The sequence below is a fragment of the Ruegeria sp. genome (assembly GCF_965243365.1).
In the GTDB taxonomy this organism is placed as follows: Bacteria; Pseudomonadota; Alphaproteobacteria; order Rhodobacterales; family Rhodobacteraceae; genus Ruegeria.
In genome coordinates this window covers 1,820,001-1,876,529 of the sequence record NZ_CBDEUW010000002.1, presented here as the reverse complement: position 1 = coordinate 1,876,529, position 56,529 = coordinate 1,820,001, and the positions used below count along the sequence as shown (strand labels likewise).

At 58.5% G+C, this 56,529-nt stretch carries 57 protein-coding genes, 1 tRNA gene and 2 rRNA genes (2 of these 60 running past the window's edge); 24 read left to right on the top strand and 36 right to left on the bottom strand.

Annotated elements, in window-relative coordinates; translation table 11 throughout:
* Both ACP0GE_RS12960 and soxR read right to left on the bottom strand, forming a co-directional pair.
* Positions 1-1,006, bottom strand: the 5' portion of a protein-coding gene (locus tag ACP0GE_RS12960) for a 4Fe-4S dicluster domain-containing protein (protein WP_424832347.1). Its footprint begins 641 nt before the window's first position; 1,006 of the gene's 1,647 nt are visible here — the first part of the coding sequence; the start codon lies at positions 1,004-1,006; its stop codon lies off the left edge, out of view.
* A 136-nt stretch (positions 1,007-1,142) separates the two neighbouring features.
* Positions 1,143-1,598, bottom strand: a complete 456-nt coding sequence (gene soxR / locus ACP0GE_RS12955) for a redox-sensitive transcriptional activator SoxR (RefSeq protein ID WP_424832346.1) — start codon at positions 1,596-1,598, stop codon at positions 1,143-1,145.
* A gap of 86 nt (positions 1,599-1,684) precedes the next feature.
* Between soxR and ACP0GE_RS12950 the strand changes: the two genes are divergently transcribed.
* From ACP0GE_RS12950 to ACP0GE_RS12940, 3 genes are all read left to right on the top strand, one after another.
* Positions 1,685-2,065: a VOC family protein gene (locus tag ACP0GE_RS12950; protein ID WP_424832345.1), complete on the top strand. Its 381-nt coding sequence runs from the start codon at positions 1,685-1,687 to the stop codon at positions 2,063-2,065.
* Positions 2,066-2,295: 230 nt separating this feature from the next.
* Entirely contained in the window at positions 2,296-2,766 is a 471-nt protein-coding gene (gene greA / locus ACP0GE_RS12945) for a transcription elongation factor GreA (protein WP_424832344.1), read from the top strand.
* A gap of 16 nt (positions 2,767-2,782) precedes the next feature.
* The gene (locus ACP0GE_RS12940) at positions 2,783-3,778 is read left to right on the top strand and encodes a hypothetical protein (protein WP_424832343.1); all 996 of its coding nucleotides are present in this window, start codon (positions 2,783-2,785) and stop codon (positions 3,776-3,778) included.
* Here ACP0GE_RS12940 and glp read toward each other — a convergent pair.
* The 12 genes from glp to ACP0GE_RS12880 all read right to left on the bottom strand — a co-directional run bounded on the left by glp (position 3,775) and on the right by ACP0GE_RS12880 (position 14,817).
* Positions 3,775-5,052 carry a gephyrin-like molybdotransferase Glp gene (glp, locus tag ACP0GE_RS12935; protein ID WP_424832342.1) on the bottom strand — a complete coding sequence of 426 codons (1,278 nt, stop codon included), beginning with the start codon at positions 5,050-5,052 and terminating at the stop codon, positions 3,775-3,777. The genes ACP0GE_RS12940 and glp overlap by 4 nt on opposite strands.
* Positions 5,049-5,546: a molybdopterin-guanine dinucleotide biosynthesis protein B gene (mobB, locus tag ACP0GE_RS12930; protein ID WP_424832341.1), complete on the bottom strand. Its 498-nt coding sequence runs from the start codon at positions 5,544-5,546 to the stop codon at positions 5,049-5,051. Before mobB ends, glp begins: the two co-directional genes overlap by 4 nt.
* Positions 5,543-6,187 carry a molybdenum cofactor guanylyltransferase MobA gene (gene mobA / locus ACP0GE_RS12925; protein ID WP_424832340.1) on the bottom strand — a complete coding sequence of 215 codons (645 nt, stop codon included), beginning with the start codon at positions 6,185-6,187 and terminating at the stop codon, positions 5,543-5,545. Before mobA ends, mobB begins: the two co-directional genes overlap by 4 nt.
* A 60-nt stretch (positions 6,188-6,247) precedes the next feature.
* Positions 6,248-7,201, bottom strand: coding sequence for an AEC family transporter (locus ACP0GE_RS12920; protein WP_424832339.1), 954 nt, complete (start codon positions 7,199-7,201; stop codon positions 6,248-6,250).
* A gap of 109 nt (positions 7,202-7,310) precedes the next feature.
* Complete coding sequence (locus ACP0GE_RS12915; RefSeq protein ID WP_424833852.1) at positions 7,311-8,195, bottom strand: formate dehydrogenase accessory sulfurtransferase FdhD; 885 nt, start codon at positions 8,193-8,195, stop codon at positions 7,311-7,313.
* Positions 8,196-8,311: 116 nt separating this feature from the next.
* Positions 8,312-8,944, bottom strand: coding sequence for a hypothetical protein (locus ACP0GE_RS12910; RefSeq protein ID WP_424832338.1), 633 nt, complete (start codon positions 8,942-8,944; stop codon positions 8,312-8,314).
* Positions 8,945-8,963: 19 nt separating this feature from the next.
* Complete coding sequence (locus ACP0GE_RS12905; RefSeq protein ID WP_424832337.1) at positions 8,964-9,098, bottom strand: aa3-type cytochrome c oxidase subunit IV; 135 nt, start codon at positions 9,096-9,098, stop codon at positions 8,964-8,966.
* 69 nt (positions 9,099-9,167) lie between these two features.
* Positions 9,168-9,722: a hypothetical protein gene (locus ACP0GE_RS12900; RefSeq protein ID WP_424832336.1), complete on the bottom strand. Its 555-nt coding sequence runs from the start codon at positions 9,720-9,722 to the stop codon at positions 9,168-9,170.
* Positions 9,709-11,547, bottom strand: coding sequence for a glycerophosphodiester phosphodiesterase (locus ACP0GE_RS12895; protein WP_424832335.1), 1,839 nt, complete (start codon positions 11,545-11,547; stop codon positions 9,709-9,711). Before ACP0GE_RS12895 ends, ACP0GE_RS12900 begins: the two co-directional genes overlap by 14 nt.
* Before the next feature lie 63 nt (positions 11,548-11,610).
* A complete protein-coding gene (locus ACP0GE_RS12890; protein ID WP_424832334.1) occupies positions 11,611-12,063 on the bottom strand; it encodes a DUF6173 family protein in 453 nt (150 codons plus the stop codon).
* Positions 12,064-12,067: 4 nt separating this feature from the next.
* Complete coding sequence (locus ACP0GE_RS12885; RefSeq protein ID WP_424832333.1) at positions 12,068-13,102, bottom strand: MBL fold metallo-hydrolase; 1,035 nt, start codon at positions 13,100-13,102, stop codon at positions 12,068-12,070.
* An 11-nt stretch (positions 13,103-13,113) separates the two neighbouring features.
* The gene (locus tag ACP0GE_RS12880; RefSeq protein WP_424832332.1) at positions 13,114-14,817 is read right to left on the bottom strand and encodes an acyl-CoA dehydrogenase; all 1,704 of its coding nucleotides are present in this window, start codon (positions 14,815-14,817) and stop codon (positions 13,114-13,116) included.
* Between the two features lie 134 nt (positions 14,818-14,951).
* On the opposite strand from ACP0GE_RS12880, the gene ACP0GE_RS12875 reads away from it, so the two are divergent.
* On the top strand, positions 14,952-15,899 hold the full coding sequence (locus ACP0GE_RS12875; protein ID WP_424832331.1) for an L-threonylcarbamoyladenylate synthase: 948 nt from the start codon (positions 14,952-14,954) through the stop codon (positions 15,897-15,899).
* Here the strand turns inward: ACP0GE_RS12875 and ACP0GE_RS12870 are convergent.
* Entirely contained in the window at positions 15,896-16,450 is a 555-nt protein-coding gene (locus ACP0GE_RS12870) for a YqgE/AlgH family protein (RefSeq protein WP_424832330.1), read from the bottom strand. The two genes, ACP0GE_RS12875 and ACP0GE_RS12870, sit on opposite strands and share 4 nt — an antisense overlap.
* 147 nt (positions 16,451-16,597) lie before the next feature.
* Between ACP0GE_RS12870 and ACP0GE_RS12865 the strand changes: the two genes are divergently transcribed.
* Both ACP0GE_RS12865 and ACP0GE_RS12860 read left to right on the top strand, forming a co-directional pair.
* On the top strand, positions 16,598-17,407 hold the full coding sequence (locus tag ACP0GE_RS12865) for a protein-disulfide reductase DsbD domain-containing protein (RefSeq protein ID WP_424832329.1): 810 nt from the start codon (positions 16,598-16,600) through the stop codon (positions 17,405-17,407).
* 4 nt (positions 17,408-17,411) lie between these two features.
* A complete protein-coding gene (locus tag ACP0GE_RS12860; RefSeq protein ID WP_424832328.1) occupies positions 17,412-17,861 on the top strand; it encodes an NUDIX hydrolase in 450 nt (149 codons plus the stop codon).
* Here the strand turns inward: ACP0GE_RS12860 and ACP0GE_RS12855 are convergent.
* The 6 genes from ACP0GE_RS12855 to ACP0GE_RS12830 all read right to left on the bottom strand — a co-directional run bounded on the left by ACP0GE_RS12855 (position 17,828) and on the right by ACP0GE_RS12830 (position 25,319).
* Complete coding sequence (locus ACP0GE_RS12855) at positions 17,828-21,229, bottom strand: efflux RND transporter permease subunit (protein WP_424832327.1); 3,402 nt, start codon at positions 21,227-21,229, stop codon at positions 17,828-17,830. The genes ACP0GE_RS12860 and ACP0GE_RS12855 overlap by 34 nt on opposite strands.
* Positions 21,230-21,234: 5 nt before the next feature.
* Positions 21,235-22,683, bottom strand: a complete 1,449-nt coding sequence (locus ACP0GE_RS12850) for an efflux RND transporter periplasmic adaptor subunit (protein ID WP_424832326.1) — start codon at positions 22,681-22,683, stop codon at positions 21,235-21,237.
* Between the two features lie 106 nt (positions 22,684-22,789).
* Entirely contained in the window at positions 22,790-23,332 is a 543-nt protein-coding gene (moaB, locus tag ACP0GE_RS12845; protein ID WP_424832325.1) for a molybdenum cofactor biosynthesis protein B, read from the bottom strand.
* A gap of 6 nt (positions 23,333-23,338) precedes the next feature.
* Positions 23,339-23,959 (bottom strand): LysE family translocator, encoded by a 621-nt coding sequence (locus tag ACP0GE_RS12840; RefSeq protein WP_424832324.1) that lies wholly within the window; start codon positions 23,957-23,959, stop codon positions 23,339-23,341.
* Positions 23,956-24,555 (bottom strand): metallophosphoesterase family protein, encoded by a 600-nt coding sequence (locus ACP0GE_RS12835; protein WP_424832323.1) that lies wholly within the window; start codon positions 24,553-24,555, stop codon positions 23,956-23,958. Before ACP0GE_RS12835 ends, ACP0GE_RS12840 begins: the two co-directional genes overlap by 4 nt.
* A complete protein-coding gene (locus ACP0GE_RS12830; protein WP_424832322.1) occupies positions 24,555-25,319 on the bottom strand; it encodes a uracil-DNA glycosylase in 765 nt (254 codons plus the stop codon). The genes ACP0GE_RS12835 and ACP0GE_RS12830 overlap by 1 nt, the downstream gene beginning before the upstream one ends.
* A gap of 84 nt (positions 25,320-25,403) precedes the next feature.
* On the opposite strand from ACP0GE_RS12830, the gene ACP0GE_RS12825 reads away from it, so the two are divergent.
* The 9 genes from ACP0GE_RS12825 (at position 25,404) to ACP0GE_RS12785 (ending at position 31,519) form a co-directional block, all read left to right on the top strand.
* The gene (locus ACP0GE_RS12825; RefSeq protein ID WP_424832321.1) at positions 25,404-26,036 is read left to right on the top strand and encodes a scavenger receptor class F, member 2; all 633 of its coding nucleotides are present in this window, start codon (positions 25,404-25,406) and stop codon (positions 26,034-26,036) included.
* Between the two features lie 59 nt (positions 26,037-26,095).
* Positions 26,096-27,031 (top strand): aspartate carbamoyltransferase catalytic subunit, encoded by a 936-nt coding sequence (locus ACP0GE_RS12820; RefSeq protein ID WP_424832320.1) that lies wholly within the window; start codon positions 26,096-26,098, stop codon positions 27,029-27,031.
* Positions 27,028-27,546 carry a hypothetical protein gene (locus tag ACP0GE_RS12815; protein ID WP_424832319.1) on the top strand — a complete coding sequence of 173 codons (519 nt, stop codon included), beginning with the start codon at positions 27,028-27,030 and terminating at the stop codon, positions 27,544-27,546. Before ACP0GE_RS12820 ends, ACP0GE_RS12815 begins: the two co-directional genes overlap by 4 nt.
* Positions 27,531-27,917, top strand: a complete 387-nt coding sequence (locus tag ACP0GE_RS12810) for a hypothetical protein (RefSeq protein ID WP_424832318.1) — start codon at positions 27,531-27,533, stop codon at positions 27,915-27,917. The genes ACP0GE_RS12815 and ACP0GE_RS12810 overlap by 16 nt, the downstream gene beginning before the upstream one ends.
* Positions 27,914-29,194 (top strand): dihydroorotase, encoded by a 1,281-nt coding sequence (pyrC, locus tag ACP0GE_RS12805; RefSeq protein WP_424832317.1) that lies wholly within the window; start codon positions 27,914-27,916, stop codon positions 29,192-29,194. Before ACP0GE_RS12810 ends, pyrC begins: the two co-directional genes overlap by 4 nt.
* Positions 29,194-29,799, top strand: coding sequence for a glycerol-3-phosphate 1-O-acyltransferase PlsY (plsY, locus tag ACP0GE_RS12800; RefSeq protein ID WP_424832316.1), 606 nt, complete (start codon positions 29,194-29,196; stop codon positions 29,797-29,799). The genes pyrC and plsY overlap by 1 nt, the downstream gene beginning before the upstream one ends.
* A gap of 80 nt (positions 29,800-29,879) precedes the next feature.
* Positions 29,880-30,071 (top strand): hypothetical protein, encoded by a 192-nt coding sequence (locus ACP0GE_RS12795; RefSeq protein ID WP_424832315.1) that lies wholly within the window; start codon positions 29,880-29,882, stop codon positions 30,069-30,071.
* 173 nt (positions 30,072-30,244) lie between these two features.
* On the top strand, positions 30,245-30,721 hold the full coding sequence (locus ACP0GE_RS12790; protein ID WP_424832314.1) for a YHS domain-containing (seleno)protein: 477 nt from the start codon (positions 30,245-30,247) through the stop codon (positions 30,719-30,721).
* A 264-nt stretch (positions 30,722-30,985) separates the two neighbouring features.
* Positions 30,986-31,519 (top strand): outer membrane protein, encoded by a 534-nt coding sequence (locus ACP0GE_RS12785; protein ID WP_424832313.1) that lies wholly within the window; start codon positions 30,986-30,988, stop codon positions 31,517-31,519.
* A 43-nt stretch (positions 31,520-31,562) separates the two neighbouring features.
* Here the strand turns inward: ACP0GE_RS12785 and ACP0GE_RS12780 are convergent, their stop codons facing one another.
* Complete coding sequence (locus ACP0GE_RS12780) at positions 31,563-32,546, bottom strand: quinone oxidoreductase family protein (protein WP_424832312.1); 984 nt, start codon at positions 32,544-32,546, stop codon at positions 31,563-31,565.
* A 196-nt stretch (positions 32,547-32,742) separates the two neighbouring features.
* Here ACP0GE_RS12780 and ACP0GE_RS12775 point away from each other — a divergent pair, with 196 nt between their 5' ends.
* Entirely contained in the window at positions 32,743-33,600 is an 858-nt protein-coding gene (locus tag ACP0GE_RS12775; RefSeq protein ID WP_424832311.1) for a DUF2189 domain-containing protein, read from the top strand.
* Between the two features lie 6 nt (positions 33,601-33,606).
* Here ACP0GE_RS12775 and ACP0GE_RS12770 read toward each other — a convergent pair whose 3' ends face one another.
* Together ACP0GE_RS12770 and ACP0GE_RS12765 are read right to left on the bottom strand one after the other, a co-directional pair.
* Complete coding sequence (locus ACP0GE_RS12770) at positions 33,607-34,593, bottom strand: NAD(P)H-quinone oxidoreductase (protein WP_424832310.1); 987 nt, start codon at positions 34,591-34,593, stop codon at positions 33,607-33,609.
* A gap of 63 nt (positions 34,594-34,656) precedes the next feature.
* On the bottom strand, positions 34,657-35,349 hold the full coding sequence (locus tag ACP0GE_RS12765) for a COQ9 family protein (protein WP_424832309.1): 693 nt from the start codon (positions 35,347-35,349) through the stop codon (positions 34,657-34,659).
* Positions 35,350-35,460: 111 nt separating this feature from the next.
* Between ACP0GE_RS12765 and rpsU the strand changes: the two genes are divergently transcribed.
* The 3 genes from rpsU (at position 35,461) to ACP0GE_RS12750 (ending at position 39,029) form a co-directional block, all read left to right on the top strand.
* Positions 35,461-35,667 (top strand): 30S ribosomal protein S21, encoded by a 207-nt coding sequence (rpsU, locus tag ACP0GE_RS12760; protein ID WP_005614280.1) that lies wholly within the window; start codon positions 35,461-35,463, stop codon positions 35,665-35,667.
* 339 nt (positions 35,668-36,006) lie between these two features.
* Positions 36,007-37,650: a tetratricopeptide repeat protein gene (locus ACP0GE_RS12755; protein ID WP_424832308.1), complete on the top strand. Its 1,644-nt coding sequence runs from the start codon at positions 36,007-36,009 to the stop codon at positions 37,648-37,650.
* Between the two features lie 281 nt (positions 37,651-37,931).
* Complete coding sequence (locus ACP0GE_RS12750; protein WP_424832307.1) at positions 37,932-39,029, top strand: CAP domain-containing protein; 1,098 nt, start codon at positions 37,932-37,934, stop codon at positions 39,027-39,029.
* A gap of 38 nt (positions 39,030-39,067) precedes the next feature.
* On the opposite strand, the gene ppk2 is transcribed toward ACP0GE_RS12750, so the two are convergent.
* Positions 39,068-39,985 carry a polyphosphate kinase 2 gene (gene ppk2 / locus ACP0GE_RS12745; protein WP_424832306.1) on the bottom strand — a complete coding sequence of 306 codons (918 nt, stop codon included), beginning with the start codon at positions 39,983-39,985 and terminating at the stop codon, positions 39,068-39,070.
* 262 nt (positions 39,986-40,247) lie between these two features.
* Between ppk2 and ACP0GE_RS12740 the strand changes: the two genes are divergently transcribed.
* Complete coding sequence (locus ACP0GE_RS12740) at positions 40,248-41,087, top strand: lysostaphin resistance A-like protein (RefSeq protein ID WP_424832305.1); 840 nt, start codon at positions 40,248-40,250, stop codon at positions 41,085-41,087.
* 6 nt (positions 41,088-41,093) lie between these two features.
* On the opposite strand, the gene ACP0GE_RS12735 is transcribed toward ACP0GE_RS12740, so the two are convergent.
* Positions 41,094-41,552, bottom strand: a complete 459-nt coding sequence (locus ACP0GE_RS12735) for an Lrp/AsnC family transcriptional regulator (protein WP_424832304.1) — start codon at positions 41,550-41,552, stop codon at positions 41,094-41,096.
* A 138-nt stretch (positions 41,553-41,690) separates the two neighbouring features.
* Between ACP0GE_RS12735 and ald the strand changes: the two genes are divergently transcribed.
* Complete coding sequence (ald, locus tag ACP0GE_RS12730) at positions 41,691-42,809, top strand: alanine dehydrogenase (RefSeq protein WP_424832303.1); 1,119 nt, start codon at positions 41,691-41,693, stop codon at positions 42,807-42,809.
* Positions 42,810-42,954: 145 nt separating this feature from the next.
* Here ald and ACP0GE_RS12725 read toward each other — a convergent pair whose 3' ends face one another.
* Complete coding sequence (locus tag ACP0GE_RS12725; RefSeq protein WP_424832302.1) at positions 42,955-43,761, bottom strand: mechanosensitive ion channel family protein; 807 nt, start codon at positions 43,759-43,761, stop codon at positions 42,955-42,957.
* Between the two features lie 219 nt (positions 43,762-43,980).
* On the opposite strand from ACP0GE_RS12725, the gene ACP0GE_RS12720 reads away from it, so the two are divergent.
* The gene (locus tag ACP0GE_RS12720) at positions 43,981-44,676 is read left to right on the top strand and encodes a glutathione S-transferase family protein (protein WP_424832301.1); all 696 of its coding nucleotides are present in this window, start codon (positions 43,981-43,983) and stop codon (positions 44,674-44,676) included.
* Between the two features lie 40 nt (positions 44,677-44,716).
* On the opposite strand, the gene ACP0GE_RS12715 is transcribed toward ACP0GE_RS12720, so the two are convergent.
* From ACP0GE_RS12715 to ACP0GE_RS12690, 6 genes are all read right to left on the bottom strand, one after another.
* Positions 44,717-45,163, bottom strand: a complete 447-nt coding sequence (locus ACP0GE_RS12715) for a YtoQ family protein (RefSeq protein WP_424832300.1) — start codon at positions 45,161-45,163, stop codon at positions 44,717-44,719.
* Between the two features lie 82 nt (positions 45,164-45,245).
* Complete coding sequence (gene pheT / locus ACP0GE_RS12710) at positions 45,246-47,642, bottom strand: phenylalanine--tRNA ligase subunit beta (protein ID WP_424832299.1); 2,397 nt, start codon at positions 47,640-47,642, stop codon at positions 45,246-45,248.
* 78 nt (positions 47,643-47,720) lie between these two features.
* The gene (locus tag ACP0GE_RS12705; protein WP_424832298.1) at positions 47,721-48,527 is read right to left on the bottom strand and encodes an alpha/beta hydrolase family esterase; all 807 of its coding nucleotides are present in this window, start codon (positions 48,525-48,527) and stop codon (positions 47,721-47,723) included.
* Between the two features lie 135 nt (positions 48,528-48,662).
* Positions 48,663-49,448 (bottom strand): phosphonoacetaldehyde hydrolase, encoded by a 786-nt coding sequence (gene phnX, locus ACP0GE_RS12700; protein WP_424832297.1) that lies wholly within the window; start codon positions 49,446-49,448, stop codon positions 48,663-48,665.
* Positions 49,449-49,463: 15 nt separating this feature from the next.
* Complete coding sequence (locus ACP0GE_RS12695; RefSeq protein ID WP_424832296.1) at positions 49,464-50,645, bottom strand: 2-aminoethylphosphonate--pyruvate transaminase; 1,182 nt, start codon at positions 50,643-50,645, stop codon at positions 49,464-49,466.
* Between the two features lie 159 nt (positions 50,646-50,804).
* Positions 50,805-51,701 (bottom strand): LysR substrate-binding domain-containing protein, encoded by an 897-nt coding sequence (locus ACP0GE_RS12690; RefSeq protein ID WP_424832295.1) that lies wholly within the window; start codon positions 51,699-51,701, stop codon positions 50,805-50,807.
* Between the two features lie 429 nt (positions 51,702-52,130).
* Here ACP0GE_RS12690 and ACP0GE_RS12685 point away from each other — a divergent pair, with 429 nt between their 5' ends.
* Positions 52,131-53,342: a GTP-binding protein gene (locus ACP0GE_RS12685; protein WP_424832294.1), complete on the top strand. Its 1,212-nt coding sequence runs from the start codon at positions 52,131-52,133 to the stop codon at positions 53,340-53,342.
* Positions 53,339-53,992, top strand: coding sequence for a DUF1826 domain-containing protein (locus tag ACP0GE_RS12680; protein ID WP_424832293.1), 654 nt, complete (start codon positions 53,339-53,341; stop codon positions 53,990-53,992). The genes ACP0GE_RS12685 and ACP0GE_RS12680 overlap by 4 nt, the downstream gene beginning before the upstream one ends.
* Positions 53,993-54,259: 267 nt before the next feature.
* Here ACP0GE_RS12680 and ACP0GE_RS12675 read toward each other — a convergent pair.
* From ACP0GE_RS12675 to ACP0GE_RS12665, 3 genes are all read right to left on the bottom strand, one after another.
* Positions 54,260-54,336: transfer RNA gene (locus ACP0GE_RS12675), tRNA-Met, on the bottom strand.
* 50 nt (positions 54,337-54,386) lie between these two features.
* Positions 54,387-54,501, bottom strand: a 5S ribosomal RNA gene (rrf, locus tag ACP0GE_RS12670).
* A gap of 186 nt (positions 54,502-54,687) precedes the next feature.
* Positions 54,688-56,529, bottom strand: a 23S ribosomal RNA gene (locus tag ACP0GE_RS12665); it runs 1,024 nt beyond the window's last position.

The following is a 56,529-nucleotide window of genomic DNA, read 5'->3' as shown; positions in this document are numbered from 1 at the left end:
CCTTGATGCGCGGCACGTTGACCATACCTGCCGAACAGCCCAGCAGCGCTACGCCTGGAGCAACCAGTTTCGGCATCGACTGATACCCGCCTTCGGTGATGGCCCGCGCGCCGTAGGCCACGCGCTTGCCGCCTTTCAGCAGCTCGGCGACCATCGGGTGATGTTTGAAGCGCTGGAACTCCATGTAAGGGTACAGGTATGGGTTCTTATAGTTCAGGTGCACCACGAAACCGACATAGACCTGATTGTTTTCAAGGTGATAGATGAACGACCCGCCACCCGCGTTGCTGCCCAACGGCCAGCCCATGGTATGCGTGACCGAGCCTTCCTTGTGCTTGGCCGGATCGATCTCCCAGATCTCTTTCATGCCGACGCCGTATTTCTGCGGCTCTTTGCCAGCAGACAGGTCGTATTTGGCGATGACCTCTTTGGACAGCGAACCGCGGACACCTTCGGACAGGAAAACGTATTTCCCGTGCAGCTCCATGCCCGGTTCGGTGTTGGGGCCATAGGAGCCATCGGGCTCAAGACCGAAGACACCAGCCACGACGCCTTTGACCTCGCCGTTCTCGCCGTAGACCAGCTCAGAACAGGCCATGCCGGGGAAGACTTCCACGCCCAGCTCCTCGGCCTGTTCCGCCATCCAGCGGCAGACATTGCCCATCGAGACGATGTAGTTGCCGTGGTTGTTCATCAGCGGCGGCATCGGGAAGTTGGGGATACGGATCTTGCCCGCCTCACCCAACATATAGAAGTTGTCTTCGTGCACCGGCACATTCAGCGGCGCGCCTTTTTCTTTCCAGTCGGGGATCAATGCGTCCAGACCGCAGGGGTCCAGAACCGCGCCCGACAAGATATGCGCGCCCACTTCCGAGCCCTTTTCCAGAACCACGACATTCAGGTCGGAATCCAGCTGTTTCAGACGGATGGCCGCTGACAAGCCCGCGGGGCCTGCACCCACGATCACAACGTCATATTCCATCGCTTCGCGTTCAATCTCGGCCATCGCGGGCTCCTTAGCTAACTTTCCGAATTGGCGCTCTCATCGCTTGGTCTGCGCAATTTTGTTTCACGGCTGATTACATGGTTGGAAAGACGTTGGTCAATCGAAACACGGCGTAAAACCGTAGTAATACGGTAGTTCAGCCGTCTGGCGCATCGCCCAGTAGATATCTGGGACCGCTACCATGTGATTTGGCCCTGTCATCAGGGTTGTAGAGCGCGCATTTCGGCAGGCTCAGGCAGCCACAGCCGATGCAGCCGTCCAGATTGTCCCGCAATCGCATCAGGGTATCGATTCGCTGATCCAAATGTGCGCGAAGCCCGGTGCTAATCCTTTTCCAATCCTGTGGTGTCGGAGTGCGGTTGCCGGGCAAACCGGACAGGACTTCGCGGATTTCAGGCAAGGTCAGGCCGAACTGCTGGGCGATCATGACAAAGCTCAGCCGCCGAATGTCAGCCCTTTGATACCGCCGCTGCCCGCCGGGATTGCGCCAGGGGGAAATCAGACCCTGCGCCTCGTAATAGCGAATGGCCGACACTGCCAGCCCGGTGCGACGGGCCAGTGCGCCAATGGAAAGACCTTCTGATGCAGGCATGGTTACCTCTCAAAAAATACCTTGACCTAAAGTTAGGTTTAGAAATTACAGTGAATCGGGACAAGCAAAAATGCGAAGGAGATCCCATGATGGCGACGCTTGAACACACTAACTTTACCGTGCGCGACCCCAAGGCCTCAGCCGAATGGCTGCAAAAGGTGTTCGGCTGGAAAATCCGCTGGGAAGGGGCGGCAATGGCAGGCGGGTATACGGTTCATATCGGCACCCAACACACATATCTTGCACTCTACGCCCCTGATCATCCAAAGCCAGCCAGTGAAAGCAGCTATGCCACGATCGGTGGTCTGAATCACGTGGGCGTCCTGGTCGAAGATATCGACGAAACCGAAGATCGCGTGCGCAAAGCCGGGTTCACCCCGCATAATCACGCCGATTACGAACCGGGCAAACGGTTCTATTTCGACGACGACAACGGCATCGAATTCGAGGTGGTCCAGTATGATTGAGATGTTATGGCTGGGCACCGATGCGCATCGATGGCGTCGGGGTGAGCTTTTGGGTCACCGCCACAGAAGACCGCCCCCGCGACGGCGTTAAGTTGCAAATCCCTGGCCCCATAGTCTTTGGCCCCTTGCAATTCGCGCTTTATTTGGGTCAGTTAATTGACGACCCATCTTTCGCCCCGACGCTGTCCCATGCGGCGGGGCGCATCAATTTATGCGTGGACGACAAGACTATGGAAAAGATTCCCATGACGCCTGCGGGCAATGCCGCGCTCGAGGCGGAACTGAAGAACCTCAAATCCGTCGAGCGCCCGGCGATCATCGAAGCCATCGCTTCGGCCCGGGAACTGGGTGATTTGAAGGAAAACGCCGAATACCACTCGGCCCGCGAAAAGCAGGGCTTTATCGAAGGCCGCATCAAAGAGCTGGAAGGCATCCTGTCGCTGGCTGATGTCATCGATCCCGCCAAACTGTCGGGTGCCATCAAGTTCGGTGCCAAGGTCACGCTGGTCGATGAAGATACAGATGAAGAAAAGACCTGGCAGATCGTTGGCGAATACGAGGCCAATATCGAAAGCGGCCTGCTGAACATCAAATCGCCCATCGCGCGTGCCCTGATCGGCAAGGACGAAGGCGATAGCGTTGAAGTGCGCACGCCCGGCGGTGTGCGATCCTATGAAGTTCTAAGTATCGAGTACGCCTGACCCCGGAGCGTTTGTCATGTCGGAGCCCAACCAAGATCACGAAGCCGAGCGTCCGACCTCGTTGGGTATCTATGACCGACCGGGGCAGCCTTCGGTGACCGGGATCGAGATTGCGGCCATCATTCTCAGCGTTGTCTGGCTGATCATTTCGATCGTGTTTCTGGTGGTGCCCGGGCAGCAACAAGGCGGTGGGTTCATCGTTACGTTTCTTGCCGTGTTCATGCCGGTGGCCATGATTTGGGTGGCGGCCATGGCCATGCGTGCCAGCCGGATCATGCGCGAGGAAAGCGCCCGGCTGCAAACCGCCATCGATGCCATCCGCAACGCTTATGTCGCACAGCAACAGCGTGCGGCCATCAGCTATGAACCCGCGGTAGGCCGCAAGCTGGACGAAATCGCCGCCACGGCCAAAAAAACGGAAAGCGCATTGGCCACCTTTTCGACCCATCGGGCCGAACTGGAACGTGTCAGCGCACCAGAACCGGCGGAAGGCGATCAGACAACGCTAGAGCTTGGCACCACTGCCGAAGAAATTTCTCCTCCGCTGGCGACGGATATCTTTATCCGAGCGCTGAATTTCCCGGAAACACAGAACGATGCAGAAGGGTTTGATGCGCTTCGGCTGGCGCTGAAGGATCGCAAAGCGGCGCAGATCGTGCAGGCTTCGCAGGATGTTCTGACGCTGCTCAGCCAGGAAGGCATCTATATGGATGACCTGCGACCAGACATGGCACGGCCCGAAATCTGGCGTCAGTTCGCCCAAGGTGAACGCGGGCGCGCGGTTGCCGCGTTAGGTGGTATCCGCGACCGTTCTTCGTTGGCACTGACGGCAGCGCGCATGAAGCAGGACCCGATTTTCCGGGATGCCGCCCATCACTTTTTGCGTCGGTTCGACCATATGATCGTCGATTTCGAGCCCGAGGCCAGCGATGCCGATCTGACCGCTTTGGGCGAAACCCGCACCGCGCGCGCCTTTATGCTGTTGGGCCGGGTTGCCGGAACCTTCGACTAAAGCCCAAAGCTGCTGTAGGGGATAAATCGCACCGGATCACCCGGTTTGATGTGACGTTCGCCATCCTCAATCTCAACCAGCCCTTCAGCCCAGCTTAACCCGCTGATCCGGCCAGAGCCTTCGGATTGGAACACTTCGGCCTGACCGTCCCGCACGCGGGCGCGCAGATATTCACGGCGTCCGGGTTTTTTGCGTTTTTCAAAAGCGGCAGGCAGATCGAACCCCTGCGGATCGCTCCAGCCTTCCCCGACCATCAACCCAAGCGCGGGGCGGGCAAAGATCAGCGTGCAGACCATGGCCGCGACAGGGTTGCCCGGCAGCCCAAAGACCGGGGCCCCGTCCCACATACCCAGGGCCAGCGGGCGGCCGGGTTTCAAGGCAATCCGCCATTGCTGCATCGCGCCAGCCTCGCGCAACAGGGCCGAGACATGGTCTTCGTCCCCCGCCGAAGCCCCGCCGCTTGTAAGGATCACATCCGCTTTTTCGGCGGCCAAGTCCAACCGCGCGTGCAATGCGCCACGGTCGTCGGGCACGCGCCCCATGTCCACCGGCTGAAAGCCCATCCGCTTGATCAACGACAGCAACATGGGTCGGTTGGCGTCAAATATCTGTCCGACCCCTGCCGCCTCGCCCGGATCGACCAGTTCGTCCCCTGTAGACAGAACCGCTACGCGCAGGGTGGATCGCACCGGCACCTCTGACACACCGACAGCTGACAACAGGGCCAGATCGGCGGGCGCCAGTCTCCGACCGGCAGGCAGTGCGACGTCACCTGCCAAAACATCCTCGCCCGCCCTGCGGGTATTGGCACCTTGCTTCAGCGGCCCGCGAAAGGCGATATGGCCGTCCTGAACGGTCACATCTTCTTCGAGGATCACCGTATCCACACCGTCTGGCAGAGCGGCACCGGTCAACACCCGCAAGGCCTGACCTGCCGGGACCGTTCCGTCAAAGGGCGACCCAGCCGCTGCACGCCCCTGAACCAGCGGCAGCACATGTGAGCCTTCTGCGACAGCACCCGAAAAGCCATAGCCGTCTACCGCTGTGTTCGGTTGCGGTGGATTGGATCGCAGGGCTGTTACCTCACCCCCCAGAACCCGGCCTGCGGCTTCAAACACAGGCACCGTTTGGACATTGGTCACCGGGCGCAACCGGGCGCGCAGAAGGGCCAATGCGTCGTCAACAGGTGTCCAGTCCACCCCGGCCGGAAGGGCAAAACAGTCGTTTCTCAGCGGCGGCGGCGCGATGTCCGGTTTTTTCGGCGATCCGGTCATCCCTGCAACCCCACCTCTTCCAATATGAAATCAGCGATGCCGCTTGTGTCGTTCAAGTCAAACACAGGCCGATCCGAATCCATCGGAATATCACTGGCTATTGCCCGAATGCTGTCATTGCCCGGTGCAATCAGAGGATTGCCCGCCTCGGACCGAAAAGCTTCGACCTTGGGGTGCGGTTCGCGCTTGTACCCCTCAATCAACACCAGATCGACCGGCGACATTCGGGCAAGCAAATCCTGTAAACGGGGCTCATCAGCGCCGCGCAATTCTCGTATCAGCGCAACACGGCCCGACGAGGCCAGAACGACCTCGGAAGCCCCTGCAACGCGGTGGCGATAGCTATCGGTGCCCGGATGGTCCACATCCACATTGTGATGCGCATGCTTGATCGTTGAAACCGTAAACCCACGCCCAGTGATGTCTGCCACCAGCCGTTCCATCAAGCCGGTCTTTCCCGCGTTCTTCCAGCCTGTTACGCCGTAAACCCTCATGCCCGCTCCAATAGCTGTCGCGCCCGTTCCAAATCGTCTGGCGTGTTGACGTTGAAAAACGGATCAAAGGGCTCGGCTGGAAACAGGGCCTCGCGACCGTCATGCTGGTCTGTCCACAGCACAACTTTACGCAAACCATCCTGCAAGGCCGTACGCAGATCATCACGCAGCGCCACAGGCCATAGGCCGAAGGTCGGATGCCGGTTAACCCGCCTGCCACCCCCGGATTTCAGCGCCTCTTCCCCGGTGCGCGGTGTGGTGGCCAACACCAGTGGATGCGCCTGACCATCGGCTGCCTGCATCAATCGTGCAACCAGATCGTTGGGAAAAAACGGAGTGTCGGCAGCAGCAGTGACGATGCAGTCAGCGCCCTGCCCCGCCGCCCAATCCAGCCCGGCCAGAACACCGGCCAGAGGGCCTGCATAACCGTCGATAGTGTCGGGCAGAACCGGCAGATTCAGATCGGCAAACCGTTCCGGATCACCATTGGCATTCAGCGCCAATCCGTCCACCTGCGGAGCCATCCGGTCAATGACATGTGCCAGAAGGCTCTGCCCGCCAACCTGCAACAAGCCTTTGTCACCGCCACCCATCCGGGTAGCGAGCCCTCCCGCCAGGATAACGCCAACAGGTCTGGTCATTCCTGCACCTTGTCTGCTTTCTTCCAACTGATCGGCCGATTACAACCTTGTAGATCGAACTTAGTTCAAATGGAACGCGGTCGGGTAAATGTGGTGCAGGACAAACAGCCACATGATCAGCGTCCCAACCGCCAGGAATGACGTCGCTGAAACAATATGCGCGGCCAGCTGCGGTTCCTGATCATAATGCTTGGCCAAAAGAAAGATGTTCTTTGCCGTCGGCACTGCAGCCGAAATTGTTGCGGCAATCGTCCAAAGCGGATCAAGCCCGATCAGATGCGCTGCAACCAGAACAAGCCCCGGGGCAACAATCAGCTTAACGACGGTCAGCAACAGGATCACCGGCCCGGTTTGAACGATTGTCCGCACGCTTGTTGTGAACCCGATCGCAAACAATGCAACAGCGGCAAGGGCCTGGCTGAGCAATTCCAGATAGTCTGAAACGGACTCCGAAAATCCTATGCCCGTAAAGGAATAAGCGACGCCCAGCACGGTTGCGGCAATTATGGGGTTCTTGAGAACATTCAGCAGGATCTTGTAGGTCGGTGTTTTCTCTTTGGCCTGATGCCCCGCCAGGCTTTCAAGCACTGTGGTCATCACCAGCAGCAGTATGGCGACAACCAGATTCGCCAGAACGGCGGGAAGCGCCCCCTTGGACCCAAAGATCGCGTGAAGGATAGGTAGGGCCACCAACGCCGTGTTTGAGGCGACGCCCGCAAAGGCCGCGACAGTCGCCGCCCCCGCCTGGAAGTGCACGATGCCCCGCATAAAAAAGAACAGGGCGACGAACAGAACCAGCAACGTGCCGCCATAAGAAATGTAGAACCCGTAGTTGAGGAGATTTTCAAACTCCTCCTGCCCGATCAGATAGAACATGATTGCGGGGATCAGGACATAGACGGCAAACTGTACCAGCGCGTCAGCGGTATCCTCGGCCAGCAGTTTGGTCCAGGAAAACACATATCCCGTCAGGATGACCGCAAAAACCGGGGCAATAAGGTTGATCAGCTCCATGGCTCTCTCGTGCAAATTCGATCAAAATCGTAGTCTGTTGCGCCCCAGCCTAGGGCATATCACTCAGAATTTGCAGGATTTTTTTATTGTCCCCGATGTCAGGACGCATTCAGGGCTCAGAACTTTTTCTTTTGTGTCGCTTGTCTTCCACCGGAACGCTCGCCGGATCCACGTCCCGTACCAGTCGATCTTCACCCGAAAGACACACAAACCGTTGCCCCCGCATACGACCGATCAGGGTCAGGCCGACCTCGCGCGCGATCTCGACCCCCCAGGCAGTAAAGCCGGATCGGGAGGCCAGAACCGGAATGCCCATCATCGCGGTCTTGATCACCATTTCCGAGGTCAGGCGACCCGTGGTGTAAAGAATCTTGTCCTCTGCTGTCGCGCGCTCGGACAACATCCAACCGGCGATTTTGTCGACAGCATTGTGGCGCCCGACATCCTCCATATAAACCAGCGGTTGGTTTTCCCGACACAGAACGGTTCCATGGATTGCTCCGGCCTCAAGATAAAGGGACGGGGTGCGATTGATCTTGGCGGCCAGGTCGTACAGCCACGAGGTCCGAACTGAGACTTGCGGCAGGCGGACGTCCTCCAGCCCGTCCATCATGTCTCCAAATACAGTACCCACCGCGCAACCGCTGGTTCGGGTCTTTTTCTTCAGCTTGTCCTCGTACGAGGTTTCGCGCGCCGTGCGGACAACAACAGTTTCCAGATCGTCGTCATAGTCGACCTGCGTGATCTGGTCATCGGGCAGCAGCATCCCCTGATTGCGCAGAAAGCCCAGCGCCAGATATTCAGGGTAGTCGCCAATGGTCATCGCAGTTACGATCTCTTGCGCATTCAGGAAAATCGTCAGGGGGCGTTCCTCGACCACAGAAATCTGGCTGACCGCGCCATTCTGATCCACACCCTGGACCGCGCGGGTCAGGCGCGCTGCCCCGGGGTCCGGCGCAATGATGTAATCCGACAGATCCAGTTCCGTGGCCAATTGAGACCCTTTTCCATACCCGTTACCGTTTCTGGCAACACCATAGAATTTAGCCGCGGCAATCACCACATCCAAGTCGCGCACCCTATCGGGTCAGCACTACAACAGCGTCTGGTTTAGTTGCTTGCAGCGGCTTCCAACTGGTTAAGTTGCGCGTTATTCGCCGCCAACCCCTTTTGCAGATCGGCATCGTCATTCTCGCGGTATTCCGAAGTTACGACACCAGGAATCTGGCCGAACTGGTCGGACAGTTTGACCGGGTAGAACGTCACATCGATCTGTTCGAACCCCGGAACCTGCTGCAATATGCGCGCGGTGGAGTTGGCGCAGTAAGCACCAGCAACCGGGCCTGATTGCTTGGCCAGTTGCAGGGCGATTTCCGCCTGTTGCGGTGTCACTTCTATGGTCTGAATGCGTGCGTAATGGGTTTCACGCGCATGCGAGCTGCGGTAGGCGCGCTCGACCGCTGGGGTGATGCCATAAAGCACGTCATCCCTGATCGGCACGACGTCGGCCCGGAACGAACCCGCAGGGTCAAAGATCACCCGCTCACTGCCGCTGATCATCAGCGAGGTATGCGCACCCGATCCGGTGCGCGTGTTGATCATGGTGTAAAGGGTCAGCGTCGATGGCCCCGGATCACGATAGGACCGGGACACGATCTGGCTCTGATCCGCCTGTGGGCGATTGGATCCGGTGCAACCGGCCACCACTGCTGCCAGAAGGCATGCGATCAGAACTCTGAACACTAGAAACCTCAGGTCCGAATTACGATGCAAAAACCGCCAGGAACAGGCAGAGGAATATGATTGCAACCACGCACCAGGTGGTGAATTTGATGAACCCGTCAAATGTTTTGGTTTGTACGGTAATGTCCATCTCGCCGTGCTTGTGTTCAGCCATGTCTCTCAAGAATCCCAATTCGCGTGTTTGACAGGTTGGATAATCGAAATTTTCACCCCTGTCACGACGTCATTCGCGCGCAGGCAGCGCAAAGACCGAACATCCAGGATAACCGAACCCCCAACGCCACGGCAGGCCGCTGCACGGCCCGCCGCCAAAACGAACCGCCATATACATCGCCTCGCCCGTGATCGAATGCACCGAGCGTATTTGGTCGGGGGTCATGTCATAACGTTCGGCATATTCATCAGCATGGGTCTGCCCATGCTCTTTCACGCAGGCCCGCAAAGCGTCATCCGCTGACAGGCGGGCGTCGAAACTGGCTGAGGCTTGCCGAGCCCCACCCGCGTTGTGATAGGCGCGATCATGGATGACACAGCAATGTTCCCACGGAGGGTGTTCTTCATATAGTGCGCTAAACTTGGGGAAGGTATCTGCCACCAGCCGCCAACTGGAAGACAACCCGCCCGAGCATCCATCGGTTTCAAATGGGGTCGGCATGGCGTCGCCCCGGCTTTCCATCAACGCGCGGTGCGCAGGCATTTCAACGCTACGCATCAAATCCTGCGCGTGGGCTGCCGTGCTGACCGCGACCAGCGCGGCCGCTAGCTTAGGGGCTTTCATCGCGCATATCCGAGGTGTCGACCGACATCCCGAATGTGGTTGCCAGCCATAGCAGCAGCCGCTCGCCCGGGCCCATTTCGGCCCGCACGCGCAGAACCTCGCGCGCCATGGCCGGGCGGTCGGTGATCAACCCGTCTACACCCATCGACGCCATGGCAGACATTTGCAGCGGATCGTTTACTGTCCAGACATATATGTCCTTACCTGCTTCATGAATCCGGCGGACCAGACCGGGTGTCGCCAGATTGGAATTTACAGCAAGAAAATCCCCCTCCAGCCCCGTTAGATCGCCCACTGCCGTCGCCGCCAGAACGCCTGCGCGCCAATCGGGCCGCAGGGCTTTCATCTTCTGCACTGCCGGGTATTTCAACGACATGGTGGCGATGTCGTCTTCCATCTCCATCCCTTCGACGATGGCAGCAACGCGATTTTCAAGATCGACGTCGTGGCCGTAGTATTTCAGCTCGATGATGACTTTGGATTTGCCTTTGGCCGCCTCCAGAACCTCTTGCAGTGTCGGTGTCCGTTCCGAGGCATATTCCGGGCCGAACCAACTACCGATGTCGATTTCGGCCACATCCTCCATCGTCGCGTCCCAGACTTTTAGGGGAACGCCTGCCAGTTTCATGAAGTCACTGTCATGCGCAATGACCACAACTCCATCCGCCGTTTCCTGCACGTCGATTTCAACCCAGTCCGCGCCGTCTTCGATTGCCTTGACGACAGCGGCCATGGTGTTTTCGGGGCGCACAGCAGCTGCGCCCCGATGGCCAATCACCTCGGCGCGGTCCGGGGCCTGAACCCGTTCCAGCAAACCATGCCCGAACCATAAACCAACCAGCACGGCAGTAACGGCTACACCCACCGTCACAAATACAGGTCTGCGCAAATCATTTGGCTCGGGATGAGGCAGCGCGTCAGTCCGCGGTTCAAAGAAGCCGTCCAGCAGAACGGCAAGCGCGCCCAGGGCACATGCTGCCAGAACAAGCCCGGCGAGCGACCAGAGACCCGCCACAATCAGGCTAAGCGTCAAGGCAAAGCGTAGATTAACCCCTTCTTGCAATGGAACCAGCGCGAACATCAGACCAGCGATAAAGGCAATACCCGCCGCGATGGCGACACGCACGGCCAGCCAAAGGACCAGCTCGATCTTGAGACGTCGGCGTTTCCCCTCCATCCGCGCGACACTTTCCGGGAAGGCTTCGGCGGGGCCTATGCCCTCGAACAGCACAAGATGCAGGCCGAGCGCCCAACCGGACAACCTGCGGATCAGGACCCATGCCATCGCCACAACAACCAAACCGATCAGCACCACGGCAACCCAGAACGCGGGCGGGTGGAATGTGAGGTAATAGTTGATGTCATATTCCGTCAGTGTCCACCATGCGATCACCGCGGCAACAGCGACGAACGGAACTGCCAACAGCAACACGCGCAGGACGAGACGCACGGCAAATCCGAACAATGCAGGCAAGCGCGCCAGGATCGCCCCGATTGCAGCAGCCCCCGCACGCCACGGATCGCTTTCCCCCATCCGCAGCGACCCGGCCATGACCGAGAAGACAAGAACTTCGGCCAGTAGAAAAAGACTGAGAACCACAATGCCTGCGATGAACCCGGTCGGGGACAGCAGGAACATGGCAATATCCTGATCCGTCAGAGCCGCCTGGTTCGACAGCGATACGGCCAGATTCGCGACCACAGCCACCACCGGCGCAATCACCGCGACCAGAAGCAGACGTACCGCGATATAAATCGGTACGAACACACGGCGGCGCGCCCACGCGCCCTTGTAGGCGGTTGTAACGGTTGAAAAACTGGACACGTGACACCCCCTGAATGAAAGTTTCATTCAAGGCTGCGAAGACGTGAATTGCAAGTCGCTGTGTTAGCTTTCTTCCAGATCGGCGGCCAGCCGGAAGCCAATGCGGTTGGCCGGTTTATCTTCGACCGATTTGGGCAGCGCCCGCAGCATAACGTTCAATTGACTGACATGCTGCACCAACTGAGTGCGGGCACCGCCGCCATCTGATCCGTAGAACGTGATGACATCGGGATCGAAATACCCCATGCCTTCAATCCGCATCACGCCCGCATCGCCGCCGGTAAAACCCATGGCGACTTCATGATTGCTATCCAGCGTTTTTTCGAAGTTCTGGATATACATGATCAGCCGCTCATAAGCCCATTGGGCGGGGCTTTTGGTCTCAACCGGCTTTTGCAGCGGCTCAGGCAGTTGCTTGTTCCCCGAGTCTGCTTCGGAATTTGCGTGAACCTCGTAACAGCGCGGCAAGGCTGCGGCTTCGGCGGCTTCTGCCGATGTTTCGATCTGATCCTGCATGTCGCTACCCTTTGCGCTGATATTCCCATGCCCCATCCGCGCGGCGCGTCCGGGTCACAGCATCAATGTGGTAGAGATGGTTCAGGTGTGCAACCGCCTCGACCAACGCAAGGCCGTATTCACCGCCTTTGATCGGACGTTTGAACAGCGGAGCAAAGCAATCGGCGGCAGTTTTGGGCTGGTCCAGATCGTTCAACAAACGATCCAGAGCGCCGTGGTGGTTTTCGATCAACTGGCGCATCCGCACGGGCAAACCGGTAAACGGCAACTTGTGCCCACCCAGAACCAGATGATCAGGCCGCGCAAATTGCTGTAACCGTTCGCAAGATTCCAGCCAATCAGCCACCGGATCGGCCATGGGCTCGGTCGCGTAGACGCCCAGATTGGAACTGATCGAACTGAGGATCTGATCACCGGTCAGCACCAGATTGTCATCGCGGCTCCAGAACGTTGCATGTTCCGGCGCGTGGCCATTGCCGATATGCACATCCCAGTCGCGCCCGCCCATACGAACCACGTCACCCTGTTTGACCCGGGTAAAGCCCAAAGGCATCGGATAGACCATATCGGCAAAATTGAAGGGGCGCTCGGCCATACGTTCGGCCAATACTTCCTTGTCCATCCCGGCGCTGCGGTAGTAGTTCAATGTCTCCTGCGGCCAGTTTTCCTGCACATCCAGGGTCAGCATACGGGCAAACAGCCACGCAGTGCGGGTCATCATCAGGTCGGCCCCATGTTCAGACTGAAACCACCCTGCATTGCCCACGTGATCGGGGTGATGATGAGTCACCACAACCCGGTTGACCGGCTTTCCGGCCAGGGGACCCGCCATAACGGCCTCCCAGATCGCGCGCGATTTCTTTGACGATACGCCGGTATCGATGACCGTCCAGCCATCGCCGTCATCCAGTGCATAGACATTCACATGATCCAGCGCCATTGGCAGCGGCATGCGAATCCAAAGCACACCCTCGGCCACCTCAACCCAGTCGCCCGGTGCCGGAGGTTCAGCCCAAGGATAGTGAATCGTCTTTCCCATATCGCCGTCCATCAGACCGCCATCTCCTCAATACTAAGCGCAAAGAGGTCGTTAACCTCTTTCTGCGCTTGCGCCAACAGGCTGGCATGTTCAGGCAGCAACGCATTGATATAGTATCTTGCCAGCTTTGCCCGCGGACCATCAGGATCGGCCAGCGCTGCAGACAGGTGATAGTGCCCCCCCAGAACACGCGCAAACGCGTTCAGATATGCTGTGGCACCGGCAAAACGGGTGTTCATGTCCCCTTGCGCAACCAGCCATTCGGTTGTTTCGCGCAACGATTCCGTAGCCTCCCAGACGGGGCCGGCCAGCTCAGGCAGGGTCGCGCGGGCCTGTTCTGCCTGACCCTCGATCTCGTCCAGCAGGCGCGAGGCCGCCTCACCACCATCCATCATCTTGCGGCCGACAAGGTCCATCGCCTGAATGCCGTTGGTGCCTTCGTAAATCGCAGTCACCCGAACGTCGCGGTAATACTGGGCGGCACCGGTTTCCTCGATAAATCCCATACCGCCATGCACCTGCACACCGGTTTCCGCGACCCGCATTCCGGTCTGCGTTCCAAAAGCTTTGCCAATCGGTGTCAGCAGGGCCGCCCGTGCCGCCCAATCTGCATCACCTGTGGCTTGCGCCATGTCGATGGCCGCCGCGTTGGCCAGCAATATCGCCCGCGCGGCAAAGGTATCCGCGCGCATATCCATCAGCATCCGGCGCACATCCGCATGATCGATGATTGTACCTGACGGTGTTTTGCCCTGCTTACGCTCCAGGGCGTAAGCCAATGCATGCTGATAGGCCCCTTCGGCAACGCCGACACCCTGGCCGCCAACGCCCAAACGCGCGTTGTTCATCATGGTGAACATGGCCGCCATGCCGCCATGTTCGCGGCCAACAAGCCATCCCTTGGCCCCATCATACTGCATCACGCAGGTAGGCGAGCCATGCAGGCCCATCTTATGCTCCAGCGAGACGACTTTCAGATCATTTGCCACACCCGGATTGCCGGTCTCATCAGGAATATATTTCGGCACCAGGAACAAAGAGATGCCCTTGGTCCCGGGCATTCCATCCGGCAAACGCGCCAGAACCAGATGGCAGACATTTTCCGTAAAGTCGTTATCGCCCCAGGAAATGTAAATCTTCTGGCCGGTAACCGCATAGGTCCCGTCGCCATTCGGCTCGGCCTTTGATGTCAACGCCCCTACATCCGACCCGGCCTGAGGTTCAGTCAGGTTCATCGTCCCTGACCATTCGCCCGACATGAGTTTGGGCAGATACAACTCTTTCAAGCCATCGCTGGCATGATGCTCCAACGCTTCAATCTGGCCCTGCGACATCAACGGGGCCAGTTGCAGCGACAGGCAGGCGGCGCTCATCATCTCGTTGACGGCTGAGGTCACGGTCATCGGCAGACCCATGCCGCCATAGTCCGGATCGCCGCTCATCCCGATCCAGCCGCCTTCGGAGATGGCTTTCCACCCCTCGGCAAAACCCGGTGCCGTGCGCAAGACGCCGTTCTCAAGCCTGGGATGTTCCAGATCACCGGGGCGTTGCAGCGGGGCCATCACCTCTTCGCACATCTTGCCCGCTTCGGTCAGAATTGCGCTGACCACATCGGCGCTGGCCTCTGCAAATGTCTCGGTCGCTGCGATCTGGTCAAAGCCGACCACGTGGTCCAGCAGGAACTGATAATCTGAGAGTGGGGCGCGATACGGCATGGCTTCCCTCGAACTTGCATGGCGGATACCGCGCGCGGGCTTGGCAACGGCAGGCCGCACCGGTATTCATCTGGGCTGGAACGATTACCTACCCATCCTCCTGTTGCAAGCAACCAAAACGCGGCGTCACGATCATGATCCCTTTCCGCACCAAATATCTGTCCGCCGATCCCGCTGGGCTGGCGCAAGCCGCCGATCTGTTGCGGCAGGGTCAGCTTGTCGCCTTCCCGACTGAGACGGTCTATGGCCTGGGTGGAGATGCTCTGAATGGCGAGGCCGTGGCGGCCATCTACGCGGCCAAGGGGCGGCCCAGTTTCAATCCGTTGATTGCTCATGTTGCCAGTGTCGAGGCCGCGCATAGGTTTGTCCAATGGTCAAATCAGGCCGAGCGTCTGGCTACCGCCTTCTGGCCCGGTCCGCTGACGCTGGTGTTGCCGCTGCGCGAGGGGCATGGCGTGTCATCTTTGGTCACCGCCGGTTTGGATACGCTGGCTGTGCGGGTACCAGCGCATCCGACAGCGCGCGCGCTGCTTCAGGCTGTTGACGGCCCGGTCGCCGCCCCTTCGGCCAACCCGTCAGGCCGGATCAGTCCAACCACGGCCGAGCATGTACGCGCTGGTCTGGACGGGCGCATTGCGGCGGTTGTGGATGACGGCCCCTGCGGTGTTGGTCTGGAATCCACCATCGTTGGATTGGCCGGAGAGCCCACATTGCTACGCCCCGGAGGCGTCGCGCTGGATCAGATCGAAGAGGTTCTGGGGGCACAGCTGCACATCCACCAGTCCGGCGACCTGCTGACGGCGCCCGGGCAGTTGCAGTCGCATTACGCGCCCGACGCTCCGGTCCGCCTGAACGCCCTGGCGCGGCAGGCTGACGAAATCCTTCTGGGCTTTGGCCCGGTCGATTGTGACGTCAATCTTTCGGCGGATGGCGACCTGCCCGAGGCCGCCGCCAACCTGTTTGCAACGCTGCACGATCTGGATAAATCTGGCCGCCCCATCGCCGTGACGCCCATCCCTGACGAAGGTCTGGGTGCGGCCATCAATGACCGTCTGCGCCGCGCCGCCGCGCCGCGCGGTTAGGCCCGGCCTGCGCTGGCTGACAGGGTCAGCGGATCGACGCCAAGGGTGGCCAACGCGGCCTCCCATTTCTCATCATCCGGCAGATCGTGGACCAGTTTTGGGCTGGCATCGGTGGTCAGCCAGCCATTCATGGCGATCTCATCCTCAAGCTGGCCCGGCCCCCAGCCGGAATAGCCCAACGTAACCATGGAATTCAGCGGCCCGCGACCCGAGGCCAAATCTTCCAGAACGTCCATCGTCGCGGTCATGCTGAAATCATCGTCGATCTGCATCGAATGCAGGTTGGCCTCATAATCCGCAGAATGCAGGACGAACCCGCGCGACATCTCAACCGGGCCACCAAAGTGCACAAGACGTTCTCCGACAACCGGAATGCGGCAGGCAATGTTGAGCTGTTCCAACAGGACTTTGATCCGCAGATCCGAGGGTTTGTTGACGATCAGCCCCATCGCGCCGTCCTCGGCGTGGCTGCACATGTAGACGACCGAGTGTTCAAAACGCGGATCGCCCATGCCGGGCATCGCAATCAACAGTTTTCCGGTAAGGTCCATCAAGCGACTCTTGGTTCTGCTACCCAACAACAATGGCCCCGCACAGCAGGGATTGGCAAGGGATCAAGGGGGATTCTGCCGCATTTCTGCCCGGTGACCGGAACGTGACTTGGCAATCTGCCCCGTAAAGCGCATCTATAGGACATGATGACGTTCTGGAAACCCGCCCTGGCTGCTGTAATTGCAGGGTTCAGCCTGACCGCCCCCGCATTTGGGCAAGGCGTGGACGGACTTGTGCAGCTTGACGTTCTGGATGGCGGTAAAACGGCCAGCGGCACCTATCAGGGGGCGCTGCGGCTGACCCTCAAAGACGGCTGGAAAACCTACTGGCGCGCGCCGGGTGATGCGGGCATTCCCCCGCAGTTCGACTGGAGCCGATCCGGCAATGTTGGCGATGTCAAAATCATATGGCCAGCGCCAAGCGTATTTGATCAAAACGGGCTGCAATCCATCGGGTATGAAGACCATTTGGTTCTGCCGGTCGAGATCACGCCCAAGAACCCCGCGAAACCGGTGCGCCTGCGCGGCGAGATGGATCTGGGCGTCTGCAAAGATGTCTGCGTACCCGGTCGGCTGGATTTCGATCACACGCTGGATTCCGAGGCGGGCCGCAATCCGGTCATTGCCGCCGCGCTTGCGCAGCGCCCGTTTTCGGCCCAAGAGGCCGGGGTCATCGAAACCGAGTGCCATTTGAGCCCGACGCAGGACGGTATTCAGATCGAGGCCCATATCACCATGCCCTCTGCCGGTGGCCCCGAAATCGCTGTGATCGAGCCGGGCAACCCGACGCTCTGGGCCTCGCAATCACCAACCGAACGGCGTGGCGGCACACTGATTGCACGGTCTGAGATTATTAATGCAGCGGGTGCACCCTTTGCCCTGGATCGATCCGAGATCCGTGTCACTGTTCTGGGGGCAAATCACGCCGTGGATATTCTTGGATGCAGCGCAGGCTGATCTGATGGGCCAAACCCCAAAGATCGGTGCCCTTGCCGTTGTGATGCATCAAAGGCAGGTGCTGCTGGTTCAACGCAGCAAACAACCCGATGAAGGCCTGTGGGGGTTCCCCGGCGGTCACGTTGAATGGGGTGAAACCGTTTTTCAGGCCGCAGCCCGGGAGTTGCTTGAAGAGACTGGCATTTCAGCCCAACCACAGGCGTTTCTGGACAACCTCGACCTGTTGCTGCGCGACAACTTGGGTGTGGTTCAGGCCCACTATTTACTGGTCGGTGTCGCGTGCGAATACCTGTCCGGCGCACCAGTGGCCGGTGACGATGCGCGCGATGCTCAGTGGTTTCCGGTTCAACAGATATTGGAAGGCGCCGTGCCGATGAGTGCGCGCGTGCCTGACCTTCTCAGAACGGCTCTACTGGCTGATCAAACCTCGGCCCGTCCCGATAGCCGGGCGTAAAGCAGACCTGACAGAACCACGCCGATCAAAAGAATTAGCGCTGCACCGGCTACGAAGATACCGAATCCCATTTGCAAAGCGGCCATTCCATCCTCGCCGGGATAGAATCTTGCCAGCAGCGCCAAAGGGGTGCCCGTCACGGCGGGCCACACCATCGAAACCGCCAGCCACAACGCCAAAGCAAATGCTGTGGCATTCACCGCCCCGCGCACAACCCGATCCGGGGCCCTGAGGGCCCGGCGCATGGCGGTCATGGGGCGCGAAACATCATTCAGAATGGCCAACAAGGCCGGAACCAGCAGCAAGACCAGCAGCATGCCAAAGCCCAATCCGTAGACCAGCGTAATCACAGTCGGCTTGAGGAACTGCGCCTGTTGCGAGCTTTCGTACATCAGCGGCGTCAGACCCAGGACCGTGGTCAAAGTGGTCAACATGACGGGTCGCAATCGATCCGCCGTGCCTTCAATGATCGAAGGCACCAGCCCGCGGTCCTGCTGATAGCTGTCAATTGTCGTCACCAGCACAATCGAGTCGTTGATGATGATCCCCGTCATGCCCAGCAGACCCACCACGGTAAACATGCTCAGCGGCACACCCCACAGGTAATGCCCCCAAATCGCACCAACCAGACCAAAGGGAATGATTGCCATCACAACCAAAGGCCGCGTCCAGCTCGCAAAGACCCAGGCCAGCACCAGGTAGATTCCGGTCAGGCACAGGATCAATCCTGTGCGCGCCTCGGCCAGGAATTCATCCTCCTGTTCGCTGAGGCCCGCCAGATACCATTCAACCTGACGCTCGGCCGCGATGTCGGGCAGAATATCCTCGCGCAGGGCCCGTTCGATTTCTGCGGCCTGCGCCGGGTCGTCCTCGGATATATCCCCATTCACGGTAATCACCCGCAACCCGTTTTCACGGCGAATAGTCGAGAACCCCGATTTCCGCTCGACCGAGACGATATCGGCCAGCGGCACATAAACTCCATCCGGTGATCGCATCAGGGTGCGTTCCAGGAAATCCGCCGTCAGTTCGTTCTCGGGCAGTTCCACCCGTATCTCGGTACTGCGCGGTCCATCGGGGAAGGTCGCAGCCTCAATCCCGTTGAGCCGATCGCGCAATACGCGACCCAGAGTTTCAATCCGGAAGCCCAACGCCTCGCCCTGCGCCGTCAGGTCCAGAATGAACTCTTCCTTGTCATAGGCCAGATCGTCCTCCAGCGCGGATACCTCGGGATATTTGGACAAAGCCGTCTGCAAATCCTCGGACGCGGATTTCAACGTACTCGCGTCCGCGCCATAGAACTGCACCTCAATCGCATCGCCACCCGGACCCGAGCGCCAGCCCCGGAAGCTGAGCAGTTCCACCTTGGGGTGGCGCGGCACAAAATCCTGCAACTCGCCCACAAACTCAAAACTGGAGTAAGGTCGCAGGTCGGCGTCGATCAACTCAATCGAGACACCGCCCAGCAGGTCTGAATCCTTGCCCTCGGCAGCAGCCAGACCCCATCCGGCGGACCCGCCGACCTCGGCCAGAACGTAGTCAATCGGGTTGCGGCCGTGACGCTCCTCGTAAATTTCGCCCAGCTCCTCGGCCGCCTGCTGAACCATACGCATCATTTCCAGCGTATCCGACCGGGTTGCGCCCTCGACCATGATGAAATTACCGGTGACCGAGCCGCGTTCGGGCGCATTGAAGAACCGCCAGTTCACATCACCCCGGATGAACAGGGCAATCTGGCTGGCCAATATCACCACCATCAGCGCAACGACCACATAGCGCGCCCAAACGGCCCAGGCGACCAAGGGGCGGAACAGGCGGTCACGCACCCAGCGAAAGCCCCGGTTCACCACCCGGTTGGGCAGGTCGTACCAATGTTCCTTGGCGGAATGTGCAATGGCATGGGCCATGTGGTTGGGAAGGATCAGAAAGCACTCGACCAGCGAGGCGATCAGAACGGCGATCACCGTGAAAGGGATATCCCGGATCAATTCACCAAACCGCCCACCGATGAGAGTGAGACCGAAGAATGCAATCACGGTGGTCATCGAGGCGGCGAATACCGGCATCGCCATCCGCCGTGCCGCACGTTCGGCGGCGACCATGGGCGCCTCACCCAGACGACGAGCGCGGAAATCGGCGTGCTCGCCCACAACAATGGCGTCATCCACGACGATGCCCAGGGTGATGATCAGGCCAAACAACGACACCATGTTGATCGACAACCCACCCAAATACATCAGCGCAATCGCAGCCGACATGGCCACTGGTATACCGGCAGCCACCCAAAAGGCGATCCGGGCATTGAGGAACAGAAACAGCAGGCAGACCACCAGCCCAAGCCCGACCAACCCGTTGTCGACCAGAATATCCAAACGGTCGGTAATGGCCTGAGCGCGTGTGCGGATCAGCTCAATCGTGATGCCTTCGGGCAGGCTGGCCTGCATCTCCAGCACCACATCTTCGACGGTTCGCTGAATTTCGATTGCGTCGCCCAGATTGGACCGGTCCACCCGAACGGACATCGCCGGATTGTCGCCGACATAGTAGCTTCGATCCCGATTGACCCCTTCGACCCGTATCTGTGCGACATCACCAATGACAAGTTTCGAGCCATCCGCAAAGGTGCGCAGCGCGATCCCTTCGATCTGTTCCGGGCTACGCTTTTCCGCACCGGTCCGAATGCGGGCATTGGCACCGGTCACATCCCCGGCGGGGCTTGCCGTTACCTCGGCAGCAATGGCCGAGGATATCTCGGACATCGTGATATCATTTGCGATCAATTGCGCCGTGGGCACCTCGACAACGATGCGTGGCGCTGCAAGACCCCGGATCGTGGTGCGCGTCACACCAACTGTGAACAGGCGGCTGATCAACTCGTCGGTGAATTTCGCCAGTTGCTCTGATTCAATCGGCCCCGTGATCACCACATCGGTCACACGATCCCGCCACGCGGCGCGCCGGAACGTGGGTTCCTCGGCATCCACAGGCAGGTTCGTCACGCTGTCGACGGCGGTTCTGACCTCATCAACGGCACGGGACATGTCCCAGTTCGGCTCGAACTCCAGCTCGATAAAGGCAGTGCCTTCCCGGGACCGGGACTCGGTTCGGGTGACCCCCTCGACCGCCAACAATGCTGGTTCCAGCAGTTGGATGATGCCGTTATCCACATCTTCGGGGCCCGCACCGTCCCATTGCACGGTCACGTCGACGCGCTCCAGAATCACATCCGGAAAGAACTGCGCCCGCATGTTGGGGATTGCAGCCGCGCCCAACACCAGCATGACCAGCAGCAACAGGTTCGCAACTGTCCGATGGCGGGTGAAATAGCTTAGGATGCCCCCTGCCGCGCCGGGGATTTCACGCATCATGGCCGCTAGCCCCCGGTCCGGGTTTCAATACGCCGCACCAGCGCGGCGGGAACGCTGGCCTGATTAAGCTGGCCCAACATCCGATCCTTGACCGCCTGCGGCATGCCCTCGCTGGCTTCGACCTGAGCCATCAATTCGGCGCGTTTTTCATCCGACAGCTCGACCATATCCGAGGCGGCACTGGCTTCGGCCCGAAGCGGGCGCACCCGCACGCCAGAACCAAGCAGCGGCGTGCGACCTATCACCACTTCGCGGCCCTCCAACCCATCGCCGCGCAGCAACACCTCATCACCCTGACGGCGGATCAGCTGGACAGGCAAGGGTTCCAACCGGTCATCAGGCCCGAGGACCAGAACATTGCCAGTCGCATCCAGCACCGAAGACGGCAGGCGAACCACATTGTCCAAGGCTTGCTCCTCTACCGTCACGGTCACGAAATCACCCGGCTTGAAACCCGGCGCGTCATCCAGCCGAGCATAGATCAGGCGCCCGGTCTGTCCTTCTCCTGCCGAACCGCTGTCACGGCTTATGCGTCCGGTGGCGGACAGATCGGTGCCCGTCACCTCAAGCGAAACGGTAACTGGGGATGAGATCAGGTTGCCCGCATCGTCCAGCAACCGCACGTATTGCGCCGTCGATACCCGGAAGACAACTTCCAGAGCGTCCGGGTCAACCAGTTCGGCCAGCTTTTCGTTGGCGGAAACCAACCGCCCTTCGACCAGAGTGACCCCGGTCAGCGTTCCGGCAAAGCGGGCATGAATGGTCATATCGTCCAGATCCCGCTCGGCCCCTTCAAGGGCGATCCGGGCACGGGACAGCAGCGTCGTGGCCTGATCGACCCGCGATTCAGCCTGCGCCAGATTGATCCGGCTGGACAGAACGGCCTGTTGCGCCGACGTCGCGGCCAGTTCGGCCTCTTCCACGCTGGCCGCAGCCCCAACTCCACGGGATTGCAGGTCTTTCTGGCGCTGCAGGGCCCGTTCGCGCAACTCGGCCTGCGCTTCAGCGGATTTCAACTCGTCCTGCGCCAGAAGCAATGACCGTTCCGCGTCCCGTTCCTCGAACTGCGCATCCAGCAAGTCGGACTGAGCGCGATCCAACGCCGATTGCACATCCGCCGGATCCAGTTCGACCAGTACCTCACCGGCTTCGACGGTTCCGCCATCTTCGAAATCATCGGCCAATGCCACGACCCGACCGCCCAAAGCGGCGCGCAACTCCAACCGGCGACGGCTTTGAACTTGGCCAAACGCTTCCAGATAGGGGGTTACCGTTTCCGTTTCCGCAGTACGCACGCTGACCGCAAAAACCCGCTCGCGCGCTTCGGGCGAACGGGCGTCACGATTCATCACCTCTTGTACCGCGCCGGCAATCATCTGCACGGCAACAAGCAACAGGCCCAGCGTCAGAAACGCCAGGAAAACGCCTACAAGGCTTTGCCGCAGAAATCGCATCGGTCACTATACTCCGGTCGCTCGCGCTGCCTGACGCAAATGGTAGCCGGGCGATGAAAATTGCCAAGCCACAAAGCGGTTATGATGCGTTAAACGCAGAACCAGTCTACTTCCGTCGCAGATGTTCGTCCAATCTGGGCAAAATTTCCACGAAATTGCAGGGGCGGTGGCGGTAATCGAGCTGTTTTTCAAGGATCGCATCCCATGCGTCCTTGCAGGCGCCGGGGCTGCCCGGCAGGGCAAACAGATAGGTGCCACCCGCAACACCTCCAGTAGCGCGGGATTGTACCGCTGAGGTTCCGATTTTCCGCATCGAAACCATGGTGAAGACAGTCCCGAACGCCTCGATTTCCTTTTCATAGACGTCGCGATGCGCTTCGACCGTCACATCCCGCCCCGTCAAGCCGGTGCCGCCAGTCGAAATCACAACGTCGATTTCCGGATCTGCGATCCACAGGCGCAACAGGGCTGCAATCTCGGTCCGCTCATCGCGAATGATCTTGCGGTCCACCAAAATATGGCCTGCGCCTTCAATCCGGTCGGCCAATGTTTGGCCTGACCGGTCATCCTCGAGCGACCGCGTGTCGGATACAGTCAGAATGGCGATCCGAACCGGAATGAATTCCAAGTTTTCATCAATGCGCGACATATGGCGTCAGGCCCTTTCCATGATGGCAAGCCGGATCGCCAGCGCAGCAAAGATGCCGCCTGTGACCCAACCCATTATCCGAGATGCACGCGGGTTCGAGACGAGAACGCGCCCCGCGCCGCCCGCAAATATGCCGACCAGACCGTTCACCACAAAGCCACCGATGGCGATGATCACGCCCAACGTCAGAAACTGTAGCAGCACAGACCCTGCTGCGGGGTCGACAAATTGCGGGATGAAAGCCAGCACGAACAGAATGACCTTGGGATTGGTCAAGTTCACAAGCATCCCATCCCGAAACGCCCAGCGCGTCGGCTTGTCCGAGGCATCAGCAGCAACCGCGCCATTCCGAATGGCGCCCCAGGCCAGATACAGCAGGTAGGCCACACCAATCCAGCGGATCACATCAAAAAGCCAGGGCAACGCGGCCACGGCCGCGCCCAGACCGAGACCAGCCAGCAAAACGTGGATCATCAAGCCAGCCGAAACGCCTGCGCTTGCTGCCAGCGCAGGTCGTGCACCTGACCGAAGGCCCTGCCCGAAACAGAACATCATATCGGCACCGGGCGTAAAATTCAGGACCAGAGCTGCTGGAATGAAAGCCAACAGCGTAACGGTTTCGATCATGCATTTACCTCGAACCAATTGGCCTTGGGGCCAAGATTTGCGATTTGCGTGCGCCCAATCGTGCCACGATAGCCCCAGCTGTCGTGAATATGCCCACACAAAGCGAATGCTGGCTGAATCCGCTCAACCGCATCCCGCACGGCGACTGAGCCGACGGATATGCCCTGAGACGTCTGGTCGCCATATCCTTTTGGCGGAGAATGCACGACCAGAACATCCGCAGTCTCGCATCGATCCAGCAGCTCGGTGGCTTCGGCCTCGGTCAGATCGCAGGACCAGTCACCGAATGGCGTCACCGGCACGCCATAACCCAGCCCGAACAGGCGCAGCCCGTCCACCGTCATGCCAGACCCATGCAGGACATGCACACCTTCAGGCGCGACATCGGTCAGTTCCTCGGCGCTTTCGGCGTTTCCCGGCACCAGAACCAGCGGCGCCGCAATGCCTGACAGCATCCCCATCGCCTCATCCAGCCCCTGCCGAATGTTGCAATAATCCCCGGCCCCGATGACCAAATCGGCCTTGGCGCTGGCCGCAACCAGCTCCGCCGCCCGGTTGCGTGCCATATGCAGGTCAGAGAACGCCAGAATGCGCATCACTTCCCCCTCAGCCTGGACTTGAGTTCCAGCAGGTCGGCCCAGGCCTGCCGTTTCATCTGCGGTTGCCGCAGCAGATAGGCCGGGTGAAACATCGGGATGACCGGCAGATCCAGCGCCTGATCCCAATTGCCGCGCAACCGGGTGATGCCGCGTTTACCAAGGACCGCCTGACAACTGATATTGCCCATCACCACCAGCACCTCGGGCTTGGCCAGCGCCACGTGGCGTTCCAGAAACGGCTTCATCATGCCGATCTCCTCGGGCTTGGGATCACGGTTCTGAGGGGGCCGCCAGGGTAGAACATTGGTGATATAGACGTTTTCCGTGCGATCCAGATCAATCGCCGCCAGCATCTTGTCCAGCAACTGACCTGCGCGTCCCACAAAGGGCTTACCTTCGCGGTCTTCATCCCGACCCGGCGCCTCCCCGACGATCATAACCCGTGCGCCGGGCGTGCCGTCAGCAAAGACCAACTGCCGCGCGCCACGTTTCAGATCGCACAGATCAAACGCCTCCATCGCCGCGCGCAATTCTGGTAAAGACCCCGCTGATTTAGCGGCCTGCTGCGCAATCGCGGCTGCATCCACCTGTTTCGGTTTAGTCGGCGCAGCTTGCGCGGCAGCGGGCTTTTTGGATTTCGGCGCTGTATCGGGCAACGCGTAACGATCAACCGGAGCGTCTCCGATTGCCTCGGTCACGCCCAGTTCGACCTGCCATTCCAGCAGGGCGCGCGCAGAATAATGGTCCAAGCCCGATTCCATACGATCAATTTACCTGCCTGAGGGCTGAGGGAAAGCGAATAGACCTTGCCATGACGCTGGGCCGCACCGACCATGGTGGCTGTGATGCTGCTTACCCTGCGAATCTTGCTGGTCGGCTTGCTGCTTGCTTTCGCAAGCATACTCCCGGCGTCTGCGCAACTTTTTGACAGAACCGGACAATGCCGTGCCGGTCAGTTGCAATGCGGAAGGGGATGCTGCCCCGCAGGCCAAAGATGCAGCTTTGACGGGCGCTGCATCCCTCCGGGTCATACCTATTGCGGCGGCGGGCGCACCTGCGGGCCGTTCGAACGCTGTGTTGCAGGCGGCACCCGATGCGCACCGGCCGGGGTCAACAAATGCACCTCGCGCCTTGATTGCCCGGGTGGCCATGTCTGCAACGGACGCGGCGAATGCGAGCGGATCACGCCAGATCTTGACCCGAATTCAGCAAAACCGGGTCTGCCCGCCCTTTGTGACGATGGCCGAACCTGCACGGCGGGATCGTCCTGCCTGCCGGGGGGTGGATGCTCTCGCCCGGGATGGTTTCTGTGCGAGGAAACCGGATCGCAATGCCGCCCCGGTTTCAAATGTTCCGAGCATCAGGGCTGCGTTCCGATCAAGGCCGTCGATTGCGGCTATGGCAAATGGTGCAAACCCGGCGAGCAATGCCTGCCCGAGGGCGGATGCCAGAAACTGCCCGACGGCTCTGATCCTTAGGTTGCCTCGGGACGCACAGCTTTCTATAAGCAGCCCGATTGTCAGACAGGAGCCCGCCCATGCGTTTCGCCCATCGTCACCTTCTTGGCATCGAGCATCTGTCGCAATCCGATATCACCGCCATTCTGGATCTGGCCGAAAAATACGTCGATCTGAACCGCCAATCCTCCAAACACTCGGATGTGCTGTCGGGGCTAACCCAGATCAACATGTTCTTCGAAAATTCGACCCGCACGCAGGCCAGTTTCGAACTGGCGGGAAAACGGCTGGGTGCGGATGTGATGAACATGGCGATGCAGGCCAGTTCGATCAAAAAGGGTGAGACGCTGATCGACACGGCGATGACCCTGAACGCGATGCATCCCGACCTGTTGGTGGTACGACATCCGCATTCGGGCGCGGTCGATCTGCTGGCCCAAAAGGTCAACTGCGCGGTGCTGAACGCTGGCGATGGGCGGCACGAACACCCGACGCAGGCGCTGCTGGACGCTTTGACCATCCGCCGCGCCAAGGGCCGCCTGCATCGTTTGAACATCGCCATTTGCGGAGACGTCGCGCATTCCCGCGTGGCGCGGTCCAACCTTATGCTGCTGGGCAAGATGGAGAACCGTATCCGTCTGATCGGCCCGCCGACGCTTGTGCCGGGACAGTTCGCCGAGTTTGGCGCCGAGATTTACGATGACATGACCGAAGGCCTGAAGGACGTCGATGTCGTCATGATGCTGCGCCTCCAACGCGAGCGGATGGATGGCGGTTTTATCCCTTCGGAACGTGAATACTACCACCGTTATGGCCTGGACGCTGCCAAGCTGGGGCTCGCCAAGCCCGACGCCATCGTCATGCATCCCGGCCCGATGAACCGCGGGGTTGAGATAGACGGCACGCTAGCCGACGACATCAACCGATCCGTCATTCAGGAGCAGGTCGAGATGGGCGTCGCCGTCCGCATGGCCGCGATGGAGATGCTGGCCCGCAACCTGAGAGAGGCCGCATGACAGACCTGACCGCTGCCCCCCACGAACGCGGCGTAATCCGACTGTTCTCGCTGGACATGCGCCCGGAAGAGGCGAAGTTTCTGCGTGAACCGGGCGCTGCGGATCAGGTGCTTGGCGTCTCGGGTCTGGACCCGGAACAGATCGATGTATTTCCGGTTTCCGACCTCGAGGATTTGGGGCTTTATGGCTACCTAAGTGAAGGGTGCGGCGTCTCGGAGGACCAATTGAACCGGACCGATTTGGAACAGGTCGACGGCTGGGTCATGGTCCTGCGCAGCGCCGCATTTGGTGGACGATCTGCGACTTTGGTTCCCGATCGACGGCTGCGTCTGATCGGTCTTTTCACCGAAGAGGCCACCAACTGGCACGGTGGAACGATCGAGACTGAAAGCGCCAAACCCTTCTCTGCTCCGCAACCGAAACCTGATGCCGGGCAACCACGTCGCAGCGGCTCGGCCCTGATTGCATTGCTGGTCCTTCTGATCGTCGGAGGCGCTTTGTGGCTGATCCTGTGATCTTCGCTCCGGACAAAGGTGCCTATATCCGCACGAATGCCTGGCTTGCCGCCCTTGCCATGGCGGCTGCGATGATCGTTCTGTGGTTGATCGGCAATCCCTACATCTGGACCGGTGCACCTGCCGGGCTTGCGGCCATCGGCCTGCGCGCGTGGTATTTGGCATCCGAGGAACTGGTTGCCAACTGGGAGATGACCGAAACCAACCTCACCGGCCCCGGTTCGCGCAATGTGGCGCTGAATCAAATCCAGGCGGTCAACACCATGGGCAGCTATGTGCAGGTTGTCACCAAGAGCGGCGACAAGCACCTGATCAAATATCAGGCCGATCCCGCCGCCACCAAAGCCGCAATCGAAAGGGCGATTCCATGAGCAACTTTGTCTTTACAAACGCCCGCATGATTGACCCGGAGAATGGTACCGACTCCGTCGGCTGGCTCCGTATTCAGGATGGGAACATAGCGGAACTTGGCGACGGTACTGCGAAGACCATGGGCGCAGAGATTGTCGACTGCAAGGGCAAGTGCCTCGCCCCGGGCATCGTCGATATCGGCGTCAAGGTGTGCGAACCCGGTGAACGGCACAAGGAAAGCTACCGGTCCGCCGGTCTTGCTGCCGCCGCTGGGGGTGTGACCACGATCGTGACCCGTCCGGACACCATTCCGGCGGTGGACACACCGGAAACGCTGGAATTTGCCACCCGCCGCGCCCAGGCCGATGCGCCCGTGAACGTGTTGCCAATGGCCGCCCTGACCAAAGGGCGCAAGGGGCGCGAGATGACCGAGATCGGGTTTCTGCTGGATGCAGGAGCGGTGGCCTTCACCGATTGCGACCATGTGGTGACCAACACCAAGGTGTTTTCGCGCGCGCTGACCTATGCAAAATCCTGTGGTGCGCTGGTCATCGCACACCCGCAAGAACCGGGTCTGAGCGCCGGGGCCGCCGCAACCAGCGGCAAATTCGCAGCCCTTCGCGGGTTGCCTGCGGTGTCGCCAATGGCTGAACGCATGGGGTTGGACCGGGATATCGCGCTGTTGGAAATGACCGGCGCGGCTTATCACGCCGATCAGATCACCACCGCCCGGGCCCTGCCTGCGCTGGAGCGCGCGAAACGGAACGGGCTGGATATCACTGCCGGCACCTCGATCCACCATCTGACGCTGAATGAGCTTGACGTGGCCGACTATCGCACCTTCTTCAAGGTCAAGCCACCGCTGCGATCAGAAGACGACCGGCAGGCAGTGATCGACGCGGTGCGGACCGGCTTGATCGACACGATCAGTTCGATGCACACCCCACAAGACGAGGAAAGCAAACGCCTGCCGTTTGAAGAGGCGGCCTCGGGCGCGGTGGCCCTTGAGACGCTGCTGCCCGCCGCATTGCGGCTGTATCACGCCGGTCAGCTAGATCTGCCGACCCTGTTCCGTGCGATGGCGCTGAACCCGGCAAGACGGCTGGGGCTCGACAGCGGTCGCTTGGCCAAAGGCGCGCCCGCCGATCTGGTGCTGTTCGACCCGGATGTCCCGTTTGTCCTCGACCGGTTCTCACTGAAATCGAAATCGCAGAACACGCCGTTTGACGGGCAACGGATGCAGGGTAAGGTCATCGCGACTTTCGTCGCTGGCCAAGAAGTTTTCCGGAGAAGTTGATGCCCCTTTTAGAAAGCACCAATGAACAGCTGATCTTGTGGGCTGTTTTGGGATACCTGCTGGGGTCCATTCCCTTTGGTCTGATTCTGGCGCGGGTCATGGGGTTGGGCAACCTGCGCGAGATCGGCTCGGGCAATATTGGCGCGACCAACGTCCTGAGAACCGGCAGCAAAAGCGCCGCCGCGCTTACGGTCATACTGGATGGTGCAAAGGGCGCAGTCGCCATCCTGCTGGCGCGCGCATTCGCCGGAGAGGACGCAGCACAAATCGCGGCTGTGGCGGCGTTTTTAGGCCATTGCTTTCCGATCTGGCTGGGGTTCAAAGGCGGTAAGGGCGTTGCAACATTCATGGGAATTTGGCTTGCCCTGGACTGGCGGGTTGGGATCGCCTGCTGCCTGACATGGCTGGTCGCGGCGGCGATATGGCGGATCTCATCCGTCGGCGCACTGGTCGCGGCGGCCTTTTCAATTGTTTGGATTTTGCTGCTTACAAGCGGGTCAACTGTTGCCCTGGGCGTCATTCTGGCCGTTTTGGTCTTTTGGCGGCACAGCACTAATCTTGCGCGGATCAAGGCCGGGACTGAACCGAAAATCGGTAAATCGTGACGGCAACGGACGCATTTCTAAGCGCTTTTTTTGCACTCCCGATGGGAACTTTTTCGGGCCGAGTCGGCGCCCGACGTTATGTGGCGACACGCTCAAATCTTGCAGGCGGGAAGTCACATAAGCTGGTCGCGCAGGAACTGGGCGGGACGGATTACATCAGCCTAAATCTCTATCTGACACAGGCGAGCGGAGCGTTGCTGCGCCCGTGCGAAATGCCTGCTGAAAAGGTCGTCTCCTTCGTACTGGCGCTCAAACCCGATGCGCAAAAATGAACATCTGATATTCACCCCCGCACAATCACAATTGATTGCTTTGAACGTGAACGGACCGCTGCCCAACTCGGGATCGTGAACGGCAATTCCCGCCGACACGAAAATCAAATCCGGGTCGCTTGGGCAAAATTCCGGTGCTTATGACTGCGGCCTCGTTCACGAAAGGTGAAACCATGAACAAGTTCAAATCCATCATTGGCGGTGTTGCACTGTCTGTCGCAATTGCCAGCTCGGCCATCGCTGCCGGCGTCGAACTGAACACCACAACCACCGGTCTGGCGCTGCAGGGCTATGACCCGGTTGCCTACTTCACCGAAGGCGCGCCAACCAAGGGCGACTGGCAAATAACCGCGCTCCACGACGACGCGATGTACCGCTTCGCCAACGAAGAAAACAAAGCCGCGTTTGAGGCAAACCCCGAGGCTTACCTGCCAGCTTATGGCGGTTATTGCGCCTTTGGTGCGGCAATGGGCTTCAAGTTTGACGGTGATCCGAACTACTGGAAGATCGTCGACAACAAGCTGTATCTGAACCTGTCCGAAGGCATCCAGCAGCGTTGGGAAGGCGATATCCCCGGCTTTATCGAACAGGCCACGGTCAACTGGGAAACCATTGCCGACAAAACACCTGCAGAGCTGCAAGAGCAATAATCCGCTGAGAAATTTCAGCGCATCGGCGGCGGAGCGTATCCGCCGCCGTTTGTCATTTGAAGACATCTGATCCGGGACCTATCTGAATCGTCAGAGAAGGGTCCAGTTGCAATGGACCGAAGCCTCCCTTCCAACGGGCTGCGCAGTTACGGGTCGGAATACAAAAAATCTGTGATCTGGTCGGCGGACCAGACCGTATGCCTTGATACAAGGCTGCAACCGGATCGGTTCAGCAGCCCAAATTATGACCGAAAGGAACTTCAGATGACGGGAAAATTGGCTTTGGCTACGGCTGTCGCGATTATGGCGGCAGGTTCAGCAATGGCTCAATCTTCGGGCAATTGGACCGGTTTCTACGGCGGTGCCCAGATCGGATATGCCGATATCGACACCAACGTCTCGGGCGTTGACGGCGATGGCGTCATTGGCGGTATCATCCTGGGCTATGATTATGACCTTGGTGATTGGGTCGTCGGTGGCGGTTTTGACTATGACTGGTCAGATGTGGACCTGTCCGGTGCCGCGACCGTCGAGAGTGTCTGGCGGCTCAAGGCCCGCGCGGGCTACAAGGTGAACGCGCAAGGCCTGCTGTACGGCACCGCGGGATATGCGGATGCCGACACCGATACGCTGGGCAGCGACGACGGCTGGTTCATCGGCGCAGGGTACGAGCAGATTGTCGCGCCCAACATCAGCGTTGCAGGCGAGATCCTGTATCACGAGTTTGACGACTTCAATTCGACCGGTGTGGACGTGGATGCAACCACGATCCAGATTCGCGCCGCTTATCGGTTCTGATCCCGCTTGTGGCCCCGGCGTACGATGCCGGGGCCCTATTGCCTCAGGGCTCCAAGATCGTGCTGCCCGTCGTCTCGCGCGCCTCAAGGGCACGATGCGCTTCTGCCACGCGCTCCAGTGGAAAGGTCTGATCGACGTGGATCGTGACCTCGCGCCCGTCCACTTTGCCAAATAACCTGCGTGCCATCGCCTGACACACGTTCGGATCAGCGGTGTGGGTGAACAGGGTCGGTCGAGTGATTTTCAACGACCCTCTCCGCGACAGCATTCCCAAATCCACAGGCGGGACTGGGCCGGAGGCGTTGCCAAAGGAAATCATCATTCCCAAAGGCTTCAGACATTCCAGTGACCCTTCAAATGTATCGGCACCAACGGAATCCATCACCACGTCGACGCCTTTGCCGGCGGTAATCTCGTTGACACGATCAACAAAATTGTCGGTCTTGTAGTTGATACAATGGGCTGCGCCGTTAAATTGTGCCAGGCTGCACTTTTCGTCTGTACCTGCCGTACCGATCAAAGTGATCCCCTCGGACTTGGCCCACTGACAGGCGATCAGTCCCACACCACCTGCAGCCGCGTGGAACAGAACTGTATCGCCGCGCTTCAGGGGCGTTGTGCGATGAAACAGGTACTCGACCGTCATCCCCTTGAGCATCATCGCAGCCGCAGTCTTGAAAGAGATACTTTCCGGCAGCGGGCACACCTGTTCCGCAGGCATGACACGGGCCTGAGTGTACGCGCCGGACGGTGTAGCCGCATATGCCGCACGTTGACCGGGCGACAGATGGGTGACGCCATCGCCTACGGCTTCGATGACACCGGCGGCCTCCATCCCCAGTGCTTGCGGCAGGTTCAGGGGATAAAGCCCGGTGCGCTGATACACATCGATGTAATTCAGCCCGCAGGCGTGATGGCGAATACGCACTTCACCGGGTCCGGGATCACCAACCGTGTGTTCCTCGATCCGCAAGACTTCGGGACCGCCGGTTTCATGGATGACTACGGTTTTTGCCGTTTGCTGCATGATGCTCTCCCTGCTTGTTTGAGGCAAAGCTAACATGACTGCGTACCAGAGCAATGCTTGGGATCGCATATTAATGTGCAGACAAATAAGGAAAAATGTGCTATAGTTGTATTTGGCGTTGCCGGATCATCCGGTCACCGACAACCAATCCACCGGATACATCCCGCTGCGCGGTCTCGGCAGTGAGGGGATGATCATGGACAAGACAATTGGCAATCCGATCAGCTGGGCAGCCCGACATCTGGGTTTGGCTGGTGATCACGTGGCTGAAAGTGTCTCGACGATTGGCGGCTCGGACGCCGACGAAACGCCAGTGGTGCAGACCCTGACAATGCAGGATTTGTGGGCCTGTCTGCGTGCAGGATGCCGGGATTTTCTGGAAACCCGTGCGGACGCCGTGTTTGTGGTACTCATCTACCCCATCGCCGGTCTGCTGATGTTCGGGATTGGACTGAATAGGGACCTGATCCCCCTATTGGCGCCATTGGTTGCGGGTTTCGCCCTGATCGGGCCCGTCGCGGCCGTTGGCTTGTACGAAATCAGCCGCAAACGTGAAACAGGAGGTTCCGCCCATTGGCTGGATGCGTTGGGCGTGTTCCGTTCGCCGTCCTTCGGCGCGATTCTGGCGCTTGGGTTCTATCTGGTCATGCTGCTGCTGATCTGGCTCATGGTCGCGCAGAGCCTTTACGCGCAGACCTTAGGACCGGAACCGCCAGCGTCTTTCCGTTCCTTCATGACCGAGGTTCTGACAACCGGCGCGGGATGGAGCATGATTATCTTTGGCACCGCCATCGGCTTTGTTTTCGCTCTGATCGCCCTGGCGGTCAGCGTCGTCAGCTTTCCATTGCTGCTGGACCGCAAAGTCGGCTTGCCGGTGGCTGTCGTGACCTCGGTGCGCGTGCTGCGCCACAACCCCGGCGTAATACTGGCCTGGGGATTTATCGTTGCCGCAATGCTGGTTCTGGGAGCGATTCCACTGCTGCTGGGCCTGATCGTCGTCATGCCCATACTCGGGCATGCAACATGGCACCTCTACCGCCGGGCAGTTGCCTGACCGCGCTTAGCCACCTACCTTTAAAACGATCTTGCCGATATGGCCCGAGCTTTCCATTCGCGCATGGGCCGCAGCGGCCTCGGACAGGTCGAACTCACTATCCATGACAGGCGCGACCTTCCCGGCTTCGATCAAAGGCCAAACGGCCTCCCGCAGGTTCTGCGCAATTCGCGCTTTGGCCAAATCGCTTTGCGGACGCAGAGTGCTGCCGGTCAGAGTCAGGCGCTTGACCATCATCAGGGCAAAGTTCACCTCGACCACCGGTCCTTGCAGAAACGCGATCTGAACCAAACGCCCGTCTTCTGACAACGTTTTGATATTCCGGGGAATATAGTCGCCGCCCACCATATCCAGGATCAGGTTGGCACCGCCTTCGGCCCGCATGACGGCGACAAAATCCTCGTCGCGGTAGTTGATTGCCCGTTCCGCACCGAGTTTCAGGCATGCCTCGCATTTCTCATCCGATCCGGCGGTCGCGAACACCCGCGCGCCGAAAGCCTTGCCCAATTGAATGGCGGTCGTACCGATACCGCTAGAGCCGCCGTGAACCAGAAACCGCTCACCCGCCTTCAATCCACCACGGGTGAAGACATTGGACCAGACGGTGAAAAAGGTTTCGGGCAGGCAGGCGGCCTCTTTCATCCCCATACCCTTCGGCACGGGCAGACAATGGGCGGCAGGAGTGGCAACATATTCGGCATAACCGCCACCCGGCAGCAGGGCGCAGACCTGATCGCCAACGGCCAGACCTTCGACCCCGGACCCCACCGCGATCACCTCGCCCGAAGCTTCCAGCCCCGGCAGATCACTCGCCCCCGGTGGCGGATCGTAGGCCCCGGCCCGTTGCAACGCATCCGGGCGGTTCACCCCAGCATAGGCCACCTTCAACACCACCTGACCATTGCCCGGCTCGGGCATGGGGCGTTCCGTCGGCTTCAGAACCTCCGGGCCGCCCGGTTCGGTGATTTCAATGGCGCGCATCGTCTGAGTCATCGGCAGATCTCCTTTCCCCAATGGCTAGCAGGCATCGGGTCCAAGGCCCAGCCGGTTATTCGACTAGTTTTTGGGCCTCAGCGATCCCGGAAGATCCACGTTCAACCTGGTCGGCGCTTTCACCTGTCCCGCCAGCCAGTTTGGCACGGCAAGGAAGGGTTTCAGAAGCGGATTGTTATTCACCTGCGCCTTGAACTTTTCGAATTGCATCACGCCCTCAATACGGCGGTCCAGAAACTCCCACGTGGCCTGATGATCTGGGGTCTCGTCCCCCAGCCAATACAAAAGCGTCGAGGAATACACCGCGGACAGAGTTGCGCGCTTGGTGTACCAGTTCACATCATCCGATGTATCGCCCAGCGCAGTCCATATATGATCGCAGGTTCCCCAGACGGCTTTGGCCCCATCTGCCGCATAGGTCGGCAGAGAAAACAGCGTCATGCCCCGCCGCACCGCCTCTTTATCGGGTACGGCCTGCAGGCGAAACCGAACGGCAGCGGCGATCTTGTCGCGAAATTTCAGCCCGCTCAGGTCTTCGGACTTGATTCTCTCAAGCATCGCGGCATCACCGCGCGCGTGAAAGGCCAAGGCCAGATCGACCGCACCGCGCGGGCAGATGGCCCGGGCCAGCCCTTCATCCATATCAGTATCGGCAATCGCCTCACGAAAGCTGGTTTCTGACCATCCATCAAACGGTACATGGTCCAGCATAGCGTCCAGTAATTGCTGTTTCGCGTCTTCGTAAGTCACGGTCATGTCGGTTCTCCGGGTTCTCGGGCCAGTACTAGACAAGTTAGGCACGCTTTGCTATACGGCCACCTCCTGCAATTTCCTTGCAACTCTATCTAGAAAGGTGGTGACAACCACATGCAGGTTAGTGTTCGCGACAACAATGTCGATCAGGCGCTTCGTGCCCTGAAGAAAAAGCTGCAGCGCGAAGGCGTGTTCCGTGAAATGAAGCTGAAGCAACATTTCGAGAAACCGTCCGAGAAAAAAGCGCGCGAGAAAGCTGAAGCGATCCGCCGTGCCCGTAAACTGGCACGCAAGAAAGCCCAGCGCGAAGGTCTGCTCTAAGCACCTGACGCTCGTCCAGCTTTGGATGACACTATTTGACGACCCCCGAGGCCCCGCCCGGGGGTTTGTCGTTTTAAGGACCCTATTTTAAGACCTGATCTTTGGGGATTGCCACACCTCGGTCACATTTACCTTGAATACAGGCTGCACCAGCGCAGGCTTAAATTGTTCATCCGAATTTCAGTGTTCATTGCTTAGATGAAAACCAGATACAAAATCAGAATCCTGTCGTCTCTTATCGTGGCCTGTACTGCCGGGTTATTGCTTTTCAACCCTTCACAATGGGGCTCTGACAACGCGGCGCTAAACGCGTGCTTTAGCGCCCGGGACCAAAGCGGGGTGATCGAAACCTGCGCGCAAGCAATCGAACAAGAAGACATCTACGACAAGGAACGCGGCGAAGCGGCGTTTCAGCTGGCTATGGCGATCACTTCGAGTGACGCCGAACGGGCCATCGAGCTTTATACCCAAACGACTGAGCTATATCCCGGCCGAACCTCTGCGTTTTATAATCGCGGACTGATCCACCTAGGGGCAAAAAGCTACAAGTTGGCGGCCGATGACTTCGCGACAGTCATCGATCGGATCACGTCGAAGAATGCGGCCAAATATTCGGGTGCGTACCGGCTGCGCGCGAATGCGCTGGAGGAACTGGGTGAATACGACAAAGCGATGGCTGACGTGGATCGGGCCTTGTCCTTCGATCCAAACGACGTTCGTGCGATTCTGACGAAGGCGGATATTCTCTCCGCTCAGGACAAGTTTTCCGATGCCTTGCTCGTTTTGGACAGCGCAATTGCAGCACACCCCAAGCACAGGTACATTACCGGGCTGTGGAAAGACCGTGCATGGACCAGAACTCAGATCGGCGACATCGATGGTGCATTCGACGACCTGAACCGGGCGCTGGACCACGGCGATAACTCACCCTGGACATGGTACTGGCGAGCCAAACTACATGCGCGAAACGGTGACCCCAAAACGGCCTTTGCCGATTTCCGCAAATCGCTGGAAATTAATCCAAACTACTGCCGCGCGATCCGAGGGCAGAAACGGTTGATCAAAAAGTTGGAAGAACTTGCGGAAGCTGCGCCCTTGATGGCCCGCGTCACCGTTGACAGCATCCTAGTTGAACACCCCGAATATCCAAAGCTGCTACATTTGCGATTTCTGGCCAGTTCACAGGCGGGCGAATTGGAAACCGCGCTGGAAGACATCAATCGCCTGATCGAGGCTACCGAGTATCCTGATCTTTGGTTCCATGAGCGGGCACTGATATACAAGGAACTCAGGCAATTTGATCTTGCGATATCCGATATTCAGCGCGTGTTGGAAAACGATGATGTTCGCACTGAAGCCATTGCAGCGATTTCCCAAGAGGTCGCTGAACTGCGCCAGGCTGGTTTGGACTGTGCTGCGGATGCTCGTCTTGTTGTTAGCAAAAAACTGAGTGTTTTGTCTGACTCCGAGGTTATCTTGCAGGATTTCCTCCTTACCCTGAAAACACGCCGTGATGCCGAAGATGGCAATTGGGATTTGGTGTTCAGTTCTACAGATCAGTTGATCGAATACGATCCCAGAGATGCACGCAACTGGATCGTAAGAGGCCTGGCTTTGGCACATCTCGAGCGCCACAGAGAAGCCATCCCCAGCTACAGTGAAGCGCTTCGGCTGATCGAGGCTGATGAAGAAAAGTCGGCTGATGATGATCAGAGATACATCTATGCGCTACTTTCTCGCGCCTTAGCCCATGTGTGGCTACATCAGTTGGCGGAAGCAGGTTCAGATGTTGACAGCGCTCTGAAAGCCGCCAACAGCGAGGGTGTTAAAGCGTTTCAGATCTTTTTGCAGAAAACCGGCCACTACCAAGGTCCGCTACACGGCACTCATGATGCGGCAACCAAAGAGGCAATGCTCAGTTGCATGTCAGATACAAACTGCTTTCCGGGAGAGGTCCCGAGCAGCTTTCCCCTTCACCAATAAGCGCCGCGACAGGTGGCCACAAATCATCGAATTCGCATAAGAAACACCCAAGCCTATCACCTTAGTCGGTCGGATTTTGCCATTTGCCTCCGCTGACAACGCAGCAATCTGCCAATCCCTGACAATCTGATTTTCCCGGCACAATCCAGCGCAGCGAATCGCCGCAAGGTTGCACTGTCTCGCCGAAATACGCCTAAAATCGCCCCTCCTCTGTTCAGTATTCCGACGGGGTCGGTAACTGACGCCGTCCACTCAGACAAAACAAAAGAAGGAGGCACATCATGTCTACTGCAAGCACGATTGAACGGGAAATGCTGGCGCTTATTAACCAAGAGCGTACATCCCGCGGGCTGAACCCATTACAACTGGAAACCCAGCTGAACGCATCCTCTGAGGATCACAGTATGTGGATGCTGAACACCGATCAGTTCAGCCACACCGGATCGGGCGGATCATCCGCGACCCAACGCATGCAGGCTGCGGGGTTTGATCTTGAAGGCAGCTGGCGCACCGGTGAGAACATCGCCTGGCAATCCGAGCGCGGCGCGCCGGGGGTCAGTGACGACGTCGCGCAATTGCATCAGAACCTGATGAACAGCCCCGGCCACCGCGCCAATATCCTGAACCCGGATTTCAAGTATATCGGCATCGGGGTCGAAACTGGCGACATGCAGGGGTTTGACGCGGTCATGGTCACACAGAACTTTGCGACAACAGACGCAGAGGTGTTGCTGGACACCGACACGGCACAACCGTCGGCTGACGATGTGACCCAACCAACCGAGCCTGAAGATGAAACCCCGGTCGCTGATGTCACCGATCCCGACCCTGTCGAGGATGATCCTGTCGACAAGGTCGAAACACCGGACACGGATGACGATCAGCCAGTCGCTGACGTGGATGAAGATGATATGCCGGTCACCCAGCCGGAAGATCCCGACAGCGACACGGAATCGCCGGTTGCGGAAAGTGACGATCCGGAAGGCGACGATGAAACACCGGTAGCGGAAACCGATGACCCAGAGGAAGACGACACCCCAGTGGCCGAGACGGATGAGCCGGTGGACGACACGGAAACACCTGACGATGTGGTCGAGGTGGACACGCCCGACCCCACAACGCCCGAGGCCGAATGTTTTGATGTGCAGGCTTTCCTTGCCGAGATCGAAGCGTTTGTCGAATTCCTGCAGGCTCGTCTGGATCAGTTCGATTGGGACATCGCCGTCGCGCCAGATGCCGAAACGGATGATTTCGATCTTGTGGTGGATGACGGCGAAGACGACGATGTGATCATCAATACGGAGGCGGAAGTTAAGTCGCCGGACGGAACCTGTGACTTCGTCTATGTCTACACGACCTGCGAAATGGACTTCGCGTAAACACTTTATGCGGGGGCCCAGCGCCCCGCATATCTCTGCTAATAGATTTTAGGCACGTAAAGCTCATCCGGCAAAATCCGGCGCTCGTATTCCGGGTTGTAACGGCGATCCGGCAAGGTGACTTTGTCCTGTGGCACATCCTGATAAGGGATCTTGGTCAACAAGTGTTCGATACAGTTCAACCGCTCGCGCTTTTTGTCGTTGCCTTCGACGATGTACCAGGGTGCTTCAGCGATGTTGGTACGGAAGAACATGTCTTCCTTGGCTTTGGTATACGCCTCCCACCGAATGCGGGATTCCAGATCCATCGGGGACAGCTTCCACTGTTTCATCGGGTCATGGATGCGCATGAGGAATCGCAACTGCTGTTCCTCATCTGTGATCGAAAACCAGTATTTCAGCAGGATGATACCTGAGCGTACCAGCATCCGTTCGAATTCGGGAACGTCCTGAAAGAACTGTTCCACCTGATCTTCATCGGCAAAACCCATCACCCGTTCGACACCAGCCCGGTTGTACCAAGACCGGTCGAAGAACACGATTTCACCGGCGGCGGGCAGATGCGGAACATAACGCTGGAAATACCACTGGCTTTGTTCCCGGCGGCTGGGCGCGGGCAAGGCCACAACACGGGCCACACGTGGGTTCAGGCGCTGGGTGATGCGTTTGATCACACCCCCTTTACCGGCACTGTCCCGACCTTCGAACAGGATGCACACCTTGGCGCCGGTATGCACAACCCAATCCTGCACCCTGATCAATTCGGCCTGCAGACGCAGCAGATTGCGGAAATAGACCTTGCGGTCCAGCATATTGGGATGCTGGTCCTTATAGATTTTGCGCACTTCCATCGACAACATGGGTTCGCTGAATTCGATCTCGAAATCTTCGTCCAGCGTGTCTTCCAGTTCCGCTTCCAGCCAGTCTTTGGGCGTGTCGTCTCTATCGTGTGGCAAGGTCTGCTCCTTAGCTTTCATCGGGTTCGCACCGTATCGACGCTGTGTAACCTGCAGATGTCACCGCGTTGGAAGGAGGTATCAAAGTACCCGCAGTGCCATCCAAACTATTAAAATGTTGCGAATTCAGAATGTGACCCGGACCGGCCCGAGATACAAGCGGTGGAATTGACGCAATGCTCAAAGCTTGATCCACAAAATCAGGGGCTTGCCTTTCCACCTGCGGGGCTTGCATCAATACCCGCATTGGCCGGAGGACAGCGTGGCATTCTTTCTCTCACTTTTACCGGAAATCTGGCCGTGGCTGATCCTGATCGTCGCCCAGATCCTGGTGCTGAGCAGACGTCTTGCGTTGGGCTTTGGCCTGCTGGGCCTTTTTGGGTTGGTGGCGCTATGCGTGGGGTTGATCAACATTTGGGCCAGCCTTGTGATAGTTTTGGGTTTTCTGGGCGCTACCTTTTTGCCGCGACTGCGCGGCATAACGGCACTTGCCGGGCACATCGCGTTAATCAGTTGGAGCCTTATGCTGGGTGCGCACCTGCTGCCTGGCGTGCACAGCCTGCTGGTTCTGGATCAGGTACAGGCGGGACCGGGCAGCGCACCGTTTACAATGTATCTGAACCTGGACAAGCCGATGGTGCTGTTTGCCGTGTTGCTGGCATGGCCTGCTATGTTGACGTCAAGGGTGGCCGTCAGGGCCGTGCCGCTGTTTGCAGGTCTGGTCCTTTTGGCGATCTTGTTGAATCTGGGCATCTGGTCCGGGGCCGTTCACCCGGAAGTCGGGCTGCCATCATGGTGGCTGATCTTTGCGCTGTCGAACCTGTTCCTGACCTGCCTGACGGAAGAGGCGTTCTTTCGCGGATATCTGCAATCGGCGATCAGCGTCTGGAGAGGTCCGGCGGCGGGGTTGGTTGGGGCCAGTATCCTTTTTGGTCTGGCCCATATTGCCGGTGGACCTGTCTTGATGGCTTTTGCCGCGCTGGTGGGGCTGGCCTGTGGGTTGGGGTATTACGCAACCGGGCATTTGTGGGTGCCGGTCCTGATGCATTTTGCGTTCAATTTTCTGCACCTGGCTCTGTTCACCTATCCCGTCCCGGGCTGAGCAACCTCAGACCGGCAGGGCAGTCGTTTTGAACACCGTGCGCAATGCGAATGAGCTTTGCATCTGCGCAACTCCGGGCAGGCGTGACAGATACTGCCGGTGGATGCGCGCAAAATCTTCGGTATTCTCGGCGACGACCTTCAGAATATAGTCCGCCGTTCCGGCCATCAGATGGCATTCCAGAACGTCCGGAATGCGGGCCACAGCCTTTTCAAAAGCATCAAGAACTTCTTCGGCCTGCCCCTGCAACGTGATCTCGACAAACACGGTGGTCGGCACGTTCATCTTCCGGGCGTCCAGCAGGGCCACATAGTCCTTGATATAGCCCTCCACCTCCAGTCGTTGCACACGCCGATGGCACGCAGACGGTGACAGATTCACCTGATCCGACAGCTCTGCATTCGACAACCGCCCCTTGCGCTGCAAGGCCGTCAGAATCTTGCGATCGGTTGCATCAATACCCATCCACGCACACCTATTGCGTTGTTTCCAGCTATCGTCGAATAATCTCCTGAAGAAATTCACTTTGGCAAGCAGGGTTTCACAGAAATTGCAGCGATCTTTGCCCATATTTTAAGCAGTTTATGAAAAGGGGAGACTCACATGAAAATCGGTTGCCCGAAGGAAATCAAACCTCAGGAATTCCGGGTCGGCATGACACCGAACGCCGCGCAAGAGGCCGTGGCCCGTGGTCATGAAGTGATCATCGAAACCGGGGCCGGTCTTGGGGCCGGTTTTGACAACGACGCATATACCGCCGCCGGTGCCCGTATTGTCGATACTGCGGAAGAGATTTTTGCCACCGCCGATATGATCGTCAAGGTTAAGGAACCACAAGCGGTTGAGCGTAAGATGCTGCGCGAAGGTCAGTTGCTGTTCACCTATCTGCACCTGGCACCCGACCCGGATCAGACCCATGATCTGCTGGCTTCCGGTTGTACGGCAATCGCGTATGAGACGGTCACGGACAACAATGGCGGGCTGCCTCTGCTGGCGCCAATGTCCGAGGTCGCGGGCCGCCTTGCACCGCAAGTCGGGTCCTGGACGCTGCAAAAGGCCAATGGTGGCCGCGGCGTTCTGATGGGCGGCGTTCCCGGTGTGGGTCCGGCCAAGGTGGTCGTGATCGGTGGTGGTGTCGTAGGGACACATGCCGCTCAGATCGCGGCCGGCATGGGTGCGGATGTGACGGTGTTGGACCGGTCCCTGCCCCGCCTGCGCTATCTGGACGACGTGTTCGGCGGTCGGTTCAAAAACCAGTATTCGACGGCAGGCGCGACGGCCGAACTGATCCGCGATGCAGATATGGTCATCGGCGCGGTTCTGATCCCGGGCGCAGCGGCCCCGAAACTGGTCACGCGCGAACAGTTGTCGACAATGAAACCCGGTGCGGTTCTGGTCGACGTTGCCATCGACCAGGGCGGGTGTTTCGAAACATCGAAGGCCACCACCCATGCCGACCCGATCTACGAGGTCGACGGCATCATGCACTATTGCGTGGCCAACATGCCTGGCGCTGTTGCACGCACGTCAACAATCGCACTAGGCAATGCAACAATGCCGTTCATGCTGGCTTTGGCTGACAAAGGTTGGCGGCAGGCCTGTCAGGACGATCCTCACCTGCTGGCCGGTTTGAATGTGCACGCAGGCCAGTTGACCTATTACGCGGTTGGCAAGGCACTTGGGATCGACGTTGTTTCGCCAAATGTAGTGATCAAGTCGTAACGACCCCGCATTAACAGCGTGGGGCATATCTTAGTGCTGCTGCATCAACACTGTCTGTGGGAATGAAAAAGGCGCCGCGCATTGCGCGGCGCCTGGCTCAACTGGCGAAGGGCATTTGCGATGCCCGTACAACGGGCGGGAGCTCTTAGCCCTGCTTCTGAATCTCGACAGAATGAGGATACGGGATAGATACACCCTTGGCGTCAAAGGCTTCTTTCACGGCCTTCGTCACCTCAAACTTCACGTCCCAGTAATCCGCTGCGGCGCACCATAGGCGGGCCGTCAGATCGACTGAACTATCTCCAAGGTTGGTCACGCGCACCCAAGGTTCGGGATCGCCCATGATGCGCTCATCCGCCTTGGCCACCTCCAATATGATCTGCATTGCCTGATCCGCACTGTCGCCATAGTCGATCCCAAAGACCAGATCGACCCGACGCGTATCATGCGCCGAAAAGTTGGTGATAACCGATCCCCAGGCCTGCCCGTTCGGCACGATAATCTGCACATTGTCCGGTGTGACCAGTTCCGTGGTGAACAGGTTCAGGTCCTTCACGGTGCCCGCAGTGCCGCCGATATCCACATATTGCCCCAGCTTGTAGGGACGGAACACCACCAGCATGACCCCAGCGGCCAGATCGCTGAGCGTGCCTTGCAGGGCCAGACCGATGGCCAACGATGCGGCGCCCAGAATCGCAACAATGCTGGTTGCTTCGATCCCGAAGATACCCAGAACAGCGACAAACACGATCGCAAGCAGCACCCACTTGACCAGGCTGGCAACAAAATTACCCAGGGTCGGATCGATATGGGGTGTCGCATTGATGCGCCGACGCACCAGCCCACTAATCGCACCGGCCACGATCCAGCCCAGCACCAGTACAATCAGCGCTTTGATCGCGCTCATGATCAGCGGGCCGAAAGCGCCCACCTGCGTTACAACGTCTTCCACACGCGTCTCCTTTGCTCCAATAACAAACCCGCGTCTTTAGCGCGGGTATCATGACAGATTGAGCTATTTTTCCACCTCGGTCTAGGTGCGTGTTTCCCGACTTTTCCCCCTGCTGTTCCTCAGCAAACAGGCGCTGACAATACGCGCACAACGTTATGCCTGACAAAGCTGCACGATGCTGACAGATTGGCTTGCGACACCCGACACAGGAGACCCCAAATGCTGGACACCGCTTCGTTTCCGATCATGGCCAAATGGCCCCCCCAGAACCCAGATCTGCTGCAACTGTATTCCTATCCGACGCCCAATGGCGTCAAAGTCTCAATCATGCTCGAGGAAACCGGACTGCCATATGAGGCGCACAAGGTCACCCTGGCCGATGCAGATGTAAAAAGCCCCGAGTTCCTGTCACTCAACCCCAACAACAAGATTCCGGCGCTTATTGATCCCAACGGTCCAGAGGGTCCACTTGCCCTGTTCGAAAGCGGCGCAATCCTGTTGTATCTAGCCGAGAAGACCGGCCAGTTCATCGGCCAATCCGCAGGTGACCGGCATCGGGCCACGCAGTGGCTGATGTTCCAGATGGGTGGCGTTGGTCCGATGTTCGGACAATTGGGTTATTTCCACAAATTCGCAGGCAGCGAGATCGAAGACCCCCGCCCGCGCGAACGGTATATCAACGAGGCGAAACGCCTGCTGAACGTTCTGAACACCCAACTCGACGGTCGCGACTGGATTACCGGAGAGTATTCGATCGCTGACATGGCCATCGCCCCGTGGCTACGAGGGCTGGATTTCTACGGCGCGAAAGAAGTGCTGGGTTGGGATAACCATCCAAACGTGACGGCCTATCTCGACCGTTTCCTGGACCGGCCCGCCGTACAGCGGGGGCTGAACATCCCCTCCCGCGACTAGGCGGAGCGCGGTGGATGCCCTGCGGCATCCACCATCAAAACTAGCCCGGCAATTTACCAGTCAGAACGTAACGCAGAATTTCGACCACCTGACGCGGTTCCTCGGCGACAGCGAGGGCGGCGGCGTCCACTTCTTTCAGCGCATGCTGGTGATCGGGGCCGTGCAGCACGATGATCGATTTGCCCAGTGCTGCTGCATAGCCCGCGTCAAAAGCCGCGTTCCACTGTTTGTATTTGTCGCCAAACCGCACGACGACTACATCGGCCTCCGTTATCCCCTTACGGGTGCGAATGGCATTAACCATTGCCCCCTTGTGATCGTGCCAATATTTGTTCGGCTCGGCCCCTAAAATGGCAACCCCGCAGTCATCGCTTGCGCCATGATCGGTAACAGGGCTGTCAAAACTCACATCCAAGCCCTGTGCCCCGTCAATGATCTGCTCACGCCAGTCGGTATGGATTTCCCCGGACAGATAGACCTTCAGCATCTCATGCTCCTCCCAACAGAAAAAAGGAGCGGAGCCGCCCCTTCATCTTTTCAAAAATACTCTCGCCGAAGGCGACAGCGCCCTATCCGCGCAGAACACCGCCCGTGGCCTTGGTCACCTTGGCAATGATCTTCTCGGCCACAGCCTCGATGTCTTTTTCCTTCAGCGTCGCTTCGGACGGTTGCAGACGCACGGTGATAGCCAGCGACTTTTTACCCTCGCCCAAACTGCCGCCGATGAACTCGTCAAAGACCCGCACATCTTCGATCAGTGCTTTGTCGGCGCCCGCTGCAGCGTTGACCAGCGTCAACGCTTCGACACCCTCATCCACGACAAAGGCAAAGTCACGCTCGACGGCTTGAAGATCACGCAGTTCCAACGCGGCACGGGTCGCACCGGATTTGCGCGGCATGGGCACTTCATCCGGCCAGATGGTAAACGCCACCGCCGGGCCTTTGATGTCCATTGCCTGCAGAACGCGCGGATGCAATTCGCCAAACACACCCAGCACCTTTTTCGGACCCAGGCAAATCCTGCCATGACGTCCCGGATGCCACCATGCATCACCATCGCGCAGAATTTGCACCTTGGCGGGCGCGCCGATGGCGGCCAGAACCGCCTCGGCATCCGCCTTTGCGTCGAACAGATCAACCGACCGGGATGCACCATGCACATCTTTGGGGCCGTTGCGACCAACCAAAAGGCCGGTGATCTGGATCTGCTGTTCACCGGGCTCACCGTCATGGAACACAGGTCCAACCTCGAACAGGGCCATGTCCGCATAGCCACGCGCCTGATTGCGGGCGGCGGCCTGCAACAGGCCCGGCAGAAGATCGGGGCGCATATGGCTCATCTCGGATGAGATCGGGTTTTCAAGCTTTGTTGCATCGTCACCGCCACCGAACAGCGCGGCCGAGGCCTGGTCGATGAAGGTATAGGAAACGCATTCGTTATACCCCAGCGCGGCGCAGGTCCGCCGCGCCATCGATTGACGGCGCTGCGTCGGGGTCATCACCGGTTTCGGGATACCGTCGGTAACGCGTGGCAAAGGCTTGCCCTGCAACTTGGTAAGGGATGCAATCCGCGCGACCTCTTCCACCAGATCGGCCTCACCCATGATATCCGGGCGCCAACTGGGAACATGGGCCATCTCGCCTTCCAGACGGAAACCCAGACGGGTCAGAGTCTGGCGTTGATCGCTTTCGGGAATGTCCATCCCGACCAGAGACTGCACCCGCGCCGAATCCAACTTATAAGCGCGCGCATGGTTAGGCGCTTTGCCCGCCTCAACCACGTTCGAGGCCTCACCGCCACAGATATCCAAAATCATCTGGGTCGCGTGTTCCAGCCCTTCCAGCGTGTATTCCGGGTCCACCCCACGTTCAAAACGATAGCGCGCGTCCGAGTTGATCTTGAGCGCACGACCCGTCAGAGCGATCTGCACATAGTCCCAGAACGCGCTTTCGAGGAAGACGTTCACTGTCTCCTCGGTGCACCCGGTCTCGTCACCGCCCATGATGCCACCAATGGACTCCGGACCCTTCTCATCCGAAATCACCATCATGCCGGGCTGCAGCGTGTATTCCTTCTCATCCAGTGCGACCAGCTTCTCGCCACCTTTGGCACGATGCACCCGCAGGTTGCCCTGCACCTTGTCGGCATCGAAGACGTGCAGCGGGCGATTGTGGTCGAACGTCATATAGTTGGTGATGTCGACCAACGCCGAAATCGGACGCAGACCGATCGCCTTCAACTGATCCTGCAACCACTGAGGGCTGGGGCCATTCTTTACACCTTTGATCAGACGCCCGGTGAAATGCGGGCAGCCATCCAGCGTATCGTCGTCAATGGTAACCTTGATCGGGCTTTCGAAATCACCCGGCACCGGCACATAGTCGCGCTGTTTCAATGTGCCGACACCACGGGCCGCCAGGTCACGCGCGATCCCGGCAACGCCCAGTGCATCAGGACGGTTGGGAGTGATCGCGATCTCAATCATCGGATCGACCTTCGAGGGGTCGTTTTCGGCCAGCCAGTCGACAAAGCTGTCGCCAACCTCGCCCGAGGGTAACTCGATGATGCCATCATGCTCGTCCGACAGCTCCAGCTCGCGTTCCGAGGCCATCATGCCAAAGCTTTCAACACCACGGATCTTGCCGACGCTGATTGTGAGGTCCAGACCGGGGATATACATGCCCGGTTTGCAGACCACGACCGTGATGCCCTCACGCGCGTTCGGCGCGCCGCAGATGATTTGCAGATCGCCCTCGTCAGTCGCAACGGTGCAGACGCGCAGCTTGTCAGCGTCCGGGTGCTTTTCGGCATGTTTCACATGGCCCAGCGTAAACCCCTTCAGCCGGTCTGCCGGGTTCACGATCTCTTCGACCTCAAGGCCAAGATCAGTCAGCGCCTCGGCGATCTCATCAACCGAAGCGTCAGTGTCGAGGTGGTCTTTCAGCCAGGACAGGGTGAATTTCATTGCACAGGGCCTTTTTTGGCAAACATCCGTTTGGCACAGGCAATGGCAAAGAATGGGCCGGGGTGCAAGCGCCGCGCGTCACGGATAGGTAGGGGCACGGCCCAAAAGTTCATCCAATTGCCGCCCGATCCAGCCATGGGGGATAAAATGCCCTCCTGGATGAGTGTCCAGCACCACCTGACCTTGCGCGCAATCGGTCCACTCGACACGGCTGAGCGTCAGAAAGGGCACCACGCCCCAATCACCACGCGGCGTAGCCGTATGGCAGTCGTATTTCTGCCGCCACAGCGCCACTGGATATGTCGTATCGCCGCCTGGGCCAAACGGAAAGTCCATCACGGTGTCATCGGTTCCGTGGACATGACGGGCCTGCTGTGGGGCCTGTGGGCAATCTTCGGTCTGGCGAATGCTGCCTGCCACAGCCAGCAGGGCCGCGATATCGTTGCCTGACTGGCAGACATAGCGCCAAGCCATCGCGCCGCCAAAAGAATAACCGGAAACATAGATGCGCTCTGGATCAATCGGATAGCGTCGTGCCACATCCTCAAGCACCTTGTCCGCGAACCCGACATCAGCAGTATCCGATGTCCAGAAGCTCCAGCTTTTTCCCAACCCGTTGGGCGCGACCAACAGAACGCCCCTGCGCGTCGTAGCCCCGGCAATCCGTTCATGGTTGACGACAACATTACCTTGCCGCGCCCAGCCATGGAAATGCAGCAGAACCGGCAAGGGTGTTTCACCATCCCAGCCATCGGGTTCCAGTACATGGTACGAGCGGTCGCCCAAATCGCAGGCGGTTTCGCCATGGCACTCGGTGTTCCATGGACCCATGGCAAGGGCCGGGGTTGCGGCAAGCACAAACAGACAGATCAGTCGGTACATCATGGGTCGGAGCCTGTACCAAACGGGTCGGTGCGTGTGAAGTTCAGAGCATTCAAATGAATGTCAACGCCCTCATATCACACGCAGGCACACACCTTGCCCGCTGGGTACCGGTTTGAGATCAAGACAACCTTGATCTCAGGACGCCCCGTCCAGTTCCCGCACCAATGCAGGCAAATCCGCCACCGTATCGATCACATAATCCGCGCCCGCATCTTTAAGGATTTGCGTGGCATGGCGGCGCAGCGCATCAACTTCGGCTTCGGTCAGTGCGGCCAGTTCTTCGGGCGTCTTCCCCACGGCGTTTCCGGAAAGGGCAACGCCAACCGTCAGACAACCGGCGGCAACGCCTTCTTTGATACCCGGTTCGGTATCGTCCACCTTGATTATCGCCTCAGGCGGATAGGCCACCAGATCGACCATACACTTATACATGCCCAACGGCCCCGGACGCCCTTCCGGCAAGTCGTCAGAGCAGACCAGATTGTCAGGCTCATACCCTTGCCTGGCTGCAACCGGGATTACGTTTTCCATGATGGAGCGCGTGTAACCCGTGGTTGATCCGATCTTCAGGCCCATCGCACGCAGATCGTCCACGGCCTTTTTGGCACCGGGAACGAGGTCAGCGTAGTCGGCTGCGACTTTTTCGTTCATCGGAACAAAGACCTCATACACCTTGTCCACATCTGCATCCGTGGGCCGGTTGCCATATTTGGCTTCCCACTGCGCTGCGATCTGATCCATATCCATCATGCTGCGAATGTGGTCCCATTTCGGAGCCCCCATCGGTGCCCGCGCCTGCTCGATACTGGCGTTAATGCCGAACTCGGCAAAAGCCTTCACGAACACACCCATCGGCGCAAATGACCCGAAATCGACAATCGTTCCGGCCCAATCGAATACAGCCGCTTTGAATTTGCTCATAATCTTCTCCTAGGATCAGGTCGGTTCAGCTTGTTTCTCTTGCAGGTCCGCAACGGACGGTGCCGCGCTTTGAACACCCATCTGCTTCAACACCTCGGCCGAGTTGTCGACAACGGCTTGCATGACCGTTGCATCTACTTGTCCGATATGGCCGATGCGAAAGCTCTCGGACTGGGTCAGCTTGCCGGGGTACAGAATGAAACCGCGCTCTTTCATCAACTCGTAAAAAGTGGCGAACCGGAAATTCGGATCGGCAGGGCAAAAGAACGTCGTGATGATTGGTGAAAGCCAATCATCCTGCAACAAGGTTTCGAACCCCAAACGACGCATCCCCGCGACCAGGACATCCCGGTTTTTGACATAGCGTGCGCCCCGGCCGGCCACACCGCCTTCGGCCTCATGCGCCCGCAGCGCCTCAAGAAACGCAGCGACAACGTGGGTAGGCGGAGTGAACCGCCATTGCCCCGTTCTTTCCATCGCAGCCCATTGCGCGTGAACGTCCAAACTCAGGGAATGGCTGTTTCCTTCTGCCCCGGCCAGTGCGGATTTTTCGGCCAATACGAAGCCGAAGCCCGGAACACCTTCAATACACTTGTTGGCTGAACTGACCAGCGCCTGAAACGGAGTCCTTGCGGGCTCGACCGGAAGCGCACCAAATGCCGACATCGAATCTATCAGCAACTTTCGTCCTGCCGCCGCGGTCGCATCAGCGATTTCCTGCAAAGGGTTGAGGATGCCGGAGCTGGTCTCGCAATGAATGGCCAGCACATGGGTAATCGAAGGGTCTGCCGCCAACGCCGCACTCACCTGTGATCCACGCGGAGGACGGTAGTCCCCCATATCGATCACCGTGGAGTGACGCCCAAGGTAGTTCAATGTCTCAGCAGCGCGTTTGCCGTAGGCCCCGTTACACAAGACCAGAACCTTGCCATCCTTCGGCACGAACGAGGACAACATTGCCTCGACGACATAGGTTCCGCTCCCCTGCAGGGGCACGCAATCGTAGCCTTCGTGCCCCTCACCCAGTAAAGCGACCAGCCGCCGCCGCATCTCAGCCGTCATCGCACGAAAGTCACCGTCCCAGCTGCCCCAGTCCCTGAGCATCGCTTGTTTGACCCGCGCTGATGTCGTCAGCGGGCCCGGTGTCAACAGATAGGGCTGTTTCAAATCTGGGCTTGGCAAGGCTGTATTCGACATGGATATACTCCATTCATCGAAGTTATGGATTTTTTAATTTCATAGCACATTGCTATGATCCGGCTACACCTTTCCACAATTCATCTCAACAGTATTTTTGTCGGTTGAATGAGTTTTCGCACACCCCGCCGGCCAGAACCTGCACCAAGCGCTACGGCGTTACTTAGCCCCGGCGCAGGATTCCCGAACAATATCAAAGAACAACCGCACCGAGGATGTCTGCGCCATGGTCGGAATGGCGATTAAATATTGCCGGGCTTTTAGATGGTCATCGTCAATCGGCACAAACCGCAAATCTGCATCAGTCTGTGTCATCTCAACGTCCAATCCGATCCCGTGACCCACCCCTTCACGTACAAGGGTGGTAATGGACCCCCATGACCCAAGCCCAAGAACGGTTTGAATCCGCGCATCCGCTCGACTTGCAGCGGCTTCAAAGATTCGCCGCGTTCCCGCCTGCGGTTCTCTCTGGATCAGGCGTACGTCCTCAAGGTCAGACCAACTCAGTACATCTACCTTACCAAATGGCCCGTCCTTGGGTGTCACGATTCCGATCCGGCATGCGGCAATCTGCAAACAGTGAAACCCCTCTGGCGGCTCGGGTGCAGTGACAAAGGCCGCATCAATCTCGCCATTTCGCAGAAGAGGCAACAAATCATCCGAAGCCAAAGACCGCGCGTTCAAAGTCACCTTGGGATGAGCGTGGATAAAACGGGCAATGCAGGGCATTGCAGTCTGATATGTCGAGTAGCCGACCCAGAACGGACCGGCCCTCAGATCCGATCGATCCGACACCTGCAAATCGACCTCAGATTTTAACTCCAGCAACGCACGTATCTTGGGGCGGATCGTCTCAAAATGTTCGGTTGGAGTAATCAGATTGCCTTGTCGGTGCAGAAATTTCAGCTTGGTCTGGCGTTCCGCTGACACAACCAGATTAGACACCGTGGGCTGAGACACCCCCATCTCGGCGGCCGCCGCCGTAAAGCTCTTTGTGCGTGCAACCGCTTCGAGCGCCTGTAGTTGCCGCAGGCTCAATCCGGTGGGTGCTGACATTGTCCGTTCCAATTTGCTTTTTTGTCTGTGGTCAATTGATCAACTGCCCTTGGTGGATGCAAGCCGCGCGACGCCCTTGCAAGGAGGTTGCATGTATCATGGCTGTCTTTTCCCCGCCATGATCGACGTCTTGCTGTCAGGAAATCAACGAATCCTGATCCCAATTGCTCAAAGGTAAACAACGTCAGCCTTGAACCGCATAGCACTTATAATTTGAAAACGGACCTACTTCTGGTGTGGGGAGATTTTTGGGTCTTTGAGTCGCCCGAACAGATTCCGGGATCAGGGGTAACTCAATTTCCTGCTCAAATCACCTCTTGCTGTTTATTATGTAATAACGTAACAAACGGAGCTGCGAATGTGATGTACGGACCTAGAGCTGACTAACGCGACGGCCCCACCGATCTATTCAATTGAGGAATACACTTCATGATTGACTCCCGCCTTCCAGTCACTGTCCTTTCTGGCTTCCTCGGGGCAGGTAAGACAACACTTCTGAACCGTGTGCTGAACAATCGAGACGGGCGTCGGGTTGCCGTCATTGTCAACGACATGTCCGAGGTAAACATCGACGCCGATTTGGTACGCGCAGATACTGAACTGTCCCGCACTGACGAAACGCTGGTGGAAATGTCGAATGGTTGCATCTGCTGCACTCTTCGCGACGATCTTTTGGATGAAGTCAGGCGATTGGCCGCTGAAGGCCGGTTCGACTACCTGCTCATTGAATCAACGGGCATTTCCGAGCCATTGCCAGTTGCAGCCACATTCGATTTTCGGGATGCCGACGGCAAAAGCCTGTCGGATGTTTCTCGGCTGGATACCATGGTGACAGTTGTCGATGCCGTGAACCTGCTACAGGATTTTTCCAGCCACGACTTCCTGAGCGACCGGGGAGAGGTTCTTGGAGAAGAGGATGAGCGCACTTTGGTACATCTGCTCACTGATCAGATCGAGTTTGCGGACGTAGTGATTTTGAACAAGGTCGCTGATGCCGGGCCGGAACGCGTAGATGCTGCCCGCAAAATAATCCGGAGTCTAAATGCCGATGCCCGGATTGTGGAAACCAATCACTCTGATGTGCCCGCCGACACGATCCTGGATACTGGCCTCTTTGACTTCGACAAAGCGCATGAGCACCCGATGTGGGCCAAAGAGCTTTACGGGTTTGCGGATCATGTTCCCGAGACCGAGGAATATGGGGTAACCAGTTTTGTGTACCGGGCACGGCAGCCTTTCGTACCCGAAAAGATTCTGGCTATCCTGAACGGTGAACTGCCGGGAGTGATCCGCGCCAAAGGTCATTTCTGGATCGCCACGCGCCCCGATTGGGTTGCTGAGTTTTCACTTGCTGGTGCTCTGTCCTCGGTCAAACCACTTGGTACATGGTGGGCAACCGTTCCGGAAGACCAACGCCCTGACCACGAGAGCGCCCGCGCTTACATGGAAACACATTGGCAAGAGCCATGGGGCGATCGGCGGCAGGAAATCGTGTTCATCGGCAGCGGCATCGATTGGCCAAATTTGAAGTCGCGACTGAACGCGGCTCTGCTTCCTGCTGTTGTTGCCGGGCGGCCTGAGGATTTACCGGACCTGCCCGATCCCTTCCCTGCGTGGCGTCGCGCGGAAGCGGCGGCATGATCAGCACTCAAGAAATCGTCGGAGACGACGCCGCAGGTGTTGCTATCGCGGAAACGCCAGAGGCCTTATCGGCCATCCGCGATCAAGGTTGCGCCGCGGTTGTCTGGCGCAGAAACCCTTTGCAACGGTTTCAATCGTGGATTGATGCTTTGCCTCCGGAATGCCTGCCAAAAGCGCGATTGATCCTGCGACCGGAAGCAGTGCGTCAGGCGGTTCTCGAGGTATGCGAAGCATCTGGAACTCCAAATGATTCAGAACGTGACTCCCTCGTCGATGACGTGGCCGCATTATCGGATATCTTTGCGGATTTGATGGGCGCTGAATGGTTGCGCCTGCGCCTGGATGTTGTGACGACCAATGCCTGTCGCAGGTTCCACATTGATGCCATCACCGCACGTCTCGTCTGCACCTATCGCGGCACGGGCACACAATGCGGCATCTCTACCGATGGAACCGAGCCGGGCCGCATCTTTACGGTCCCTACTGCGGCTCCAATCCTCTTGCGCGGAACGCGCTGGCCCGAGCAACCGGCATCCGGCCTTTTGCACCGCTCGCCGCCAATAGAGGGTTCTGGTCAAACGCGACTTGTGCTCGTCCTCGATCCAGTCAGCAATCCCGCGAACGAAATCGATCAAGTGTTGATGCATTAGTCCAAAAAAACATCGCCACACCGGAACGAGTCTGGCGGTAGCTAATGTTGAAAGCGTACCAGCACAACGATAAGCGGTGTTGAGTCACCCGGTTTTGTGGATTAATTGTAGTCTGGACGGGCTGTTTGGATTTTGTGACGCTGGTTGCGGGAGTAGGATTTGAACCTACGACCTTTGGGTTATGAGCCTGACGAGGTGAAGACGTTAAGCAATTGATCCAGTGGATCAATTGTAGTCTGAACGGGCTGTACTGAGATTTTCTGACGCTGGTTGCGGGAGCAGGATTTGAACCTGCGACCTTCAGGTTATGAGCCTGACGAGCTACCGGGCTGCTCCATCCCGCGTCAGAGTCAGATTTGTTTCATCGTATTAGAGAGATTTGGGCTTTTTCTAGGTTTGGCGGTGACCTACTCTCCCGGGGCTTAAGCCCAAGTACCATTGGCGCGGCAGTGCTTAACTTCCGGGTTCGGTATGGGACCGGGTGTTTCACTTGCGCTATGACCACCAAACCGAGGAAAAGCCCACGTCGCGTCTTTGCCTTTGGCAAAGCGCGACGTGCAGGAGGCAGCGTATTCGCGAAGCGGATGCGCGTTCCTGCACGGTTGTTATGTCAATCAACATCGCGGCTTGGCGCTGCGACGCTATCCCTAGTCAAGGTCGGTGTATGCTTTGGTCTTGTCTTTCCATTACTGGATCAAATCAAGCCTATCGGGCGATTAGTACCGGTCAACTGAACGCATTACTGCGCTTACATCTCCGGCCTATTGACGTGGTGGTCTTCCACGGCCCTCAGGGAGACCTTGTTTTGAGGGGGGCTTCCCGCTTAGATGCCTTCAGCGGTTATCCTGTCCGATCATAGCTACCCAGCACTGCCGTTGGCACGACAACTGGTCCACCAGTGGATCGTTCACCCCGGTCCTCTCGTACTAGGGGCAACTCCTCTCAAGTCTCCTACACCCACGGCAGATAGGGACCGAACTGTCTCACGACGTTCTAAACCCAGCTCACGTACCTCTTTAAACGGCGAACAGCCGTACCCTTGGGACCTGCTCCAGCCCCAGGATGAGATGAGCCGACATCGAGGTGCCAAACACTGCCGTCGATATGGACTCTTGGGCAGTATCAGCCTGTTATCCCCGGCGTACCTTTTATCCGTTGAGCGATGGCCCTTCCACTCGGGACCACCGGATCACTATGGCCGTCTTTCGACTCTGCTCGACTTGTCAGTCTCGCAGTCAGGCTGGCTTCTGCCATTGCACTCAACGAGCGATTTCCGACCGCTCTGAGCCAACCTTCGCGCGCCTCCGTTACGCTTTAGGAGGCGACCGCCCCAGTCAAACTACCCGCCACGCAGGGTCCCGGATCCGGATAACGGACCGCGGTTAGACATCAAGAGTGCGAAGGGTGGTATCTCAAGGGAGGCTCCACAGGGACTTGCGTTCCTGCTTCAAAGCCTACCACCTATCCTGCACATCACAATCCTGATGCCAGTGCGAAGCTGTAGTAAAGGTGCACGGGGTCTTTCCGTCTAACCGCGGGAAGCCTGCATCTTGACAGGCAATTCAATTTCGCTGAGTCGATGTTGGAGACAGCGGGGAAGTCGTTACGCCATTCGTGCAGGTCGGAACTTACCCGACAAGGAATTTCGCTACCTTAGGACCGTTATAGTTACGGCCGCCGTTTACCTGGGCTTCAATTCAAGGCTCTCACCTCTCCTTTTAACCTTCAGGCACCGGGCAGGCGTCAGACCCTATACGTCGTCTTGCGACTTCGCAGAGCCCTGTGTTTTTAATAAACAGTCGCCACCCCCTGGTTTGTGCCCCCAGCCCCTAGTTGCCTAGGAACCGGGCCTCCTTCTCGCGAACTTACGGAGGTATTTTGCCGAGTTCCTTCAACATCGTTCTCTCAAGCGCCTTGGTATGCTCTACCAGTCCACCTGTGTCGGTTTAGGGTACGGTCTGATGGAGGGCTATTTCCAGGAACCACTCAGCAGCCCAATCAATCCGATAAGATTGAACTACACCTGTGATCCGTCACATCCTCCTGGCCTAGGAATATTAACCTAGTTCCCATCGCCTACGCCTTTCGGCCTCGGCTTAGGGGCCGGCTTACCCTGCTCAGATTAGCTTTAAGCAGGAACCCTTGGACTTTCGGCGAGAGTGTCTCTCACACTCTTTGTCGCTACTCATGTCATCATTCTCACTAGTGATCTCTCCACCGGATGGCTCACGCCCCGGCTTCATCGAAAGAACCTATGTCTGCGCTACCGCCTATTCGGCTACTTGAGCGCGGTTGCCCGCGCCGCATAACCGGCGGCAATATAGACAAGGTTCTATGTCACACTACGCTCTGCTACCGATGCTTACGCATCCCTAGACTTCGGCTCATGGCTTGAGCCCCGTTACATCTTCGCCGCAGGACAACTTATTTAGACCAGTGAGCTGTTACGCTATCTTTAAAGGATGGCTGCTTCTAAGCCAACCTCCTGGTTGTTTTGGTCGTCCCACCTGCTTTCCCACTTAGCCATGAATTGGGGG

Coding starts and splice junctions, on each gene's coding strand:
- soxR (WP_424832346.1), bottom strand. CDS start 1,598: ATGCCTGCATCAGAAGGTCTTTCCATTGGCGCACTGGCCCGTCGCACC.
- ACP0GE_RS12950 (WP_424832345.1), top strand. CDS start 1,685: ATGATGGCGACGCTTGAACACACTAACTTTACCGTGCGCGACCCCAAG.
- greA (WP_424832344.1), top strand. CDS start 2,296: ATGGAAAAGATTCCCATGACGCCTGCGGGCAATGCCGCGCTCGAGGCG.
- ACP0GE_RS12940 (WP_424832343.1), top strand. CDS start 2,783: ATGTCGGAGCCCAACCAAGATCACGAAGCCGAGCGTCCGACCTCGTTG.
- glp (WP_424832342.1), bottom strand. CDS start 5,052: ATGACCGGATCGCCGAAAAAACCGGACATCGCGCCGCCGCCGCTGAGA.
- mobB (WP_424832341.1), bottom strand. CDS start 5,546: ATGAGGGTTTACGGCGTAACAGGCTGGAAGAACGCGGGAAAGACCGGC.
- mobA (WP_424832340.1), bottom strand. CDS start 6,187: ATGACCAGACCTGTTGGCGTTATCCTGGCGGGAGGGCTCGCTACCCGG.
- ACP0GE_RS12920 (WP_424832339.1), bottom strand. CDS start 7,201: ATGGAGCTGATCAACCTTATTGCCCCGGTTTTTGCGGTCATCCTGACG.
- ACP0GE_RS12905 (WP_424832337.1), bottom strand. CDS start 9,098: ATGGCTGAACACAAGCACGGCGAGATGGACATTACCGTACAAACCAAA.
- ACP0GE_RS12900 (WP_424832336.1), bottom strand. CDS start 9,722: ATGAAAGCCCCTAAGCTAGCGGCCGCGCTGGTCGCGGTCAGCACGGCA.
- ACP0GE_RS12890 (WP_424832334.1), bottom strand. CDS start 12,063: ATGCAGGATCAGATCGAAACATCGGCAGAAGCCGCCGAAGCCGCAGCC.
- ACP0GE_RS12885 (WP_424832333.1), bottom strand. CDS start 13,102: ATGGGAAAGACGATTCACTATCCTTGGGCTGAACCTCCGGCACCGGGC.
- ACP0GE_RS12880 (WP_424832332.1), bottom strand. CDS start 14,817: ATGCCGTATCGCGCCCCACTCTCAGATTATCAGTTCCTGCTGGACCAC.
- ACP0GE_RS12875 (WP_424832331.1), top strand. CDS start 14,952: ATGATCCCTTTCCGCACCAAATATCTGTCCGCCGATCCCGCTGGGCTG.
- ACP0GE_RS12870 (WP_424832330.1), bottom strand. CDS start 16,450: ATGGACCTTACCGGAAAACTGTTGATTGCGATGCCCGGCATGGGCGAT.
- ACP0GE_RS12865 (WP_424832329.1), top strand. CDS start 16,598: ATGACGTTCTGGAAACCCGCCCTGGCTGCTGTAATTGCAGGGTTCAGC.
- ACP0GE_RS12860 (WP_424832328.1), top strand. CDS start 17,412: ATGGGCCAAACCCCAAAGATCGGTGCCCTTGCCGTTGTGATGCATCAA.
- ACP0GE_RS12855 (WP_424832327.1), bottom strand. CDS start 21,229: ATGATGCGTGAAATCCCCGGCGCGGCAGGGGGCATCCTAAGCTATTTC.
- ACP0GE_RS12850 (WP_424832326.1), bottom strand. CDS start 22,683: ATGCGATTTCTGCGGCAAAGCCTTGTAGGCGTTTTCCTGGCGTTTCTG.
- moaB (WP_424832325.1), bottom strand. CDS start 23,332: ATGTCGCGCATTGATGAAAACTTGGAATTCATTCCGGTTCGGATCGCC.
- ACP0GE_RS12840 (WP_424832324.1), bottom strand. CDS start 23,959: ATGATCGAAACCGTTACGCTGTTGGCTTTCATTCCAGCAGCTCTGGTC.
- ACP0GE_RS12835 (WP_424832323.1), bottom strand. CDS start 24,555: ATGCGCATTCTGGCGTTCTCTGACCTGCATATGGCACGCAACCGGGCG.
- ACP0GE_RS12830 (WP_424832322.1), bottom strand. CDS start 25,319: ATGGAATCGGGCTTGGACCATTATTCTGCGCGCGCCCTGCTGGAATGG.
- ACP0GE_RS12825 (WP_424832321.1), top strand. CDS start 25,404: ATGCTGCTTACCCTGCGAATCTTGCTGGTCGGCTTGCTGCTTGCTTTC.
- ACP0GE_RS12820 (WP_424832320.1), top strand. CDS start 26,096: ATGCGTTTCGCCCATCGTCACCTTCTTGGCATCGAGCATCTGTCGCAA.
- ACP0GE_RS12815 (WP_424832319.1), top strand. CDS start 27,028: ATGACAGACCTGACCGCTGCCCCCCACGAACGCGGCGTAATCCGACTG.
- pyrC (WP_424832317.1), top strand. CDS start 27,914: ATGAGCAACTTTGTCTTTACAAACGCCCGCATGATTGACCCGGAGAAT.
- plsY (WP_424832316.1), top strand. CDS start 29,194: ATGCCCCTTTTAGAAAGCACCAATGAACAGCTGATCTTGTGGGCTGTT.
- ACP0GE_RS12790 (WP_424832314.1), top strand. CDS start 30,245: ATGAACAAGTTCAAATCCATCATTGGCGGTGTTGCACTGTCTGTCGCA.
- ACP0GE_RS12785 (WP_424832313.1), top strand. CDS start 30,986: ATGACGGGAAAATTGGCTTTGGCTACGGCTGTCGCGATTATGGCGGCA.
- ACP0GE_RS12780 (WP_424832312.1), bottom strand. CDS start 32,546: ATGCAGCAAACGGCAAAAACCGTAGTCATCCATGAAACCGGCGGTCCC.
- ACP0GE_RS12775 (WP_424832311.1), top strand. CDS start 32,743: ATGGACAAGACAATTGGCAATCCGATCAGCTGGGCAGCCCGACATCTG.
- ACP0GE_RS12770 (WP_424832310.1), bottom strand. CDS start 34,593: ATGACTCAGACGATGCGCGCCATTGAAATCACCGAACCGGGCGGCCCG.
- ACP0GE_RS12765 (WP_424832309.1), bottom strand. CDS start 35,349: ATGACCGTGACTTACGAAGACGCGAAACAGCAATTACTGGACGCTATG.
- rpsU (WP_005614280.1), top strand. CDS start 35,461: ATGCAGGTTAGTGTTCGCGACAACAATGTCGATCAGGCGCTTCGTGCC.
- ACP0GE_RS12750 (WP_424832307.1), top strand. CDS start 37,932: ATGTCTACTGCAAGCACGATTGAACGGGAAATGCTGGCGCTTATTAAC.
- ACP0GE_RS12735 (WP_424832304.1), bottom strand. CDS start 41,552: ATGGGTATTGATGCAACCGATCGCAAGATTCTGACGGCCTTGCAGCGC.
- ald (WP_424832303.1), top strand. CDS start 41,691: ATGAAAATCGGTTGCCCGAAGGAAATCAAACCTCAGGAATTCCGGGTC.
- ACP0GE_RS12720 (WP_424832301.1), top strand. CDS start 43,981: ATGCTGGACACCGCTTCGTTTCCGATCATGGCCAAATGGCCCCCCCAG.
- ACP0GE_RS12715 (WP_424832300.1), bottom strand. CDS start 45,163: ATGCTGAAGGTCTATCTGTCCGGGGAAATCCATACCGACTGGCGTGAG.
- pheT (WP_424832299.1), bottom strand. CDS start 47,642: ATGAAATTCACCCTGTCCTGGCTGAAAGACCACCTCGACACTGACGCT.
- ACP0GE_RS12705 (WP_424832298.1), bottom strand. CDS start 48,527: ATGATGTACCGACTGATCTGTCTGTTTGTGCTTGCCGCAACCCCGGCC.
- phnX (WP_424832297.1), bottom strand. CDS start 49,448: ATGAGCAAATTCAAAGCGGCTGTATTCGATTGGGCCGGAACGATTGTC.
- ACP0GE_RS12695 (WP_424832296.1), bottom strand. CDS start 50,645: ATGTCGAATACAGCCTTGCCAAGCCCAGATTTGAAACAGCCCTATCTG.
- ACP0GE_RS12690 (WP_424832295.1), bottom strand. CDS start 51,701: ATGTCAGCACCCACCGGATTGAGCCTGCGGCAACTACAGGCGCTCGAA.
- ACP0GE_RS12685 (WP_424832294.1), top strand. CDS start 52,131: ATGATTGACTCCCGCCTTCCAGTCACTGTCCTTTCTGGCTTCCTCGGG.
- ACP0GE_RS12680 (WP_424832293.1), top strand. CDS start 53,339: ATGATCAGCACTCAAGAAATCGTCGGAGACGACGCCGCAGGTGTTGCT.